The sequence below is a fragment of the Pantoea sp. JKS000250 genome (assembly GCF_003201065.1).
Classification (GTDB): domain Bacteria; phylum Pseudomonadota; class Gammaproteobacteria; order Enterobacterales; family Enterobacteriaceae; genus Pantoea; species Pantoea vagans.
In genome coordinates, this window is record NZ_QICZ01000001.1 from 2,921,940 (window position 1) to 2,979,610 (window position 57,671).

The 57,671-nt window shown below is 56.3% G+C and carries 49 protein-coding genes and 1 riboswitch (2 of these 50 cut by a window edge); of the genes, 27 read left to right on the forward strand and 22 right to left on the reverse strand.

Annotated features, from left to right (window positions below):
- The 3 genes in view from pdxA to lptD are tightly spaced (at most 54 nt apart) and all read right to left on the reverse strand, a layout consistent with a single transcriptional unit that may run on beyond the window.
- Positions 1-86 carry the 5' portion of a 4-hydroxythreonine-4-phosphate dehydrogenase PdxA gene (gene pdxA, locus BY447_RS13785; RefSeq protein WP_110331947.1) on the reverse strand. The gene continues 907 nt to the left of window position 1, outside the view, so 86 of the gene's 993 nt are visible here — the first part of the coding sequence; its start codon is at positions 84-86; the stop codon falls past the left edge of the window.
- Positions 76-1,371 (reverse strand): peptidylprolyl isomerase SurA, encoded by a 1,296-nt coding sequence (gene surA, locus BY447_RS13790; RefSeq protein WP_110331347.1) that lies wholly within the window; start codon positions 1,369-1,371, stop codon positions 76-78. The genes pdxA and surA overlap by 11 nt, the downstream gene beginning before the upstream one ends.
- Before the next feature lie 54 nt (positions 1,372-1,425).
- Positions 1,426-3,801, reverse strand: a complete 2,376-nt coding sequence (gene lptD / locus BY447_RS13795; RefSeq protein ID WP_110331348.1) for an LPS assembly protein LptD — start codon at positions 3,799-3,801, stop codon at positions 1,426-1,428.
- A gap of 182 nt (positions 3,802-3,983) precedes the next feature.
- Between lptD and djlA the strand changes: the two genes are divergently transcribed.
- Entirely contained in the window at positions 3,984-4,793 is an 810-nt protein-coding gene (gene djlA, locus BY447_RS13800; protein ID WP_110331349.1) for a co-chaperone DjlA, read from the forward strand.
- Between the two features lie 59 nt (positions 4,794-4,852).
- Here djlA and rluA read toward each other — a convergent pair whose 3' ends face one another.
- The 3 genes from rluA to polB all read right to left on the reverse strand — a co-directional run bounded on the left by rluA (position 4,853) and on the right by polB (position 10,966).
- Positions 4,853-5,506 (reverse strand): bifunctional tRNA pseudouridine(32) synthase/23S rRNA pseudouridine(746) synthase RluA, encoded by a 654-nt coding sequence (rluA, locus tag BY447_RS13805; protein ID WP_013356744.1) that lies wholly within the window; start codon positions 5,504-5,506, stop codon positions 4,853-4,855.
- Between the two features lie 39 nt (positions 5,507-5,545).
- Positions 5,546-8,452 (reverse strand): RNA polymerase-associated protein RapA, encoded by a 2,907-nt coding sequence (gene rapA, locus BY447_RS13810; RefSeq protein ID WP_013356745.1) that lies wholly within the window; start codon positions 8,450-8,452, stop codon positions 5,546-5,548.
- A gap of 153 nt (positions 8,453-8,605) precedes the next feature.
- The gene (polB, locus tag BY447_RS13815; RefSeq protein ID WP_110331350.1) at positions 8,606-10,966 is read right to left on the reverse strand and encodes a DNA polymerase II; all 2,361 of its coding nucleotides are present in this window, start codon (positions 10,964-10,966) and stop codon (positions 8,606-8,608) included.
- A 168-nt stretch (positions 10,967-11,134) separates the two neighbouring features.
- On the opposite strand from polB, the gene BY447_RS13820 reads away from it, so the two are divergent.
- The gene (locus tag BY447_RS13820) at positions 11,135-11,899 is read left to right on the forward strand and encodes a DedA family protein (RefSeq protein ID WP_013356747.1); all 765 of its coding nucleotides are present in this window, start codon (positions 11,135-11,137) and stop codon (positions 11,897-11,899) included.
- Between the two features lie 3 nt (positions 11,900-11,902).
- Here BY447_RS13820 and thiQ read toward each other — a convergent pair whose 3' ends face one another.
- The 4 genes from thiQ to sgrR all read right to left on the reverse strand — a co-directional run bounded on the left by thiQ (position 11,903) and on the right by sgrR (position 17,006).
- A complete protein-coding gene (gene thiQ / locus BY447_RS13825) occupies positions 11,903-12,604 on the reverse strand; it encodes a thiamine ABC transporter ATP-binding protein ThiQ (RefSeq protein ID WP_110331351.1) in 702 nt (233 codons plus the stop codon).
- Positions 12,591-14,198: a thiamine/thiamine pyrophosphate ABC transporter permease ThiP gene (gene thiP, locus BY447_RS13830; protein WP_110331352.1), complete on the reverse strand. Its 1,608-nt coding sequence runs from the start codon at positions 14,196-14,198 to the stop codon at positions 12,591-12,593. Before thiP ends, thiQ begins: the two co-directional genes overlap by 14 nt.
- The gene (gene thiB / locus BY447_RS13835) at positions 14,174-15,160 is read right to left on the reverse strand and encodes a thiamine ABC transporter substrate binding subunit (protein ID WP_033781845.1); all 987 of its coding nucleotides are present in this window, start codon (positions 15,158-15,160) and stop codon (positions 14,174-14,176) included. Before thiB ends, thiP begins: the two co-directional genes overlap by 25 nt.
- Before the next feature lie 46 nt (positions 15,161-15,206).
- Positions 15,207-15,309, reverse strand: a riboswitch (TPP riboswitch).
- Between the two features lie 35 nt (positions 15,310-15,344).
- The gene (gene sgrR, locus BY447_RS13840) at positions 15,345-17,006 is read right to left on the reverse strand and encodes an HTH-type transcriptional regulator SgrR (RefSeq protein WP_013356751.1); all 1,662 of its coding nucleotides are present in this window, start codon (positions 17,004-17,006) and stop codon (positions 15,345-15,347) included.
- Between the two features lie 253 nt (positions 17,007-17,259).
- Between sgrR and BY447_RS13845 the strand changes: the two genes are divergently transcribed.
- The gene (locus BY447_RS13845) at positions 17,260-18,438 is read left to right on the forward strand and encodes an MFS transporter (protein ID WP_110331353.1); all 1,179 of its coding nucleotides are present in this window, start codon (positions 17,260-17,262) and stop codon (positions 18,436-18,438) included.
- Positions 18,439-18,708: 270 nt separating this feature from the next.
- On the opposite strand, the gene leuD is transcribed toward BY447_RS13845, so the two are convergent.
- From leuD to leuL, 5 genes are all read right to left on the reverse strand, one after another.
- On the reverse strand, positions 18,709-19,314 hold the full coding sequence (gene leuD / locus BY447_RS13850; protein ID WP_003854779.1) for a 3-isopropylmalate dehydratase small subunit: 606 nt from the start codon (positions 19,312-19,314) through the stop codon (positions 18,709-18,711).
- A 3-nt stretch (positions 19,315-19,317) separates the two neighbouring features.
- Positions 19,318-20,724, reverse strand: a complete 1,407-nt coding sequence (gene leuC, locus BY447_RS13855) for a 3-isopropylmalate dehydratase large subunit (RefSeq protein ID WP_013356753.1) — start codon at positions 20,722-20,724, stop codon at positions 19,318-19,320.
- 4 nt (positions 20,725-20,728) lie between these two features.
- Complete coding sequence (gene leuB, locus BY447_RS13860; protein WP_013356754.1) at positions 20,729-21,820, reverse strand: 3-isopropylmalate dehydrogenase; 1,092 nt, start codon at positions 21,818-21,820, stop codon at positions 20,729-20,731.
- Between the two features lie 2 nt (positions 21,821-21,822).
- Positions 21,823-23,385, reverse strand: a complete 1,563-nt coding sequence (leuA, locus tag BY447_RS13865; RefSeq protein WP_033781852.1) for a 2-isopropylmalate synthase — start codon at positions 23,383-23,385, stop codon at positions 21,823-21,825.
- A gap of 90 nt (positions 23,386-23,475) precedes the next feature.
- Positions 23,476-23,559 (reverse strand): leu operon leader peptide, encoded by an 84-nt coding sequence (leuL, locus tag BY447_RS23650; protein WP_099257765.1) that lies wholly within the window; start codon positions 23,557-23,559, stop codon positions 23,476-23,478.
- A gap of 731 nt (positions 23,560-24,290) precedes the next feature.
- Here leuL and ilvI point away from each other — a divergent pair.
- The 22 genes from ilvI to mutT all read left to right on the forward strand — a co-directional run bounded on the left by ilvI (position 24,291) and on the right by mutT (position 50,145).
- Positions 24,291-26,015 carry an acetolactate synthase 3 large subunit gene (ilvI, locus tag BY447_RS13875; RefSeq protein ID WP_033731545.1) on the forward strand — a complete coding sequence of 575 codons (1,725 nt, stop codon included), beginning with the start codon at positions 24,291-24,293 and terminating at the stop codon, positions 26,013-26,015.
- 2 nt (positions 26,016-26,017) lie between these two features.
- Complete coding sequence (gene ilvN, locus BY447_RS13880) at positions 26,018-26,509, forward strand: acetolactate synthase small subunit (protein WP_010253849.1); 492 nt, start codon at positions 26,018-26,020, stop codon at positions 26,507-26,509.
- 196 nt (positions 26,510-26,705) lie between these two features.
- Positions 26,706-27,716 (forward strand): catabolite repressor/activator, encoded by a 1,011-nt coding sequence (cra, locus tag BY447_RS13885; RefSeq protein WP_013356758.1) that lies wholly within the window; start codon positions 26,706-26,708, stop codon positions 27,714-27,716.
- 494 nt (positions 27,717-28,210) lie between these two features.
- On the forward strand, positions 28,211-28,669 hold the full coding sequence (gene mraZ, locus BY447_RS13890; RefSeq protein ID WP_009092149.1) for a division/cell wall cluster transcriptional repressor MraZ: 459 nt from the start codon (positions 28,211-28,213) through the stop codon (positions 28,667-28,669).
- Positions 28,670-28,671: 2 nt separating this feature from the next.
- On the forward strand, positions 28,672-29,613 hold the full coding sequence (rsmH, locus tag BY447_RS13895; protein WP_013356759.1) for a 16S rRNA (cytosine(1402)-N(4))-methyltransferase RsmH: 942 nt from the start codon (positions 28,672-28,674) through the stop codon (positions 29,611-29,613).
- Complete coding sequence (gene ftsL / locus BY447_RS13900; protein ID WP_003854764.1) at positions 29,610-29,930, forward strand: cell division protein FtsL; 321 nt, start codon at positions 29,610-29,612, stop codon at positions 29,928-29,930. The genes rsmH and ftsL overlap by 4 nt, the downstream gene beginning before the upstream one ends.
- Positions 29,931-29,946: 16 nt before the next feature.
- Positions 29,947-31,716, forward strand: a complete 1,770-nt coding sequence (locus tag BY447_RS13905; protein ID WP_013356760.1) for a peptidoglycan glycosyltransferase FtsI — start codon at positions 29,947-29,949, stop codon at positions 31,714-31,716.
- Positions 31,703-33,190 (forward strand): UDP-N-acetylmuramoyl-L-alanyl-D-glutamate--2,6-diaminopimelate ligase, encoded by a 1,488-nt coding sequence (gene murE, locus BY447_RS13910; protein WP_110331354.1) that lies wholly within the window; start codon positions 31,703-31,705, stop codon positions 33,188-33,190. Before BY447_RS13905 ends, murE begins: the two co-directional genes overlap by 14 nt.
- On the forward strand, positions 33,187-34,545 hold the full coding sequence (gene murF, locus BY447_RS13915; RefSeq protein ID WP_110331355.1) for a UDP-N-acetylmuramoyl-tripeptide--D-alanyl-D-alanine ligase: 1,359 nt from the start codon (positions 33,187-33,189) through the stop codon (positions 34,543-34,545). The genes murE and murF overlap by 4 nt, the downstream gene beginning before the upstream one ends.
- Positions 34,539-35,621: a phospho-N-acetylmuramoyl-pentapeptide-transferase gene (mraY, locus tag BY447_RS13920; protein WP_013356763.1), complete on the forward strand. Its 1,083-nt coding sequence runs from the start codon at positions 34,539-34,541 to the stop codon at positions 35,619-35,621. Before murF ends, mraY begins: the two co-directional genes overlap by 7 nt.
- Before the next feature lie 2 nt (positions 35,622-35,623).
- The gene (gene murD / locus BY447_RS13925) at positions 35,624-36,940 is read left to right on the forward strand and encodes a UDP-N-acetylmuramoyl-L-alanine--D-glutamate ligase (RefSeq protein ID WP_033781860.1); all 1,317 of its coding nucleotides are present in this window, start codon (positions 35,624-35,626) and stop codon (positions 36,938-36,940) included.
- On the forward strand, positions 36,940-38,154 hold the full coding sequence (ftsW, locus tag BY447_RS13930) for a cell division protein FtsW (protein WP_003854750.1): 1,215 nt from the start codon (positions 36,940-36,942) through the stop codon (positions 38,152-38,154). The genes murD and ftsW overlap by 1 nt, the downstream gene beginning before the upstream one ends.
- Positions 38,151-39,209, forward strand: a complete 1,059-nt coding sequence (gene murG, locus BY447_RS13935) for an undecaprenyldiphospho-muramoylpentapeptide beta-N-acetylglucosaminyltransferase (RefSeq protein ID WP_095706202.1) — start codon at positions 38,151-38,153, stop codon at positions 39,207-39,209. The genes ftsW and murG overlap by 4 nt, the downstream gene beginning before the upstream one ends.
- A gap of 70 nt (positions 39,210-39,279) precedes the next feature.
- Positions 39,280-40,758: a UDP-N-acetylmuramate--L-alanine ligase gene (gene murC / locus BY447_RS13940; RefSeq protein WP_110331356.1), complete on the forward strand. Its 1,479-nt coding sequence runs from the start codon at positions 39,280-39,282 to the stop codon at positions 40,756-40,758.
- Complete coding sequence (locus tag BY447_RS13945; RefSeq protein WP_110331357.1) at positions 40,748-41,668, forward strand: D-alanine--D-alanine ligase; 921 nt, start codon at positions 40,748-40,750, stop codon at positions 41,666-41,668. The genes murC and BY447_RS13945 overlap by 11 nt, the downstream gene beginning before the upstream one ends.
- A gap of 1 nt (position 41,669) precedes the next feature.
- The gene (ftsQ, locus tag BY447_RS13950) at positions 41,670-42,509 is read left to right on the forward strand and encodes a cell division protein FtsQ (RefSeq protein ID WP_110331358.1); all 840 of its coding nucleotides are present in this window, start codon (positions 41,670-41,672) and stop codon (positions 42,507-42,509) included.
- The gene (gene ftsA, locus BY447_RS13955; RefSeq protein WP_010253890.1) at positions 42,506-43,762 is read left to right on the forward strand and encodes a cell division protein FtsA; all 1,257 of its coding nucleotides are present in this window, start codon (positions 42,506-42,508) and stop codon (positions 43,760-43,762) included. The genes ftsQ and ftsA overlap by 4 nt, the downstream gene beginning before the upstream one ends.
- A gap of 71 nt (positions 43,763-43,833) precedes the next feature.
- Positions 43,834-44,988 (forward strand): cell division protein FtsZ, encoded by a 1,155-nt coding sequence (gene ftsZ / locus BY447_RS13960; RefSeq protein ID WP_003854738.1) that lies wholly within the window; start codon positions 43,834-43,836, stop codon positions 44,986-44,988.
- Between the two features lie 101 nt (positions 44,989-45,089).
- Complete coding sequence (lpxC, locus tag BY447_RS13965; RefSeq protein WP_110331359.1) at positions 45,090-46,007, forward strand: UDP-3-O-acyl-N-acetylglucosamine deacetylase; 918 nt, start codon at positions 45,090-45,092, stop codon at positions 46,005-46,007.
- Between the two features lie 301 nt (positions 46,008-46,308).
- Positions 46,309-46,815: a secA translation cis-regulator SecM gene (secM, locus tag BY447_RS13970; RefSeq protein ID WP_323859492.1), complete on the forward strand. Its 507-nt coding sequence runs from the start codon at positions 46,309-46,311 to the stop codon at positions 46,813-46,815.
- A 74-nt stretch (positions 46,816-46,889) separates the two neighbouring features.
- On the forward strand, positions 46,890-49,595 hold the full coding sequence (gene secA, locus BY447_RS13975) for a preprotein translocase subunit SecA (protein WP_110331360.1): 2,706 nt from the start codon (positions 46,890-46,892) through the stop codon (positions 49,593-49,595).
- A 154-nt stretch (positions 49,596-49,749) separates the two neighbouring features.
- On the forward strand, positions 49,750-50,145 hold the full coding sequence (mutT, locus tag BY447_RS13980; RefSeq protein WP_110331361.1) for an 8-oxo-dGTP diphosphatase MutT: 396 nt from the start codon (positions 49,750-49,752) through the stop codon (positions 50,143-50,145).
- 27 nt (positions 50,146-50,172) lie between these two features.
- Here the strand turns inward: mutT and yacG are convergent, their stop codons facing one another.
- The 3 genes from yacG to coaE are packed head-to-tail and all read right to left on the reverse strand — an operon-like array spanning position 50,173 to position 51,738.
- Positions 50,173-50,373 (reverse strand): DNA gyrase inhibitor YacG, encoded by a 201-nt coding sequence (yacG, locus tag BY447_RS13985; RefSeq protein WP_013356775.1) that lies wholly within the window; start codon positions 50,371-50,373, stop codon positions 50,173-50,175.
- An 8-nt stretch (positions 50,374-50,381) separates the two neighbouring features.
- A complete protein-coding gene (zapD, locus tag BY447_RS13990) occupies positions 50,382-51,125 on the reverse strand; it encodes a cell division protein ZapD (RefSeq protein ID WP_013356776.1) in 744 nt (247 codons plus the stop codon).
- Between the two features lie 4 nt (positions 51,126-51,129).
- Positions 51,130-51,738: a dephospho-CoA kinase gene (gene coaE, locus BY447_RS13995; protein ID WP_110331362.1), complete on the reverse strand. Its 609-nt coding sequence runs from the start codon at positions 51,736-51,738 to the stop codon at positions 51,130-51,132.
- Between the two features lie 234 nt (positions 51,739-51,972).
- Between coaE and BY447_RS14000 the strand changes: the two genes are divergently transcribed.
- The gene (locus BY447_RS14000; protein WP_110331363.1) at positions 51,973-53,013 is read left to right on the forward strand and encodes a GMP reductase; all 1,041 of its coding nucleotides are present in this window, start codon (positions 51,973-51,975) and stop codon (positions 53,011-53,013) included.
- Between the two features lie 26 nt (positions 53,014-53,039).
- Here BY447_RS14000 and hofC read toward each other — a convergent pair whose 3' ends face one another.
- The 4 genes from hofC to nadC all read right to left on the reverse strand — a co-directional run bounded on the left by hofC (position 53,040) and on the right by nadC (position 57,131).
- Positions 53,040-54,239, reverse strand: coding sequence for a protein transport protein HofC (gene hofC / locus BY447_RS14005; RefSeq protein WP_110331364.1), 1,200 nt, complete (start codon positions 54,237-54,239; stop codon positions 53,040-53,042).
- Positions 54,232-55,617, reverse strand: coding sequence for a type II secretion system protein GspE (gene gspE, locus BY447_RS14010; protein ID WP_013356780.1), 1,386 nt, complete (start codon positions 55,615-55,617; stop codon positions 54,232-54,234). The genes hofC and gspE overlap by 8 nt, the downstream gene beginning before the upstream one ends.
- Positions 55,604-56,059, reverse strand: a complete 456-nt coding sequence (ppdD, locus tag BY447_RS14015) for a prepilin peptidase-dependent pilin (protein WP_110331365.1) — start codon at positions 56,057-56,059, stop codon at positions 55,604-55,606. Before ppdD ends, gspE begins: the two co-directional genes overlap by 14 nt.
- A gap of 175 nt (positions 56,060-56,234) precedes the next feature.
- Positions 56,235-57,131 carry a carboxylating nicotinate-nucleotide diphosphorylase gene (gene nadC / locus BY447_RS14020; protein ID WP_110331366.1) on the reverse strand — a complete coding sequence of 299 codons (897 nt, stop codon included), beginning with the start codon at positions 57,129-57,131 and terminating at the stop codon, positions 56,235-56,237.
- A gap of 197 nt (positions 57,132-57,328) precedes the next feature.
- Here nadC and ampD point away from each other — a divergent pair, with 197 nt between their 5' ends.
- Positions 57,329-57,671 carry the 5' portion of a 1,6-anhydro-N-acetylmuramyl-L-alanine amidase AmpD gene (ampD, locus tag BY447_RS14025; RefSeq protein WP_013356783.1) on the forward strand. The gene runs 209 nt beyond the window's last position, so only the first 343 of its 552 coding nucleotides appear in the window; the start codon lies at positions 57,329-57,331; its stop codon lies beyond the right edge, outside the window.

The following is a 57,671-nucleotide window of genomic DNA, read 5'->3' on the forward strand; positions in this document are numbered from 1 at the left end:
GACTGCTGAGCCAGCTGAACCGTGAGATCGGGACCAATCCCGGCAGGTTCGCCGGGCGTGATCACCACACGAAGATTACTGCGCATTGCCATCCAGAATTTTCACGTAGGCGCTGGCGCGTTGTTCCTGCATCCAGGTCTGTGCTTCTTCCGCAAACTTACGGTTAAACAGCATACGGTAAGCACGCTCTTTCTGGGCTGCATCGGTTTTATCCACCTGACGGCTGTCCAGCAACTGAATCAGATGCCAGCCGAAAGAGGAGTGGACCGGCTGACTCGTCTGACCTTTCTTCAGGCGCAGCAGCGCATCACGAAACGCCGGATCAAAGACTTCCGGGGAGGTCCAGCCGAGATCGCCCCCCTGGTTCGCCGAACCCGGGTCATCAGAGTACTGTTTGGCCGCCGCGGCGAAAGTGGTTTTGCCACTGCGGATGTCAGCAGCGATCTGTTCCAGCTGCGCGCGTGCCTGTTCGTCTGTCAGAATCGGCGACGGCTTCAGCAGAATGTGACGTGAATGGACTTCAGTGACAGAGACATTTTTGCTCTCGCCACGCAGGTCGTTTACTTTCAGGATGTGGAAGCCGACACCGGAGCGAACGGGTCCGACGATATCGCCTTTTTTCGCGCTCGACAGCGCCTGTGCAAACAGGGTTGGTAACTCTTCGATTTTACCCCAGCCCATGTTGCCGCCTTTCAGCGCCTGAGAGTCGGCAGAGTAGGTTACGGCCATCTTGCCGAAGTCCGCACCATTTTTCAGTTCGCCAACCAGCTGTTTCGCCAGCGTTTCCTGCTCATCAACCTGCTGCTGCGTCGGGTTTTCCGGCAGCGGCAGCAGAATATGGCTGACGTTCAGTTCGGTGCCCTGACTGTTCTGAGAGCCGATCTGGTTAGCCAGCGTATCGACTTCCTGCGGCAGAATGGTGACGCGACGACGTACTTCGTTGTTGCGCACTTCAGCAATGGTCATTTCTTTACGGATCTGAGAGCGATAAACGCTGTAGTTCATGCCGTCATAAGCCAGACGGCTGCGCAGCTGATCAAGGCTCATGCGGTTCTGCGCAGCAATGTTCTGAATCGCCTGGTCCAGCTGCTCGTCGCTGATCTGGATCCCTGCTTTTTCACCCATCTGCAGAATGATGTTGTCCATGATCTGACGTTCCAGAATCTGATGGCGCAACGTTTTATCATCCGGCAACTGCTGACCTGCCTGCTGAGCCTGAGATTTAACCGTGCCCATCATGCCGTCCACGTCACTCTCAAGAACCACGCCGTTATTGACCACGGCTGCAACTTTATCAACGACTTGTGGTGCTGCGAACGCGGTGTTGGCACTGATTGCCACACCAAGAATCAGCATTCTCCAGTTCTTCATACTTTATCCATTGTTGGTTCCGCACTGCGGGATTGCCTGTCAAACATCACAACATCAGAAAGCGGGCTGGTAAGGGATAATGCCCTGACGCAGCATATCGTTGGTGCCTAAGCCATAGTTAGGACTCAGACCACGCAGCTCAATGTTGAATGAGATTTGGTTGTCATATTTACTGTCGTTGTTTTCCCAACCGTTAATTTTGCGTTCGTAACCGACCCGAATCGCGTAACAGCATGAGCTGTACTGCAGGCCAACCAGCTGCGACGCCGGACGCGTATTGCGGGTATCGTAGTAGTAAGCACCTACCACAGACCATGCATCCGCAATCGGCCAGCTGGCCGTGGTACCCACCTGTGAAATCCCGTTTTTAAAGATAGGGTTTGTCACCAGGCTGCTATCGTTCAGCGCGGTCGCTACATATTCCGGGCTGCTGTAACGGTAGCTCAGCTGTACCATGCGGTCGGCGTCACGACGGTATTCCAGTACGGTATTGCCCTGGGAGACGTTGTCGAGTTTGGTGTCATATTGCAGCCCACCTCTGACGCCCCAGCGATCGCTGATTTTCCAGTATGTATCACCAGCCCAAATCAGGCTGCCGGTATCATCTTCTTTACTGGTTTGATTCACACCAGTACGAGAAGGGGTAAACGAGTAGATTTGACCCACAGAAACGTTAAAACGTTCAACCAGATCGGTATCATAAATACGCGAGGTGACACCGGTAGCCACTTCATTGGCCGACGCGATGCGATCCAGCCCGCTATAAGTACGATCGCGGAACAGACCGGTGTAGTCGGTTTGCAGCAATGTTGAGTCGTAGGGATAGATGTTGCTCTGATTGCGATACGGGATATAGAGGTACTGCACGCGCGGTTCCAGTGTCTGGGTATAGCCCGCAGCCGAATTCATATCGCGGTCAAACACCAGCCGGCCATCCACTTTAAACTGCGGCAGGGTGCGGTTTACAGATTCATCCAGTTCGCCGCTCTTATCACCCCGGAGACCATTAGCAGCGTTGTTATAGTAATCAACGTCAGTCTGCTGATAGTGGGTCGCCAGGAACTTCGCTTCGGTATCCAGGCTGGCCCAGCCATTGGACAGTGGCAGGTTCAGCGTTGGCTCAACATGTAAACGGGTGGCTTCAGGATAGCGGCTGTTGACGTTGGTGAACTTCACCGCCTGTGCATAAACGCGGCCATCAAACGGGCCGATATCGTTCTGATAGAGATTGACGTCCAGCTGCGGCATCGCACGATAGACATTATTGCTGGTGGTATTGCCAAATACCTGGAAATCTTTGGTGGAGAGCGTGGCGTCCCAGTTGGTGTCCGCATAGCCAACGCTGAATTTCTGCGTGGCGTAGTTGTCGGTCGAGCTGTAGTACTTCGAATCGAGGTCGTTGAAGTAATACTTGTCGCTGACCTTGGTGTAGTCCGCGTTGAAACGCCAGTGCTGGTCATAAACACCGGCATGACGCCAGTAGAACAGCCAGCGATCGGAGCTATCGTTTTCAGCGATGCCGCGCAACGCTTTGTCGTTATCGTACTGTTTATCGGAGCCGAGGTAGTCGAACTCCATCAGACCGGCACCCAGCGTAGTCAGATAACGGAATTCATTTTCAAACTTCATGCCGCGCTTACTGATGTAGTGCGGCGTGATGGTCGCATCGGCCTGTGGCGCGATGTTCCAGTAGTAGGGCAGAACGAACTCAAAGCCGTTATTGCTGCCATATTTTGCGTTCGGGATCAGGAAACCGGACCGGCGGCGATCGCCAATCGGTAACTGCAGATAGGGGCTGTAGAACACCGGAACCGAACCGAGCTTAAAGCGAGCATTCCAGATCTCCGCCACTTCCTCTTCGCGATCCTGGATCACTTCTGAACCCACTACGCTCCAGCTGTTGGAGCCAGGCAGACAGGAGGTAAAGGTACCGTTTTCCAGAATGGTATAGCGGTTATCGCCGCGCAGCTTCATCTGATCGGCGGTACCACGTCCCTGACGATCCACCATCTGGTACTGACCATTCCAGACGTTGGTATCTTTGCTGTTCAGGTTTGACCAGGCTTTCGGACCTTTCAGGATGACCTGGTTGTCATCGTAGTGCACATTACCCAGGGCATCGACGGTACGCACCGGCGCGGTCTGGCCTTCCTGCTGACGCTGATGAAGCTGAACTTCATCCGCCTGCATACGGCTGTTGCCCTGCTCAATGTTTACGTTGCCGGTAAAGACCGCATCATTGGGATAGTTCCCTTTCGCGGCATCGGAGTGGATGGTGACAGGCAGCTGGTTCGTATCACCGTTCACCAGCGGGCGGTTGTAACTCGGCACGCCTAACATACACTGCGACATCAAATCGTCGGCAAAGGCTTGCTGGCTAATGGCTGCGCCGATCAGTGTGGCCAGCAGGGTAGGTATATGTTTTTTCATACGCGGTATCGAGAATTCCATGAAAACTGGCATCATGCCGACAATCGGGTCAGAGACTAACTTACTGCCCGGCGTTGCGCCAGTGTTAATCCTGGTCTGTCAGCGTTGCCGTTAGGCGCTGAGATAAATGACAGGTATGATAATGCAATTTTCAGCCGCAAGCATGGCGAATTGAGGAGTTTATGCGCTACTGGGGAAAAGTTATGGGTCTGGCGGTGGGATTACTTTCCGGCGCAGGCTTTTGGGGTATTGTGATCGGTTTGATCATTGGCCATATGATTGACAAAGTACGCGGCGCACAAGGCAAGGCTTACTTCTCAAATAATCAGACCCGACAGACGCTGTTTTTCAGCACGACCTTTCAGGTGATGGGCCATCTGACCAAGTCAAAAGGGCGCGTCACGGAAGCGGATATTCAGATTGCTTCGCTGTTAATGGAACGGATGCAGCTGCACGGTGACTCCCGCAGTGCAGCCCAGCGCGCGTTCCGCGAAGGCAAGCAGGCGGATTACCCGTTACGCAGCAAATTGCGTGAACTGCGCAGCGCCTGTTTTGGCCGGTTCGATCTGATTCGGATGTTCCTGGAGATCCAGATTCAGGCCGCCTTTGCCGACGGCTCACTGCATCCCAATGAGCGTCAGGTGCTCTATGTGATTGCTGAAGAGCTGGGCATTTCACGGGGCCAGTTCGACCAGTTCCTGCGTATGATGGAAGGTGGCCAGCAGTTTGGCGGTGGTCAGCGCAGTTCTGGCGGTTTCCAGCAGGCACAACGCGGCCCAACGCTGGAAGATGCTTGTAGTGTACTGGGCGTGAAAAGCAGTGATGACGCCACCACCATTAAACGCGCCTATCGCAAACTGATGAGCGAGCATCATCCCGACAAGCTGGTGGCGAAAGGGTTGCCGCCAGAGATGATGGAGATGGCGAAGCAGAAAGCGCAGGAAATTCAGGCGGCGTACGATCTGATTCGCAAAGAGAAAGGCTTTAAATAATCACTGTTTCCCCTGGCCTCTTCTGCAACAGAGGAGGCCAGGGTGACAGGTCGAACATCTCAAAAATCGGCGGGCTGACGAAACGTCATAGCATTACCAAATGCCGGATGGGTAATGGTCAGTGACTCCGCATGCAGCAGCAGACGGGCTGCCATCGCTTTGGCTTCCGGGTGCGCATAGAAGTTGTCTCCCAGAATCGGATGGCCCAGCGCCAGCATATGCACCCGCAGCTGGTGTGAACGGCCGGTAATCGGCTTCAGCGACACGCGTGCACTGTTATCCGCACGATACTCCAGAACCTGATACTCCGTCTGCGCGGCTTTGCCGGTCTCGAAGCAGACCATCTGCTTTGGACGATTTGGCCAGTCACAAATCAGCGGCAGATCAACCAGTCCCTCTTCCTTTTCAGGATGTCCCCAGATACAGGCCACGTAGGTTTTGGAAGGCTCCCGTTCGCGGAACTGGCGTTTCAGCTCGCGTTCCGCCGCCTTGGTCAGCGCCACCACCATTACGCCGCTGGTCGCCATATCGAGTCGGTGGACCGACTCGGCCTGCGGGAAATCACGCTGTATCCGCGTCATCACGCTATCTTTGTGCTCATCCAGACGACCGGGTACTGAGAGCAGACCGCTGGGTTTATTCACCACCATGATATGCGCATCCTGATAAAGGATGTGCAGCCAGGGTTCACGCGGTGGATTGTAAGGTTCCATGGGGCTTTCCAAAAATAAGGGGCCATGTGGCCCCTGAGCTTACTGGTGTGTCACCACAATCAGGCGCAGCGCGTCGAGACGCCAGTTGGCCTGGTCGAGACTTTCCAGCACCTGTTCGCGGTTGCTTTCCAGCGCCTCAACTTCATCGTCGCGGATGTTCGGGTTGACGGCTTTCAGCGCGTTAAGACGCGAAAGCTCGGCACCCAGCTTCTCGTTCGCTTCAGCACGTGCCGCATCAATCACCGCACGCGCTTCACTGACGACGCTCTCTTCGGCCTGCGTCAGAATCGCATGCACATCCTGCTGAACCGCATTCACCAGTTTACTGGCGGTGTGACGGTTAACCGCATTCAGCTGACGGTTAAAGCTTTCGAACTCCACTTTGCCCGCCAGGTTAGTGCCTTTGGTATCCATCAGCAGACGGATTGGCGTCGGTGGCAGGAAGCGGGTCAGTTGCAGATGCTTCGGTGCCTGCGCTTCAACCACATAGATCAGCTCGACCAGCAGCGTCCCCACCGGCAGCGCCTTGTTCTTCAGCAGTGACAGTGCGCTGCTGCCGGTATCGCCTGACAGGATCAGATCCAGACCGTTACGGATCAGCGGGTGTTCCCAGGTAATGAACTGAGTATCCTCGCGTGACAGTGCCTGATCGCGGTTAAAGGTAATGGTGCAGCCATCTTCCGGCAGGCCAGGGAAATCGGGCACCAGCATGTGGTCGGAAGGGGTCAGCACAATCAGGTTATCGCTGCGATCTTCCTGATTGATGCCGACGATATCAAACAGGTTAAGCGCGAAGTTCACCAGGCCAGTATCGTTATCCTGCTCGCTGATAGCATTGGCCAGCAGCTGCGCCGATTCACCGCCGTTGGAGTTAAGTTCCAGCAGGCGATCGCGACCCTGTTCCAGCTGCGATTTCAGCGCGTCGTGCTGTTTACGGCAGTCAGTGATAAACGCATCGAAGCCTTCATTGTTCTCCGGCGCGGCCAGATAGCCGATCAGCTGTGAATGGACGCTGTCATAGATGGTACGGCCGGTCGGGCAGGTGTGCTCAAACGCGTCCAGCCCTTCGTGATACCAGCGCAGCAGCACCGCCTGTGCGGTCTGCTCCAGCCACGGCACCAGAATCTGAATATCGTGCGCCTGACCGATACGGTCCAGACGACCGATACGCTGCTCCAGCAGGTCCGGGTTAAACGGCAGGTCGAACATCACCAGACGGCTGGCAAACTGGAAGTTACGGCCTTCTGAACCGATCTCGGAGCACAGCAGCACCTGCGCGCCGTTCTCTTCTGAGGCGAACCAGGCGGCAGCACGGTCACGTTCAATGATCGACAGACCTTCGTGGAACACCGCGGCGCGGATGCCTTCACGTTCACGCAGCACCTGCTCCAGCTGCAGCGCGGTGGCGGCTTTGGCGCAGATCACCAGCACTTTCTCTTTACGGTTGCTGGTGAGATAGCCCATCAGCCATTCGACGCGCGGGTCGAAGTTCCACCAGGTCCCGCTGTCGCCCTCAAATTCCTGATAAATCTGCTCCGGGTAGAGCAGGTCGCGCGCCCGCTCCTCGGCGCTTTTGCGCGTACCCATAATGCCGGAGACTTTAATCGCCGTCTGATACTGCGCAGGCAGCGGCAGACGGATCTGATGCAGCTCGCGTTTCGGGAAGCCTTTAACGCCATTACGGGTATTACGGAACAGTACGCGGCTGGTGCCGTGGCGATCCATCAGCATGGAGATCAGCTCCTGGCGCGCCTCCAGCTTGCCATCACGGTCGCTGTTGGCGACCTGCAGCAGCGGCTCAATGTCCTGCTCGCCGACCAGATCGTTGATCCGGTTCATCTCCTCCTGGGAGATCGCGTTGTCCGCCAGCAGCGCTGTGACGGCATCGGCAATCGGGCGGAAATGCTGCTGCTCTTCTACAAAGGCGGCAAAGTCATGGAAACGGTCCGGGTCGAGCAGGCGCAGACGGGCGAAGTGGCTCTCCATACCCAGCTGCTCTGGTGTTGCGGTCAGCAGCAGAACGCCGGCAGTTTTTTCGGCCAGCTTTTCGATAACCTGATATTCGCGGCTTGGCTCGCCTTCTGACCAGGCCAGATGGTGCGCTTCATCCACCACCAGCAGATCCCATTCGGCATCGGCTAGCATCTCAAGGCGCTGTTTGTTACGGCGCACAAAGTCCAGCGAGCAGATAATCAGCTGCTCCGTTTCAAACGGGTTATCGCTGTCGTGCTGCGCTTCGGTATAGCGATCGTCATCAAACAGCGCAAAGCGCAGGTTGAAGCGGCGCAGCATTTCGACCAGCCACTGGTGCTGTAAGGTTTCAGGCACCACGATCAGAACACGCTCAGCACGACCCGCCAGCAGCTGTTGCTGGATGATCATCCCGGCTTCAATGGTTTTACCCAGGCCAACTTCATCGGCCAGCAGCACGCGCGGCGCATGGCGACGGCCGACATCGTGGGCGATATGCAGTTGGTGAGGGATCAGGTTGGTGCGCATACCGCGTAAGCCGCTGATCGGCAGGCGGTACTGCTCACTCTGGTATTTACGGGCACGGAAGCGGAGGGCGAAACGATCCATCCGGTCGAGCTGGCCGGCAAACAGGCGATCCTGCGGCTTACTGAATACCAGCTTGCTGTCGAGCATCACTTCGCGCAGCATCACGTCGCTTTCTTCGGTATCCAGCCGGGTACCGATATAGGTCATCAGGTCATTTTCGTTGCGTACTTCATCGACGCGCATCTGCCAGCCTTCGTGGCTGGTGATGGTATCACCCGGATTAAAGATGACGCGGGTAACCGGCGAATCGTTGCGGGCGTAGAGGCGGTTTTCCCCCGTGGCCGGAAACAGCAGGGTGATCATGCGGGTATCGATCGCCACCACGGTGCCCAGTCCCAGTTCACTTTCCGTATCACTAATCCAGCGCTGACCTAATGTAAAAACCATATATTTTTTGCTCGAATTTTAACGTTTTTAGAGGTGTTCCCAAAGCTCAGGCAATAGCGTTACCGCCAGACAAACGAGGTCTGGAGCGGGAGTAAGAGCGGTGAGTTTCAGGAAGGGCGCTATGGTACTGGATGGCAGGGCGTTCGTCACCTGTCAAAAAAGCCCCAGTTGCCCTGTAATCAGTGTAGCAAAGTCCCCTTCAACAAAGGGCAGAATCCCCTCAGCGACAGGCTGAAGTTGCTTCGTTACATAGTGGTCATAGTCCAGCGGCGTGCTGCGCGCTTCCAGTGGTTCCGGGCCTGCCGTCGCCATAACGTAACGAATACGGCCTCCCTTCTGATACTGCAATGGCCGGTTTAATTTACGATTCTGCTCATTGGCCAGCCTGGCGGCACGCACATGCGGGGGCACGTTTCGTTCATATTCATTCAGCGCCCGCCGCAGACGCTTTTTATAGATCAGCTGATCGTCGAGTTCACCCGCCAGCAGCTGCGCTACGGTCGTGCGGATGTAGTCCTGCCACGGCTCACGGTGAAAAATGCGATGGTAGAGCTGCTGCTGAAACTGTTTGGCCAGCGGCGTCCAGTCGGTTCGCACCGACTCCAGCCCCTTGAAGACCATGCGCTCACCGGCAGCGTCACGAATCAGTCCGGCGTAGCGTTTCTTGCTGCCCTGTTCCGCGCCGCGAATGGTCGGCATCAGGAAGCGGCAGAAGTGGCTTTCATACTCCAGCTCCAGAGTGCTGGTCAGCCCCTGCGTCTGCTGGAGGTGGTCACGCCACCAGTCATTTACTTTCTGCACCAGCTGCTGACCAATCGTGGCAGCATCTTCTTCACTGTGCGCCGACTTGAGCCAGACAAAGGTGGAGTCGGTGTCGCCATAGATAACGTCATAGCCTTCCGCTTCAATCAGCGTGCGGGTCTGCTGCATGATGGCGTGACCGCGCAGGGTAATCGAGGAGGCGAGACGCGGATCGAAGAAGCGGCAGGCGCTGGTACCCAGCACGCCATAAAAGGCGTTCATGATAATCTTCAGCGCCTGAGACAGCGGCTGATTTTTCTGCTTTTTCGCTGCCTCACGACCCAGCCAGATCTGCTCAACAATCGCGGGCAGGCAATGGGTATGCCGTGAGAAACGCGCTTCGCGGAAACCTTCGACTGAATCGGCATCATCCGGATGGGCCAGTCCCTCTACCAGACCCACCGGGTCGATCAGGAAGGTGCGGATAATCGACGGATAGAGGCTTTTGTAATCCAGCACCAGCACCGAGTCATACAGGCCGGGGCGCGAATCCATCACATAGCCGCCCGGGCTGGCTTCCGGGGCGACATCGCCCATGTTCGGGGCGACAAACCCGGCGCGATGCATCCGCGGAATATAAAGATGACCAAAAGCCGCCACCGAACCGCCGTGGCGATCGACGGCCAGGCCATTCACCGCCGCACGCTCCAGCAGAAACGGCATAATTGCGGTTTTGTGAAAAATGCGCGTCACCAGCTCGCAGTCTTTCAGGTTGTAGCGTGCCAGCGCCGGTTTATCGTTGGCAAAGCGCCAGTTGATCTCCTCCATGCGATCCCAGGGATTATCAATCGCTTTTCCTTCACCCAGCAGCTGTTGCGACACCGACTCCAGGCTGAACGACGGAAAATCCCAGAACGCCGATTTCAGGGCGTCGATGCCATCGATAATTAACCGGCCGCTGGCCTGCGCGAAAAAAACGCCGGGCTTGAAGCCGTGTTCACGCCACTCCAGCGCGGCCTGCTGGCGGCCAAGACGCAACGGTATGCCGTAGCGATCGGCATGCTTCTGCAGCACCCGCAGGTCAAACTGCACCACGTTCCAGCCAATCAGCACGTCCGGGTCATGCTCTGCAAACCACTGGTTCAGCGCTTCAAGCAGCTGCGGGCGGCTGTCGAGATAGATCAGCTCGAAGTCCAGCGCGCTGGCATCACCGTTTGGCGGGCCGAGCATAAAGACCTGGCGCTGACCGCAACCCTCCAGCCCGATGCAGTAAAGCTCGCCATGCTGCGTGGTTTCAATATCCAGTGAGACCCATTTCAGTGGCGGGCGATAGTCGGGGTGGGGTTTGAGCCGCGCATTGACCACGCTGTCGCCGCGCTGCTCGCCGTCAAACCAGACCGGCGCGGTAATAAAACGCTCCATCAGGTAGCGCTCCGGCGGGCGGATATCCGCCTCATAGACCGGAATACCCTGTTCGCGCAGCCGTTTTTCGATGCGCTGTAGTTGACGGTTCTGTGGACAGTAGAGGCCAAAAACCGTGCGGCGGCGGAAATCTTTCAGCGCCAGCGACTGAATCCGAAACTGACGTTCATCTTTGAGTAATTCGCTGACCTGCGCCTGAAATTCCTCGGGAATAAACGCAACGGACTCCTGTACCGGCAGTACCACGCGCTGCGCGCCAGCATCCGTGGCGAGCCAGAGGATAATTTCAGTGCCTTGCGGGCTGTCGCGCCAGTGGCGGGTGAGCAGAAAACCTGCGCGGGCCATATTCAGATGTTCTCCGGACTCAGCAATTCAGGGATGAGAAAACTGCTTAAGTATATCATGGATATTTATACAGTTCCCGCCGCCGCTTTTGTCAACATTGTCCTACAATTCTTGCCTTGACGCTGTGTGGCTGGCTCTGGACAATCCAGCCTTCTGCTTTTACTTAGGATGATTATGGAAGCCTGGATTCAACAACTGATTACGCAGTCCCTGGAGTGGGCGCTGTTTGCCGTTGCGCTGGTGACGTTTCTGGAGTCGCTGGCGCTGGTCGGGCTGTTGCTGCCAGGTACGGTAATGATGGCCAGTCTGGGTGCGCTGGTGGGCAGTGGCGAGCTTGGTCTCTATCCTGCCTGGGCGGCGGGCTTTGCGGGCTGCCTGATTGGTGACTGGGTCTCTTACGGCATCGGCTGGAAATTCCAGGGGCCGCTGCATCGCTGGAAGTATCTGCAAAAATATAAAGGCCTGCTGGATAAAACCGAGCATGCCCTGCATCAGCACAGCATGTTTACGATTCTGGTCGGGCGCTTTGTGGGGCCGACACGTCCGCTGATTCCGCTGGCGGCCGGTATGCTGGAGCTGCCAGTGCGTAAATTCCTGCCGCCGAACATTATTGGCTGCATCCTCTGGCCGCCGCTCTATCTGCTGCCCGGGATTCTGGCGGGGGTGGCGATCGATGTGCCCAAAGCCGCGCAGGGCGGCAGCTTTAAGTGGCTGTTACTCGGCGCAGCCCTGCTGATCTGGCTGGGTGGCTGGTTATGCTGGCGCTGGTGGCGCAGCGGCAAGAGCCGCGACTGGGCGACCGCCTGGCTGCCGCCTGAACGTTTACGCTGGGCAGGACCGCTGGGGCTGGTGATCGCCGTTGCGGCGTTTGTGGGTATTCAGTTCCATCCGATGATGCCGGTTTTCCGTCATCTGCTGTGGCAGGTGTTCTTCGCCTGACGCTTAACGACGCGGGATGCCGAGCACCTCAGCCTCCCGCGTCTCGCCCGACAGCAGCAGTCGGGTCTCGCCATCCCAGTAAACCCGTCCATCCACAATCACCACACTGCGCGGCGCAATCTGCTGTGCATCTTCCAGACTGTGCGACACCATCAGGAGCGTGATGCTGCGCGCTTCGCACACCGAACGCACCAGTTGCAGCATCTCGCCACGCAGCGCCGGATCCAGTGCAGAAAAAGGCTCATCCAGCAGCAGCACCGGCCGGTCGCGCAGCAGACAGCGTGCCAGCGCCACGCGCTGACGCTGTCCGCCCGACAGTTCGCCCGGCAGACGGGTGAGCAGATCGCCTAATCCCACCTGATCGGCCAGCGTGGCCAGCTGCTGACGCTGCTCAGCGTTGAGTTTTAATCCTGGATGCAGCCCCAGCGCCATGTTCTGCTGTACGCTGAGGTGCGGAAACAGGTTGTTCTCCTGAAACAGCATCGAAACCGGTCGTCTGGCCGGGACGCTATGGGTGTGCTCCTGACCGTCAATCATCAGGGTGCCCTGTTTCACCGGTAGAAAACCAGCGATCAGGCTCAGCAGCGTGCTTTTACCGGCTCCGCTGGGTCCGAGAATCGCGATCCGCTCGCCGCGCGCGGCAGTGAGGCTGAAGCGCATCGGCAGATGCTGATAAAGGTAAGTGAGGTTATCAAGTGTCAGCATGTCGGCCTGGTAATTTTTCCATTAGCGTGAACAGCAATAAGCAGAGCAGCAGCAACAGCAGAGCGGTAACCGCGCCATCAGCGCCGCGATAGGCGCCAATCTGCTGATAAAGGTAGAACGGCAGCGTGCGGAAGTCGGCATTGCCAAACAGCGCCACCACGCCAAAATCACCAATCGACAGCACACAGGCAAAGGCCAGCGCCTGGGCCAGCGGACGTTTCAGCGCCCGCAGTTCGATCAGCCGCAGCCGGTTCCAGCCGTGGATATCCAGCGAATCGCAGAGTCTGCCGTAGCGCTCTGCGACGTCCCGCATCGGGTTATCCAGCACTTTCAGCGCATAGGGAATGGCGATTAGCGCATTGGTAAAGATCACCAGCCCGTCGGCCGACTCGGGCAGGCCGATGGTGGCGTTGAAAAGCAGGAAAAAGCCGGTGGCAAGCACAATGCCTGGCATCGCCAGGATCAGCATGCCGCTGGTGTCGATCAACTGTGCCGCCGCCGGACGCTGACGCAGACGCAGTTCCCGACTGCTCCACAGCAGCATCATGGTCAGGACCACTGAGAGTAAACCGGCACCCATGGCGATGCGCAGTGAGGTAAAGGTGGCCTGCCACAGTGCAGGTTGCGCCAGCGCGCCACGTAGTCCGCCGTGCAGACCATCGACGATCACAGCCGCCAGCGGAGGCAGTAGCAGAATCAGTGCCAGCCCGATCAGCAGCGCATCCATCAGCTGTGCTGCACGGGAATCCTGCGGATCGCGCCAGTCGTTCAGCTGACTGGTTCCGGCAGGAATCGCCTTGCTGAAGCGCTGACTGAGCAGCACCAGCGTCAGACAGCAGCCGAGCTGAATCAGCGCCAGCAGCGCCGCACGTCCGGGATCGTAGTCATAACTCAGCGCCTGGAATATCGCCAGTTCGATGGTGGTCGCCTGAGGACCGCCACCCAGCGACAGCACGGTGGCAAAGCTGGCGAAACAGAGCATAAAGATCAGCGCGCCGGTCGGCAGCAGCTGACGCCGCAGCCACGGCCACTCCAGCAGACGAAAATGGTGCCAGCCGCGCAGGTCAAGCTGTGCCGCCAGCTGACGCTGTTCCGCCGGGATGCTCTCCAGCGCCTGCAGCATCAGGCGGGTCGCCAGCGGCAGGTTAAAGAAGACGTGCGCCAGCAAGATGCCCGGCAGACCATAGGGCGAGAAGTGATAACCTAGCCCTGCCATCTGGCACAGCTGCGCCAGCCAGCCATTGCTACCGTAAACGGTCAGCAGGCCGAACACCGCGACCAGCACCGGCAGCACCAGCGTCATGGCGCACAGGCGCAGCAGCAGCTGGCGGCCAGGGAAACGACGTCGATAGAGCGCCCGCGCCAGCGGCACCGCAGGCAGCAGCGACAGCAGGGCGGAGAGCAGCGCCTGAGCGAAAGAGAACGCGATAACGTGATGCAGGTAGTCATCCTGCAGCACGCCGCGTAAATCCGTGTCCGGTGCGGCGCTCCAGAGTGCACCGAAGGCCAGAAACGCCACGAGTGTCAGTAACACCATGGCGAGGGAACCGGGGATCAGCCAGCGCGGCATCAGCGGCTGACGGCGCGTTGCCACTGGCTAATCCAGCCCGAACGCTGGCTGGCAACCTCTTCCGGCGAGAACTGCAGAGCAGTTGAAGGCACGCTGAGCGCCGTGAAACCGGCAGGCAGAGGCGTGTCGATCACCGGGTACATCCAGTTGCCGGTGGGGATAGTGCGCTGGAAGTCAGGCGAGACCATAAACTTCATAAACTGCTGTGCCAGCGCGGGCTGTTTGCTGCTGGTTAACTGCGCGGCCACTTCAACCTGCAGATAGTGTCCCTCGGCAAAAGACGCGGCAGCATAGTTCTCTTTTTTCTCTTCGATGATGTGGTAAGCCGGTGAGGTGGTGTAACTCAGCACCAGATCGCCTTCGCCCTTCAGGAACAGGCCATAGGCTTCACTCCAGCCTTTAGTGACCGTCACGGTTTTCTGCGCCAGCTTTTGCCACGCCTGCGGGGCCTGATCGCCATAGACCTTCTGCATCCATAGCAGCAGACCTAAGCCGGGCGTGCTGGTGCGGGGATCTTCGTAGATCACCCGCCACTTCTCCGGGCTGTCGACCAGCTCTTTCAGGCTTTTTGGCGGATTTTTCAGCCGGGTTTTGTCATAGACAAAGGCGAAGTAGCCATAATCGAACGGCACGAAGGTGGTGTTGTGCCATCCATCGGGCAGTTTTAATGTCGAGGTGTCGACCTGACTTTCGGCAAACAGGCCAGTTTTTTGCGCCGCCTGCACCAGATTGTTATCCAGCCCCAGCACCACATCCGCTTTACTGTTTTTGCCTTCCATGCGGACGCGGTTCAGCAGCGAGACGCCATCTTCCAGCGTGACGAATTTCAGTTCGCAGTCGCACTGGGCTTCAAAGGCTTTTTTCACTGCCGGGCCAGGGCCCCAGTCGGCGGAGAAGGAGTCGTAGGTGTAGACCGTGAGAACTGGCTTAGCCGCCAGAACGGGGGCAGAGAGTAACAGCAGCACCGGCAGAACTTTGTTTAACACTTTGCGCTCCTTCAGGAGAATAGGGGATGAGTCGCAAAGGATCTGAGCACAGAGGCCTCTCAAATCCCTACGTCGGTATTAACCGAATCAGGTTCGACGGGTCTCTCTCAGCGGCTTGCTTGTGGCAGGCCGCACCCCGTTGAGAACGTCACATTCTAGTCATTTCAGCGCCGGGGCGAAAGCGTCACAGCGCTGGTGGCGCGAACCAGGCCGATTTAAAATCAAACCAGCCCAGGGTATTCATCCGTACGCCGCGCATGCTGCGCTGTCCTTCCAGCAGCAGCCAGTGATGAAACAGCGGATGCAGACCGGCTTCTTCGACTAATTGCTTGCTCCATTCGGCCAGCGGCAGTGTTTTCTCACGCCAGCGGGCCGCATCGCCATGCCAGTCGATCGGCAGGCAGTGATGCAGTAGTGGAATCTCATAAAGTTGCGCGAACAGGGAGTAATTCAGCGGCAGGGTAAAGTTCACGCTGCCCAGCCAGATATCACTTTCCGCCTCGCCCTGATACCAGCTTTCGTAGCTGATCTCACGGGTCTCCAGCGTGACGCCATGCGCTGCCAGCAGCGGACGCAGTGCATTAGCGATACCTTCGTGCTCCACGTGCTGGCTGTACCAGGTCAGCGTCAGGTGCGTTAAGCCGGGCGGTTTTTCCACGGGCGTCAGATCACGGCGATGATGCCAGCGCGGCAGCAGACCATACGCCGGAAACCAGTAGCGCTGATAGCCGACGCCGGCATGATTGAGCAGGGCGATGGGGTTAAACAGGTAGCTGACCCAGCGCCGCACCGCCTCGTTGCGACCCTGCTCTGAACGCTGATCGAACAGCAGATAGTAGCAGCCCTCTTCAAGGCGGCTCTCCTCCTGAACTTCATCGACGCTGTCGCCCTGCAGTCGGACACCGGCATAGACCAGCTCATCGCTGATGTCGGGCAGGACCCAGATAGAGACATCATCAATCAGGGCGCGAAAACCGAAGTAGTCATCAAACGCTTCGATTTTCAGCTGGCTCTCCTGATTGCGGATCACCCGGTAGGGACCGGTGCCAACAGGCTGACGGGCAAAATCACGCAGTGTCGGCCATTCGCGCGGCAGGATCATCGCACTGACGCTGCCGAGCAGCCAGGGTAATCCCTCGTCGGGCTGGCTTAAACGGATATCCAGCGTCCAGGGGGCAGGCGAGTCAATCTGCGCGATATGGGAAAAGAGTGGATGGGCGCGCTGACGCTCCAGCGTGGCGAGCACATCCTCCATCTCCAGTTCTCTGCCGTGATGGAAGCGAATCGCCGGACGCACAAAGAAGCGCCAGTGAAGTGGGGAAGTCTGCTGCCAGTGGTGCGCAATATCGGGTTCGATTTCCCCGTTTTCCTCATTTATCCGCGTCAGGCCGTTAAAAATCTGTCGCGCAATATGCGTTTCCGAGCGCCGCAGCGGCGAACCGGGCAGCAGGTTAAGCAGCGGACGATAGTAGAGCACCCGCAGGATATGCTTGCCCTGGCGGAAACTGCGCCCCAGGTGTGCCCCAATCATCTGCCGCACCTGGTTTTTATCGCCCACCAGCTGGACCAGTTGATCGATGCGATCCTGTTCCAGCAGATCCTCAGCACGCTGCTGCTGCAACGCCAGACCGGTGTAGCAGAAGGTGAGTTGCGATCGCCTGCCGCGCCCGGCTTCCGCCTGCCAGATCAGCCAGCCTGCAGCCTGCATCCGGTTGAGCAGATTACGCATATGACGGCGAGAGCAATGCAGCAGGTCAGCCAGTTCGCTGAGGGTAATCTCCTGCGTTTGCCCCTGGCAGCTCTGCCACAGGCGAATGAACTGCTGCTTCAGACGTGATGAGGACATAAAAGAGGAACTCCCGGTGAAAAGCGCTCTGTTTTTTCTGCCCCATTTTAAGAGCAAACTTTGCGCTATGGGAAGAGCGGGAGGCATTCAGCAGTGAATGGCGTTCGACCCTCACTTCGCTGTTCAGTGGAGTGCTTTTCTGAGTAGGGTGCATTTACACCGCCAGCAGATGATCTCTGCTGGCTTTTTTCATGTTGCGCGGTATCGTCTACCCTTCTTTTTCCCGTCTGTTTGTTCTGAAAGGGATTTCGCTATGAAATCGCTGTTAACGCGGCAGCGCCGCATCAATCCGGTTTACCTCGCTTTTATGGTTGCCTCGTTCATGCTGGGTATCGCGGGCGCACTACAGGCACCCACACTCAGCCTGTTTCTGACGCGCGAGGTGCAGGCGCGGCCCTTCTGGGTCGGGCTTTTTTTCACCATCAATGCGGTGGCCGGTATCGTGGTGAGCATGCTGGTGGCTAAGCGCTCAGACAGCGTTGGCGATCGTCGGCATATCATTCTCTTCTGCTGCCTGATGGCGCTGATGAATGCGCTGCTGTTTGCCTTTACCCGCCACTATCTGACCCTGCTGACGCTGGGTGTACTGCTGTCGGCGCTGGCCAGCGTCTCAATGCCGCAGCTGTTTGCGCTGGCGCGGGAGTATGCCGATCAGTCGGCACGGGAAGCGGTGATGTTCAGTTCGGTGATGCGTGCGCAGCTGTCGCTGGCGTGGGTGATCGGGCCACCGCTCTCGTTCGCGCTGGCGCTGAACTACGGTTTTGTGACGCTGTTTTTGGTGGCTGCTGCGCTGTTTCTGATCTGTATCCTGCTGGTCTGGTTTACGCTGCCATCTGTGCCACGCACGCAGCCGCTGATGCAAGGCGGCGGGCTGCCGATAAGCGGCTGGCGCGATCGGGATGTGCGGTTGCTGTTCATCGCCTCCGTCGTGATGTGGACCTGCAACACGATGTATATCATCGATATGCCGCTCTATATCAGCACCACGCTGGGACTGCCGGAGAAGCTGGCCGGTCTGCTGATGGGGACGGCTGCCGGGCTGGAGATTCCGGTGATGCTGCTGGCGGGCCATTACGCCCGACGCATCGGCAAACGGCGGTTAATGTTGATCGCGGTGGCGGCGGGCGTGCTGTTTTACCTGGGGCTGGTGCTGTTCAACTCCCGCACTTCACTGATGGTGTTGCAGCTGTTTAACGCGGTATTTGTCGGGATTATTGCGGGTATCGGGATGTTGTGGTTTCAGGATCTGATGCCAGGACGACCTGGCGCGGCGACCACGATGTTCACTAACTCGATCTCGACCGGCATGATTCTGGCCGGGGTGATTCAGGGAACGCTAAGTGAGCGGCTGGGACATGAGGCCGTTTACTGGCTGGCATTCGGGCTGGCGATTGTGGCGCTGGTGATGTCGGCGCGGGTGCGCGACGTATAAAAGAGAAGGGCGACAGGATGTCGCCCTCACAGTGCTGATAACGCCCGGCTCGGTGGCGGTAAGACCGAGCTGGCGAAGGGAACACGGTCAGATCGGAAAGTCGCTTAAGCCATCCCTGGCCGCTCGGCCCGCGCCGTCCCTGGCGCGGGACGCTTTCCTCTTCTGGCCGTGTTCCCAGCGCATCAGGTTTTTTTATTGCTGTCAGATTCACCCTGATTTGGGTTTGTCAGCAGTCTGAGGGCGACCCGGTGTCGCCCTGCTTTAACTCAATCAGCGCAGGAAAGCGGGCTGATTCTGCTCGTACTGCGAAATCGAGGCTTCGTGCTGCAGGGTCAGGCCGATGCTGTCGAGGCCGTTAATCATGCAGTGGCGACGGAAGCTGTCGAGTTCAAACGGATAGACTTTATCGCCTGCGGTGACCGTCTGCGCTTCCAGATCGACCGTGAAGCTGATACCCGGCTGGGCCGCAACCAGTCTGAACAGCTCATCCACTTCCTCTTCGCTTAACTTCACCGGCAGCAGCTGGTTGTTAAAGCTGTTGCCGTAAAAGATATCCGCGAAGCTGGGCGCAATCACCACGTGAAAACCGAAATCGGTCAGCGCCCAGGGCGCATGCTCACGTGAAGACCCACAGCCAAAGTTCTCGCGCGCCAGCAGGATGCTGGTGCCTTTGAACTCAGGCTTGTTCAGCACAAAGCCGGGTGTCGGCACCGTACCGGCGTCATCTTCAAAGCGCCAGTCATGGAACAGATGCTGACCGAAACCGGTGCGGGTGACCTTCTGCAAAAACTGCTTGGGAATGATCGCGTCCGTATCGACGTTCGCGGCATCCAGCGGCGCAACAATGCCGGTGTGCTGAGTAAATTTATTCGCCATGACTTAAGCTCCTGTCGTCAGTTCACGGATGTCGGCAAAGTGGCCGGTCACGGCAGCCGCCGCGGCCATCGCCGGGCTGACCAGATGGGTACGCCCACCACGGCCCTGACGACCTTCAAAGTTACGGTTGCTGGTAGATGCGCAACGCTCGCCCGGATTCAGGCGGTCATTATTCATCGCCAGGCACATTGAGCAGCCAGGCAGACGCCATTCAAAGCCCGCTTCCAGGAAGATTTTATCCAGACCTTCCGCTTCAGCCTGAGCTTTAACCGGGCCGGAACCCGGCACCACCATCGCGACCACGCCAGGCGCGACTTTGCGGCCTTTGGCGATGGCGGCGGCGGCACGCAGATCTTCAATACGTGAATTGGTGCAGGAGCCGATAAACACTTTATCAATCGCAACATCGGTCAGTTTAATGCCCGGCTGCAGGTTCATGTAGGCCAGCGCTTTCTCCGCTGAGGCACGCTCAACCGGATCGGCGAATGAGGCCGGGTTCGGGATCAGCTGATCAACAGCAATCACCTGACCCGGATTGGTGCCCCATGTAACCTGTGGTGCAATCTCTTCAGCATGCAGCGTCACTACTGCATCATACTTCGCGCCTTCGTCAGACTTCAGGGTGCGCCAGTATTCAACGGCCTGCTCCCATTTCTCGCCCTGTGGTGAGAACTGACGACCTTTCAGGTAGTTGAAGGTAGTGTCATCCGGTGCCACCAGGCCCGCTTTCGCGCCCATCTCAATCGCCATGTTGCACAGGGTCATACGACCTTCCATGCTCAGAGCCTGAATCGCCGGGCCGCAGAACTCAACCACATAGCCGGTGCCGCCTGCGCTGCCGGTTTTACCGATGATCGCCAGCACGATATCTTTGGCGGTAATGCCGGTGGACGCCTGGCCCAGTACTTCAATCTTCATGGTTTTCGCCCGACCCTGTTTCAGAGTCTGGGTAGCAAACACATGTTCCACTTCAGAGGTGCCGATACCAAACGCCAGCGAGCCGAATGCCCCATGGGTGGCGGTGTGCGAGTCGCCGCACACAATGGTCATGCCTGGCAGCGTCATACCCTGCTCAGGACCGATAACGTGGACGATGCCCTGGAATGGATGATTCAGGTCATACAGCTGTACGCCAAATTCTTCGCAGTTCTTCATCAGCTCCTGCATCTGAATACGCGCCATCTCGCCCGACGCATTGATATCTTTGGTCTGGGTAGAGACGTTGTGATCCATCGTGGCAAAGGTTTTGCCCGGCTGACGGACTTTACGTCCGTGTGCGCGCAGGCCATCAAAGGCCTGTGGCGAGGTCACTTCATGGATCAGGTGACGATCGATGTAGAGTAACGGCGTTTCGTTTGGCGCTTCGTGGACGACATGTGCATCAAATAACTTCTGGTATAAGGTTTTCATTTTTTTATTTTTCCTCGGCGATAAAGCGGGCAATGATGCTGCCCATCTCATCTGTGCTGACCGCAGGGCCATCACCGGCTAAATCTTTGGTGCGGTAGCCCTGTTCCAGCGCACGGCTGATGGCACGTTCGATGCTGTCGGCAGCGGCATCGGCATTCAGGCTGTAACGCAGCAGCAGCGACAGCGACAGGATCTGGGCGACCGGGTTAGCAATGTTCTGACCGGCGATATCCGGCGCTGAACCACCCGCCGGTTCGAACAGGCCAAAGCCCGCTTCATTCAGACTGGCTGACGGCAGCATGCCCATCGAGCCGGTGATCATGGCGCACTCATCAGAGAGAATGTCACCGAACAGGTTGGAGCAGAGCAGCACGTCAAACTGCGACGGGTCTTTAATCAGCTGCATGGTCGCGTTGTCGATATAGATGTGGCTCAGTTGCACGTCCGGGTACTCTTTCGCCACTTCATTAACGATTTCACGCCACATCACCGAGGTCTGCAGCACGTTGGCTTTATCCACCGAGGTGACTTTGTTGCGACGTTTGCGCGCCGATTCAAACGCAATACGGGCGATGCGCTCAATTTCGAAACGGTGATAGACCTCAGTATCAAAGGCACGCTCTTCCGGGCCGCTGCCTTCGCGTCCTTTCGGCTGACCAAAATAGATGCCGCCGGTCAGTTCACGCACGCAGAGAATGTCAAAGCCCTTTGCGGCGATATCGGCGCGCAGCGGGCAGAAGGCTTCCAGTCCGCTGTAGAGCGCCGCCGGACGCAGGTTACTGAACAGCTTAAAATGCTTGCGCAGCGGCAGCAGCGCACCGCGTTCCGGCTGTGATGCTGGCGGTAAATGCTCCCACTTCGGACCGCCAACGGAGCCAAACAGAATCGCGTCGGCCTGCTCGCAGCCTGCAACCGTAGCCGGTGGCAGAGGTTCGCCATGCTGATCGATTGCAATGCCGCCGACCGCATATTCCTGGGTGGTAATCTGCATATCAAAGCGCTGACGAATAGCATCCAGCACTTTCATCGCCTGTGCCATCACTTCCGGGCCGATACCGTCACCGGATAAAACTGCGATATGAGAGGAGGTGGACATGGTTATACGGTTTCCTTCTGATCTTTAAATTTGCGCTGCAATTCTTGTTCAACCTGACGGGCACGCCAGATATTGTTCAGGGCGTTGACCATCGCTTTCGCAGAGGACTCGACGATATCGGTCGCCAGACCAATGCCGTGGAATTTGCGGCCGTTGTAGCTCACAACGATATCGACCTGACCCAGCGCGTTTTCGCCGTGGCCTTTCGCAGTCAGCTTGTAGTTAACCAGCTCAGCGTCAAACTGCGTGATTCGGTTAATCGCCTGATAGACCGCATCAACCGGACCGTTACCGGTGGCGGCATCCGATTTAGCGACATCGCCGCAGCCCAGATTGACAGAGGCGGTGGCGGTGATGCCGGAACCGGTCTGGACGTTAAATTCGTGCAGCTGGAAATGCTCCGGCTCTTCATTCTGTTTGTTGATGAAGGCCAGCGCTTCCAGGTCGTAATCGAAGACCTGACCTTTTTTGTCGGCCAGTTTCAGGAAGGCGTCATACAGCGTATCCAGATTGTAATCCTGCTCGGCATAGCCCATCTCTTCCATGCGATGTTTTACCGCCGCACGGCCTGAACGCGAGGTCAGGTTCAGCTGGATTTTGTGCAAGCCAATCGACTCTGGCGTCAGGATTTCGTAGTTCTCGCGATTCTTCAGCACGCCATCCTGATGAATACCGGAGGAGTGGGCGAAAGCGTTGGAGCCGACCACTGCTTTATTCGCCGGGATCGGCATGTTGCAGATCTGGCTGACCATCTGGCTGGTGCGGTAGATTTCCTGATGATTGATAGTGGTGTGCACGTTCATGATCTGCTGACGGGTTTTAATCGCCATGATCACCTCTTCCAGCGCACAGTTACCGGCACGTTCACCCAGCCCATTCATCGTGCCTTCAACCTGACGCGCGCCGGCCTGAACAGCAGCCAGGGCGTTACCGGTTGCCATGCCCAGGTCATCGTGGGTATGTACAGAGATAATCGCTTTATCGATGTTAGGAACGCGGTTCATCAGTTCGCTGATGATGTGAGCATATTCGCCTGGCAGGGTGTAGCCAACGGTGTCCGGGATGTTGATAGTGGTCGCACCGGCGTTAATCGTGGCTTCCACCATCCGGCACAGGTCATCAATGGGGGTACGGCCGCCATCTTCACAGGAGAACTCGACGTCACTGGTGTAGTTACGCGCACGCTTTACCATATGCACCGCACGCTCAATCACTTCCGGCAGCGTACTGCGCAGTTTGGTGGCGATGTGCATCGGGGAGGTCGCGATGAAGGTATGAATACGGAAGGCTTCAGCAACGCGCAGTGATTCATATGCCGCGTCGATGTCTTTCTCCACACAGCGCGCCAGTCCGCAGACCCGACTGTTTTTGATGGTGCGCGCAATGGTCTGTACTGATTCAAAGTCGCCTGGTGAGGAGACCGGGAAACCCACTTCCATCACATCCACGCCCATACGCTCCAGCGCTAAGGCAATCTGCAATTTTTCTTTCACACTCAGGCTGGCCTGTAATGCCTGCTCACCATCGCGCAGAGTGGTATCGAAAATAATGACTTGCTGGCTCATCGTATTCATCCTTTTGCTTTTTTCGGGCCTGGCAACGAGCATAAAAAAACCCGCGACAGGCGCGGGTTTTTAACTTTCAGCAGGTTTGAATCAGTGTTTGATTCCGCCCACAAGTCTACCGCGCAAGCTGAGTGCGTTTAGTAGTAGACCGAGAAGGCGAACAGAACGAAACATGGATTCAAACCTTATAAAATGTTGTGCTGTACATATTGGTACTGGAATCGCTCAGGGATGTCAACCTTCAATGCAGGGGTATTATCCGGGACGATGAAGGAAGATATTCTGTTATTTAACGGTCAGGCAGCGTAATGAACAGCGCGTCAGTCACTGCGTAAGCAATCAGCCCCCGGAAGGCTGCCTTTTATGGGCTGTTTAAAGATTTATTCTATTGAAAAATAATAATTTTATTGGTTTTCAGCCTGGCAGCACCACAGGATTTATCACCTGTCGGTTAGCATAATCGAATGCGCTTGCGTGATTTACTGGTTAATTACGCCAGAAAAGAAAAGCGTCAGGCGATTGTGGGCTATTGCAGGCGGTAATAAGTTTTCGTTATTTCTTATATCACGCTGAAAATAATTTCTTACTTAGCATTTTCGTCTGCGGTTCTGCGACGTAATTAGTTTAATCCGCGCAGCCAATTCTTATCAGGCAGAGCCTTTACGTCCCGGCCTTTTAATTTACGCGGGTTTGCGGTTTGCCTGCCCGGTTAACTGCGGTTATGGTAATTGACCTACTCTCAGAACAATGAACTCAACAGATTTCTCTGTAACCGGACAGCGGCACATGTTTTCGCTGTCGTGCATAAACATAAGATTTTGATTGGCAAAGCAGGCACCAGGGCAACGTGTTACACACCAACGGGCGTAGTAACCGGGCCGGGTCCTCAAGCCTGGAGGCAGAAGATGGAGATGTTGTCAGGAGCCGAAATGGTCGTCCGTTCGTTAATCGATCAGGGCGTTAAGCAGGTATTCGGTTATCCGGGTGGCGCAGTCTTAGATATCTATGATGCGCTGCAAACCGTCGGGGGTATCGATCACATTCTGGTGCGCCATGAGCAGGGTGCGGTGCATATGGCTGACGGTCTGGCGCGTGCTACTGGTGAAGTTGGCGTGGTGCTGGTTACCTCGGGACCCGGTGCAACCAATGCCATTACCGGTATCGCTACCGCCTATATGGACTCGATTCCGCTGGTGATCCTGTCGGGTCAGGTTCCCTCGTCGCTGATTGGCTATGATGCTTTTCAGGAGTGCGACATGGTCGGCATCTCTCGTCCGGTGGTGAAGCACAGCTTCCTGGTAAAAAGCACCGAAGAGATCCCAACCGTACTGAAAAAGGCGTTCTGGCTGGCCTCCAGCGGACGTCCGGGACCGGTGGTGATCGACCTGCCAAAAGATATTCTGAACCCGGCCAACAAACTGCCTTATCACTGGCCGGACTCGGTAAGCATGCGCTCCTACAACCCGACCATTCAGGGTCACAAAGGGCAGATTAAGCGCGCGCTGACCACCTTGCTGGCCGCGAAGAAGCCGGTGATTTACGCGGGTGGCGGGGCCATCACCGCTGGCTGCGAAGCGGAACTGTTACAGCTGGCCGAAAGCCTGAATATTCCGGTGACAACTTCGCTGATGGGCCTGGGCGCGTTTCCGGGTACCCACCGTCAGTGCGTCGGCATGCTCGGTATGCACGGCACGTACGAAGCCAACATGACGATGCACAATACCGACCTGATTTTTGGTATTGGTGTTCGCTTCGATGATCGTACCACTAATAACCTGGCGAAATATTGTCCCAACGCCACGGTGATGCACATCGATATCGACCCTACCTCTATTTCCAAGACGGTCGCGGCGGATATCCCGATCGTAGGTGATGCGAAACAGGTACTGCAGCAGATGCTGGAGTTGCTGGCGCAAAGCGACACGCCATCGCGTGCTGAGAGCCTGCACGACTGGTGGCAGGCGATCGAAGGCTGGCGCAGTCGTCACTGCCTGGAATTTGATCGCACCAGCGATAAAATTAAACCACAGGCCGTAATTGAAACCATCAGCCGTCTGACCAAAGGCGATGCGTACGTCACGTCGGATGTGGGCCAGCATCAGATGTTTGCTGCGCTCTATTATCCTTTCGACAAACCGCGCCGCTGGATCAACTCCGGCGGTCTGGGCACCATGGGCTTTGGTCTGCCTGCTGCGCTGGGCGTTAAGATGGCGTTGCCGGAAGAGACCGTCATCTGCGTAACGGGCGATGGCAGTATCCAGATGAACATTCAGGAGCTCTCTACAGCACTGCAGTACGATCTGCCGGTGCTGGTGCTGAACCTGAATAACCGGGTGCTGGGCATGGTGAAGCAGTGGCAGGATATGATCTATTCCGGTCGTCACTCCCAGTCTTATATGGAGTCGCTGCCTGACTTCGTGCGTCTGGCAGAAGCCTACGGTCATGTCGGCATTGCGATTGAACATCCGGCTGAGCTGGAAGAGAAACTGACGCTGGCGCTGGAAACGCTGGCGAAAGGACGTCTGGTGTTTGTGGATGTCACCGTTGACGGTAGCGAGCACGTTTACCCGATGCAGATTCGCGGTGGCAGCATGGATGAGATGTGGTTAAGCAAAACGGAGAGGACATAATTATGCGTCGCATTTTATCAGTTCTGCTGGAGAACGAATCCGGCGCATTATCCCGTGTCGTCGGTCTGTTTTCGCAGCGCGGCTATAACATTGAAAGCCTGACTGTGGCACCGACCGACGATCCCACGCTGTCGCGGATGACCATTCAGACGGTGGGCGATCAGAAGGTGCTGGAGCAGATTGAAAAGCAGCTGCACAAGCTGGTGGATGTACTGCGCGTTACCGAACTGGGGCAGGGCGCCTATGTTGAACGCGAAATCATGCTGGTGAAGATTCAGGCCAGCGGTTATGGCCGTGAAGAGGTCAAGCGTAACGCCGAGATCTTCCGTGGTCAGATCATTGACGTGACGCCGACGCTGTACACGGTTCAGCTGGCAGGCACCAGTGACAAACTGGACGCCTTCCTGAATACCGTCCGCGATGTTGCCGAAATTGTTGAAGTGGCACGCTCCGGGATCGTGGGCGTTTCACGTGGCGATCGCATCATGCGTTAATTACGCTCCGTCATCATCAATCCTCACCTAACCCGGCGAAATGCCGGGTTTTTTTATTTTTTATGCGCCAGGCGGGTTACATTCAGAAAAGCGGTTGCTCCGCGCACTTTTCTGCTGTTAGATGATAGTCATAAGTTATCCATAGCTTAACTGCGGCTATTTTTGCCGTTAAAGCGGATTTGATGGTGGGGTTATCGTGAAACTGGATGAAATTGCGCGTCTGGCAGGCGTATCGCGCACCACGGCCAGTTATGTGATCAATGGCAAAGCGCGGCAGTATCGTGTCAGCGACAAAACCGTTGAGAAAGTCATGGCGGTGGTACGTGAGCATAATTATCACCCTAATGCGGTGGCTGCCGGGCTACGCGCCGGGCGAACGCGCTCTATTGGGTTAGTGATTCCCGATCTGGAAAATACCAGCTATACCCGTATTGCGAACTATCTGGAGCGCCAGGCGCGTCAGCGCGGCTATCAGCTGCTGATCGCCTGCTCTGAAGACCAGCCTGATAACGAGATGCGCTGCATTGAACATCTGTTACAGCGGCAGGTCGATGCGATTATCGTCTCTACCTCATTACCGCCAGAGCATCCCTTTTATCAGCGCTGGATCAACGATCCCCTGCCGATTATCGCGTTAGACCGCGCGCTGGATCGTGAACATTTTACCAGCGTAGTGGGTGCCGATCAGGATGATGCACAGACGCTGGCCGCTGAACTGCGTCAGCTTGAGGTTAAAAATGTGCTGTTCCTTGGCGCGTTACCTGAGCTCTCAGTAAGTTTCCTGCGGGAGATGGGGTTCCGCGATGCCTGGAAAGACGATCCCCGTCCGATTGACTACATCTACTGCAACAGCTTCGAACGCACAGCCGCTGCCGCGCTGTTTGAAAAATACCTTGAAGATCACCCGATGCCGGAGGCGCTGTTTACCACCTCATTTGGTCTGCTGCAGGGTGTCATGGATGTGACGCTGAAACGTGACGGAAGGCTGCCGACCGAGCTGGCCATTGCCACCTTTGGCGACCACGAATTACTGGACTTTCTTGAGTGTCCGGTACTGGCGGTGGGTCAGCGTCATCGTGACGTGGCAGAGCGTGTACTGGAATTAGTTTTAGCCTCGCTGGATGAACCCAGAAAACCGAAACCGGGTTTAACCCGCATTCGTCGTAATTTATACCGTCGCGGACAATTAAGCAGAAAAGTTAAATGAGTAACGGGCAGTATTATGCTGCCCGCCCATTTTATTTCCGTGATGTACTGATTAAATAAACAGGTCGACGTAAAAAAGCGTAAATTCTGCTCATCAAATCTAACAAAGTCGACAGGCTTATTTTTATTATCTGCTTACAACTTCAACAAACTTCCTGCCCCGTCTCGCCTGAAGCTGCTGTGCTTCCTTTCGGAAATCCCCTAAAATGCCGCCGCTGTCTCAGAAACTACGATAAATATTCAGCGCTTCATGTTGTTTCATTTTTAGTCGTTTTTTTGTGGGTCCTTATTTTTATTCAGGTATTCATTGGCTTAATTTTTACTTTCCCTTTTTATTCGTTTATATCGTCGCCAGAGATTAATTTTGCGCTCTGTAAAGAGTGATATTCAACTACCGCTCCGGCTTGACAAGGATTTCATGGGATCCTTAAACTCGTTTCGTGGTAAAAAGTGGGATAAAGTGGCGTAAATGGGTGACCAGGAGGAGAGACTGGCATGTTCCGCGGAGCAACGTTAGTCAATCTCGACAGCAAAGGGCGGCTCGCCGTACCCACGCGATATCGCGATTTGCTGATTGGGGAATCTCAGGGGCAGATGGTCTGTACCATCGACCTCCACCAGCCATGCCTGTTGCTTTATACCCTGCCCGAATGGGAAATCATTGAAAAAAAGCTGGCACGCCTTTCCAGCATGAATCCACTTGAGCGCCGCGTACAGCGTTTGCTGCTGGGACATGCCAGTGAATGTCAGATGGACAATGCAGGCCGCCTGCTGCTGGCAAATACGCTTCGGCAGCACGCAAAATTAACCAAAGAAGTGATGCTGGTTGGACAGTTCAACAAGTTTGAGCTGTGGGATGAACAGACCTGGTATCAACAAGTCAGGGACGATATTGACGCAGAACAGTCGGCTCAGGAGCCTTTATCTGAGCGGTTGCAGGACTTGTCGCTATAGCTATGCAGGAAAATTTCAAACATACCACCGTACTGTTGGATGAGGCGGTTAACGGCCTCAATATCAGGGAAGACGGTATTTACATCGACGGCACTTTTGGCCGTGGTGGCCATTCACGCCTGATTCTTTCGCAACTGGGAGAGAAGGGAAGGCTGATCGCCATCGATCGCGATCCGCAAGCTATCGCCGCTGCCGCTGAGATCACCGACCCGCGTTTTTCAATTATTCATGGCCCTTTTTCCGCGCTGGCAGAGTATGTCGCTGAACGGGATTTAGTCGGGAAAATTGACGGCATTTTACTCGATCTGGGGGTTTCATCACCGCAACTGGATGACGCCGAACGCGGCTTCTCCTTTATGCGTGACGGACCACTGGATATGCGCATGGACCCTTCGCGCGGTCACTCCGCCGCAGAATGGTTACTGCACGCGGAAGAAGCGGATATCGCCTTCGTCCTGAAGACCTACGGTGAAGAGCGATTCTCTAAACGTATTGCCCGGGCCATTGTCGAGCGCAATCGTGAACAGCCGATGACCCGCACCCGGGAGCTGGCTGAAGTCATCTCTGTCGCCATGCCGGTGAAAGATAAGTTTAAGCATCCGGCTACACGCAGCTTCCAGGCCATTCGTATCTGGATTAACAGCGAACTGGAAGAGATCGATATTGCTCTGAAAGGGGCGGTTGAGGTGCTGGCACCACAGGGGCGCCTCTCTGTTATCAGCTTCCATTCACTGGAAGATCGGCTGGTGAAGCGCTTTATGCGCGATCAGAGTCGCGGGCCACAGGTGCCAGCCGGGATACCGATGACTGAACATCAGCTGCGAGCGCTGGGCGGGCGTGAGCTGAAGCTGCTTGGCAAGATGTCACCGGGTGATGCTGAAGTCTCTGAAAATCCACGTGCGCGCAGTTCGGTATTACGTATCGCGGAGAAAACCGACGCATGATCGGTAATGAGCGCCACAGTCTGCCCGCCGTCATCGGCGGGGATTTGCTGCGAAAAGGCAAGATTCCGGTGCTGTTGCTGATCGCTGTGGTGGTGTCTGCCGTGCTGGTGGTCACCACCACCCATAAAACACGACTGCTGACCGCGCAGCGCGAACAGCTGGTGCTGGAGCGTGATGCGCTGGATATCGAGTGGCGCAACCTGATTCTGGAAGAGAATGCGCTGGGCGACCATAGCCGGGTTGAACGCATCGCCACCGAGAAGCTGCAGCTGCAGCACGTTGATCCTTCACAAGAAAATATCGTGGTGCAGAAATAAGGATTTCAGATAGCGAATGAGCGGCACAGGCAGAACGCTGAAGTTAAAGAAACCGGAAGATAAAGCCAGCTTTGTAAGCTGGCGTTTTGCGTTGCTGTGCGGCTGTATTTTACTGGCGCTGGGTGGCTTGCTGTCGCGTGTGGCCTGGCTGCAGGTCATCAATCCCGGCAAGCTGGTGAAAGAGGGCGATTTGCGCTCGCTGCGTGTTCAGGCAGTGCCGACTTCGCGCGGGATGATCAGCGATCGCGCTGGCCGCCCACTGGCTGTCAGTGTACCGGTTAATGCCATCTGGGCTGATCCAAAAGAGCTGCATGCTGGTGGTGGCGTAACGCTCGACAGCCGCTGGAAAGCGCTGTCCGATGCGCTTTCTATTCCACTTGATCAGCTGGCGGCCCGCGTCAATGCCAACCCTAAAGGCCGCTTTGTCTATCTGGCGCGCCAGGTTAATCCGGCCATCGGTGAATACGTCAAAAAACTCAAACTTCCCGGTATTCATCTGCGCGAAGAATCGCGTCGTTACTATCCTGCCGGGCAGGTCACCTCTCATCTGATTGGCTTTACCAATATCGACGGCCAGGGCATCGAAGGCATTGAAAAGAGCTTTGATAAATGGCTGACCGGTGCGCCGGGCGAGCGGACGGTGCGCAAAGACCGTTATGGTCGCGTCATCGAAGATATCTCCTCTGTGGACAGCCGCGCCGCCCATAACCTGACCCTGAGCATTGATGAACGCTTACAGGCGCTGGTTTACCGTGAACTGAATAACGCCGTTGCTTTTAACAAAGCGGAATCGGGTACGGCGGTGCTGGTGGATGTGAACACCGGTGAAGTGCTGGCGATGGCCAACAGTCCGGCTTACAACCCGAATAATCTCACCAATACGCCAAAAGATCTGATGCGTAACCGCGCGATTACCGACATCTTCGAGCCGGGTTCTACCGTGAAGCCAATGGTGGTGATGACCGCGCTGCAGCGCGGCGTGGTCAGAGAGAACAGCGTACTGAATACCGTGCCGTACCGCGTCAATGGCCATGAGATCAAAGATGTGGCGCGCTACAACGAATTGACCCTGACAGGGGTTTTACAGAAGTCGAGTAACGTCGGTGTTTCACGTCTGGCGTTAGCGATGCCTTCCTCAGCGCTGGTAGAAACTTACGCGCGCTTTGGACTGGGCAAACCGACCAATTTGGGGCTGGTCGGGGAAAGCAGTGGCTTATACCCTAAAAAACAACGGTGGTCTGACATAGAGAGGGCCACCTTCTCTTTCGGCTACGGGCTAATGGTAACGCCGTTACAGTTAGCGCGAGTCTACGCAACGATTGGCAGCTATGGCATTAACCGTCCGCTGTCGATTACCAAAGTGGATCCGCCCGTCGCGGGACAACGCGTTTTCGATGAGTCACTGGTGAAAACTGTGATGCACATGATGGAAAGCGTGGCGCTGCCCGGTGGCGGTGGCGTTAAAGCGGCAATCAAGGGTTATCGCATCGCGATAAAAACCGGTACGGCGAAAAAAGTCGGGCCGGACGGACGCTATGTCAATAAATACATTGCCTATACCGCAGGCGTTGCGCCTGCCAGTCATCCCCGATTCGCGCTGGTGGTGGTGATCAACGATCCCCAGGCTGGCAAGTATTACGGCGGTGCGGTTTCTGCACCGGTGTTTGGTGCCATCATGGGCGGCGTACTGCGTACCATGAACATCGAGCCGGACGCATTACCGACGACCAATGACAGGAATGAGTTGGTGACTAACAGAAGTGAGGAATCAAGTGACAGATCGTAACCTGCGCGACTTACTCGGCCCCTGGGTGCCAGGCGCGCCGGCGCGCCCATTGCGCGACATGACCCTGGATAGCCGCATGGCGGCGTCTGGCGATCTGTTTGTCGCTGTTGCAGGCCATCAGGTTGATGGCCGCCGTTTCATTCCGCAGGCGATTGCGCAGGGCGTCGCCGCCGTGGTGGCTGAAGCTGAAGGTGAAGCGACTGACGGCGAAATCCGTGAAATGCACGGCGTACCGGTTATCTATCTGGCACAGCTGCATCAGCGACTGTCGGCTTTAGCAGGACGTTTTTATCAGCAGCCGGGCGAGAAGCAGACGCTGATTGGCGTCACCGGCACCAACGGTAAAACCACGACTACCCAGCTGCTGGCGCAGTGGGCAACGCTGCTGGGTGAGACCAGCGCGGTGATGGGCACCGTCGGCAACGGGCTGGTGGGACACTTAGTCGCAGCAGAAAATACTACCGGTTCAGCCGTGGACGTTCAGCATATGCTGCACGAGCTCGCTGAAAAAGGGGCGACCCTGACCGCGATGGAAGTCTCCTCACACGGTCTGGTGCAGCATCGCGTTGCGGCGCTGCCGTTTGCTGCGGCGGTCTTCACCAACCTCAGTCGCGATCACCTCGATTACCACGGTGACATGCCGAGCTATGAATCGGCTAAATGGCTGCTGTTTTCTGAGCATCAGGTCGGACAGGCGATTCTTAACGCTGATGATGAAGTCGGCCGTCGCTGGCTGGCGCGCTTACCTGATGCGGTTGCCGTCACCATGGAAGATAACCTTCAATCGGGCTGCCATGGCCGCTGGCTGAAAGCCGATGCGGTGGAGTACCACGACAACGGGGCTCATATCCGTTTCAGCTCCAGCTGGGGCAACGGCGAAATCGACAGCCCGCTGATGGGCGCGTTCAACGTCAGCAATCTGCTGCTGGCGCTGGCGACCCTGCTGTCACTGAATTATCCGCTGGCGACGCTGATAAGCGTTGCACCACGATTACAGCCCGTTAACGGGCGTATGGAAGTATTCAGCGCTGCAGGAAAACCGACGGTCGTGGTGGATTATGCCCACACGCCGGATGCACTGGAAAAAGCGCTGGAAGCGGCACGTCTGCATTGCAAAGGAAAACTCTGGTGCCTGTTTGGCTGCGGCGGCGACCGCGACAAAGGCAAGCGCCCGTTAATGGGGGCGATTGCTGAACAATTTGCGGATGTGGTGGTGATTACCGACGACAATCCGCGCAGCGAAGATCCGCAGGCGATAGTAAAAGACATTCTGACCGGTTTGCTGGATCCGGGCCGCGCCCGCGTGGTATCAGGTCGTGCGCAAGCGGTCACTAACGCCATTATGCAGGCACAGCCTGACGATATCGTGCTGGTGGCGGGCAAAGGCCATGAAGATTATCAGATCATCGGCAACCGTCGTCTCGACTACTCCGATCGTGCCACGGTAGCGGCACTGCTGAGAGGCGCAGCATGATCCCGGTTTCATTAAAGACCCTGGCGGAAATTACCGGCGGCACGCTGCACGGCAGCGATTTCACCCTGAACGATGTGACCACCGATACCCGCAAAGTGACGGCGGGCAGCCTGTTTGTCGCGCTGGTGGGCGAACGCTTCGATGCACACGACTTCGCTGAGGAGGCGATTGCCAGTGGCGCACAGGCGCTGCTGGTGAGTAAGCATTTACCTGTCGCTGTGCCTCAGGTGGTGGTTGAAGATACCCGTATCGCCTTTGGCCGACTGGGTGCCTGGGTTCGTCAGCAGTCGACCGCCCGCTTAGTCGCGCTGACCGGCTCCTCCGGCAAAACTTCGGTCAAAGAGATGACCGCAGCGATTCTGCGTCAGTGTGGCGAAACGCTCTACACCGCAGGCAATCTCAACAACGATTATGGCGTGCCGATGACCCTGCTCCGCCTGACCGCAGAACATCAGTATGCGGTCATCGAGCTGGGTGCTAATCATCAGGGCGAAATCGCTTACACCACTGACCTGGTTAAACCAGAAAGTGCGCTGGTGAATAATCTGGCCGCGGCCCATCTGGAAGGCTTTGGTTCGCTGGCGGGTGTTGCTAAAGCGAAAGGTGAGATCTTTCAGGGCCTGCCGGCTCACGGCATTGCCATTCTCAACGATGAGAGCAACGACTGGCCGAACTGGCAGAGCACGCTGCAGGATAAAACCGTGTGGCGCTTTTCACCGCAGGCGGGCGAGTGTGATTTCTCCGCCCGTGATATCCGCATTGCGCAGGATGGCACCCATTTTGTGATGAACACACCGCGTGGCACGGCTGAGATCGTACTGCCATTGCCGGGTCGTCATAACATTGCTAACGCCCTGGCGGCGGCGGCACTGGCCCTGTCAGTGGATGCGCCGCTTAGCGCCGTTCAGCAGGGACTGAAAAACCTGCAGTCGGTGCCGGGTCGTCTGTTCCCGGTGCGTCTTTCTGCGCATCAGCTGCTGCTGGATGACAGCTACAACGCTAACGTCGGCTCGATGACCGCCGCCGTCCAGGTCCTGTCAGAGATGCCAGGTTACCAGGTGCTGGTCGCGGGTGATATGGCGGAACTGGGTGAAGAGACTGAAAAATGTCACCGCGAAATTGGCGAAGCGGCACGCGAAGCAGGCCTTGACCGCGTACTGACCTGTGGAAAATTCAGCCATTTCATCAGTGAAAGCAGTGGCGTTGGTGAACATTTCAGCGATAAGACGGCGCTGACTGAACGTTTGCGAGAATTGTTGTCCGAACACTCAGAAATTACCGTCCTGATAAAAGGTTCACGTAGTGCCGCCATGGAGCAGGTAGTACAGAGCTTAAAGGAGAAAGGAACATGTTAGTTTGGCTGGCCGAGCATCTGGTCGCTTTTTATTCGGGCTTCAACGTCTTTTCCTATCTGACGTTTCGCGCCATTGTCAGCCTGCTGACCGCGTTATTTATCTCGCTCTGGATGGGGCCGCGCCTCATCGCCTGGCTGCAGAAATTACAGATTGGCCAGGTCGTCCGTAACGACGGTCCGGAATCGCACTTCAGTAAGCGCGGGACGCCTACCATGGGCGGCATCATGATTCTGACCTCCATCACCATTTCGGTGCTGATGTGGGCCTATCCGTCGAACCCCTATGTCTGGTGCGTGCTGTTCGTGCTGGTCGGCTTTGGCATCATCGGCTTTGTCGATGACTACCGCAAAGTGGTGCGTAAAGACACCAAAGGCCTGATCGCCCGCTGGAAATATTTCTGGATGTCGGTGATTTCGCTGGGTGTGGCATTCGGACTTTATGCGGCGGGCAAAGATACCCCTGCGACTCAACTGGTCGTGCCGTTTTTCAAAGACATCATGCCGCAGCTTGGCCTGTTTTATGTGCTGCTGGCCTACTTTGTGATTGTCGGAACGGGTAACGCGGTCAATCTGACCGATGGCCTGGATGGCCTGGCGATTATGCCAACCGTCTTTGTCGCTGCGGGCTTCGCGCTGGTTGCCTGGGCAACCGGTAACGTGAAGTTTGCTGAATACCTTCATATTCCCTATCTGCGTCACGCCGGTGAGCTGGTGATTGTCTGTACCGCCATCGTCGGGGCAGGGCTGGGCTTCCTGTGGTTCAACACCTATCCGGCTCAGGTCTTTATGGGTGACGTCGGCTCGCTGGCTTTAGGCGGCGCGCTGGGCACCATCGCGGTGTTACTGCGTCAGGAATTTTTACTGGTGATCATGGGCGGCGTATTTGTGGTTGAAACGCTGTCGGTGATCCTGCAGGTGGGATCGTTCAAGTTGCGCGGCCAGCGTATTTTCCGCATGGCGCCTATCCATCACCACTATGAACTCAAGGGCTGGCCGGAACCGCGCGTCATCGTGCGCTTCTGGATTATTTCGCTAATGCTGGTGCTGATTGGCCTGGCCACGCTGAAGGTGCGTTAATCATGGCTGACTATCGGGGTAGAAAAGTCGTCATCATCGGACTGGGCCTTACCGGGCTCTCCTGTGTTGATTTCTTTTTAGCGCAGGGCGTTACGCCTCGCGTGATGGACACCCGTGTCTCGCCGCCGGGGCTGGATAAATTGCCCGGGCAGGTTGAACGCCATCTGGGCGGCATTAACGGTGACTGGCTACTGGCGGCAGATCTGATTGTTGCCAGCCCTGGCGTCGCGCTGGCGCATCCGATTCTCAGCGAAGCGGTAGAAGCCGGAATTGAAATCGTCGGTGACATTGAGCTGTTCTGCCGCGAGGCGCAGGCTCCCATCGTGGCAATTACCGGTTCTAACGGCAAAAGCACCGTGACCACGCTGGTAGGTGAGATGGCGAAAGCCGCAGGCTGGCAGGTGGGCGTCGGTGGCAATATTGGTCTGCCCGCGCTGAGTCTGCTGCAATCACCGGCCCAACTTTATGTACTGGAACTCTCCAGTTTCCAGCTTGAGACCACCCACAGTCTGAAAGCGGCTGCGGCAACCGTGCTTAACGTCACCGAAGATCACATGGACCGCTATCCGCTGGGTATGCAGCAGTATCGTGCTGCCAAGCTGCGGGTCTATGAGAATGCGCAGATCTGCATCGTTAACGCTGATGATGCGCTGACGATGCCGGTACGTGGTGCGGATAAGCGCTGTGTCAGCTTTGGTGTCGATTTCGGTGACTACCACCTTAACAAGCAGCAGGGCAGTATCTGGCTGCGGGTGAAAGGTGAGAAAGTCCTGAACACCGCTGAAATGAAGATGGTGGGACAGCATAACTACACCAACGCGCTGGCTGCGCTGGCGCTGGCCGATGCGGTCGGTCTGCCACGCGCCTCCAGCCTGGCGGCTTTAACACAATTTAACGGTCTGGCGCATCGCTTCCAACTGGTCCATGAAAACCAGGGCGTGCGCTGGATTAATGACTCCAAAGCGACCAACGTCGGCAGCACCGAAGCGGCGCTGAACGGCCTGCAGGTTCAGGGAACGCTGTGGCTGCTGATGGGCGGTGATGGTAAGTCAGCCGATTTTACACCGCTGATCCCGTGGCTTCAGGGCGATAACGTGCGCCTTTACTGCTTTGGCCGTGACGGCGATGCGCTGGCCGCGCTGCGTCCTGACATCGCTGTGCGCACGGAAACGATGCGACAGGCAATGGAGCAGATCGCGCCACAGGTTAAAGCAGGCGATATGGTTCTGCTGTCGCCGGCCTGCGCCAGCCTTGACCAGTTCCGTAACTTTGAGCAGCGCGGTGAGCAGTTCGCGCAACTGGCGAAGGAGCTGAGCTGATGCGTATTCCTGGTGCCGGACTGGCGGGTTACTTCTCAGGACGCCTGAAAGACTGGGTGATGGGCGCACGCGAAAGTGATGATTCATCGCTGGTGCTCTATGACCGCACACTGTTATGGCTGACGCTGGGCCTGGCGGTAATTGGTTTTGTGATGGTGACGTCGGCGTCTATGCCGGTAGGTCAGCGTCTGAATGACGATCTCTTTTACTTCGCCAAACGTGATGCGTTCTACATCGTGCTGGCTTTGGGTATGGCGCTGGTCACGCTGCGGGTGCCGATGGATTTCTGGCAGCGCTACAGCAACGTTATGCTGATGGTCACGGTGGCGATGCTGCTGATTGTTCTGGTGGTCGGCAGCTCGGTTAACGGTGCCTCGCGCTGGATCGCGCTGGGTCCGCTGCGTATCCAGCCTGCAGAGCTGTCGAAGCTTTCCCTGTTCTGCTATCTGGCCAGCTACCTGGTGCGCAAAGTGGAAGAGGTGCGAAACAACTTCTGGGGCTTCTGTAAGCCAATGGGCGTGATGGTCGTGCTGGCGGTGTTACTGCTGGCGCAGCCGGACCTGGGTACGGTGGTAGTGCTGTTTGTTACCACGCTGGCGATGCTGTTCCTGGCCGGTGCCAAGCTGTGGCAGTTCATGGCCATCATCGGCTCCGGCATTTTTGCGGTGATCCTGCTGATCATTGCAGAACCTTATCGTATGCGCCGTGTGACCTCGTTCTGGAACCCGTGGGAAGATCCGTTTGGTAGTGGTTACCAGCTGACACAATCTCTGATGGCATTTGGTCGCGGAGAATTCTGGGGGCAGGGACTCGGTAACTCGGTGCAAAAGCTGGAATATCTGCCGGAAGCGCATACCGACTTTATTTTCGCCATCATCGGGGAAGAACTCGGCTATGTCGGTGTGGTACTGGCACTTTTAATGGTATTCTTCGTCGCTTTTCGTGCGATGTCGATTGGCCGTCGTGCTCTGGAACTGGATCAGCGTTTTTCCGGCTTTTTAGCCTGTTCAATCGGTGTCTGGTTCAGCTTCCAGGCGCTGGTTAACGTCGGGGCTGCCGCCGGTATGTTACCGACCAAAGGCCTGACCTTACCGCTGATCAGTTATGGTGGGTCGAGTCTGATCATTATGTCGACCGCCATCGTCTTTTTATTACGCATAGATTATGAAACGCGCCTGGCGAAAGCGCAGGCGTTTACCCGAGGTGGTCGATGAGCGGTAAGCGATTGATGGTGATGGCAGGCGGAACCGGCGGACATGTCTTTCCCGGTCTGGCTGTCGCCCATCATCTGATGGAACAGGGCTGGCAGGTTCGCTGGTTAGGCACAGCCGACCGTATGGAAGCCGATCTGGTGCCAAAGCACGGCATCGACATCGACTTCATCCGTATCAGCGGATTACGCGGGAAAGGCATGAAAGCACTGCTGCTGGCACCGCTGCGTATCTTCAATGCCTGGCGCCAGGCGCGTCGCCTTATGAAAGCCTGGCAGCCGGATGTTGTGCTGGGCATGGGCGGCTACGTTTCAGGACCAGGCGGCTTAGCGGCCTGGAGCTGCGGGATTCCGGTGGTGCTGCATGAGCAGAACGGGATCGCCGGGCTGACTAACAAATGGCTGGCGAAAATCGCTACCAAAGTACTGCAGGCGTTTCCGGGCGCGTTTCCCGCCGCCGATGTGGTGGGGAATCCGGTTCGTACCGATGTTCTGGCTCTGCCTTTACCCGCGCAACGTCTGGCGGATCGTCATGGCCCGATTCGGGTGCTGGTGATTGGGGGCAGTCAGGGGGCGCGGATTCTGAACCAGACGCTGCCGCAGGTTGCGGCGCTGGTGGGTGATGAGATCACCCTGTGGCATCAGACCGGTAAAGGGGCACAGCCCGAAACAGAGAAAGCCTATCAGCAGGTGGGACAGACGCAGCATAAGGTCACTGAGTTTATTGATGACATGGCTGCCGCCTACGCCTGGGCTGATGTGGTGGTATGTCGCTCCGGCGCATTAACCGTGAGCGAAGTCGCTGCCGCTGGTTTACCGGCGATTTTCGTGCCGTTTCAGCACAAAGATCGCCAGCAGTACTGGAACGCGCTGCCGCTGGAGAAAGCGGGCGCCGCCAGAATTTTTGAGCAGCCGCAATTTACTGCGGAGGCTGTAGCGGATTTGCTACGCCACTGGGACCGCGCAACACTGCTGACGATGGCTGAGCAGGCCCGTCAGGTGGCGATTCCCGATGCGACTGGACGGGTCGCTCAGGAAGTGGCTCGCGCCGCAAAGTAATCATTCCGGTCAGCGTGTCTGACCTGTACCCGAAGTGGGTACAAACTGAAATAGCAGGTAACTGAGAGCGATGAATACACAACAATTGGCAAAACTGCGTTCTATCGTGCCCGAGATGCGTCGCGTCCGGCACATCCACTTTGTCGGCATCGGTGGTGCTGGCATGGGCGGTATTGCCGAAGTGTTAGCAAATGAAGGCTACCATATCAGCGGTTCAGATCTGGCCCCTAACCCGGTGACGCAGAACCTGAACGCCCTGGGCGCCACCATTTATTTTAACCATCGCCCCGAAAACGTGACCGATGCGAGCGTCGTTGTGGTCTCCAGCGCCGTATCGCAGGATAACCCGGAACTGGTAGCGGCTCGTGAACAGCGTATCCCGGTCATCCGTCGCGCGGAGATGCTGGCTGAACTGATGCGTTTCCGTCACGGCATCGCCGTTGCGGGTACGCATGGCAAAACGACCACCACGGCGATGGTGTCGAGTATTTATGCGGAGGCCGGTCTTGATCCGACTTTCGTTAACGGCGGCTTGGTTAAAGCAGCAGGTACCCATGCTCGTCTGGGTCACAGCCGCTATCTGATTGCCGAAGCGGATGAGAGCGATGCGTCGTTCCTGCATCTGCAGCCGATGGTGGCCATTGTGACCAACATCGAAGCTGACCATATGGACACCTATCAGGGCGATTTTGAGAACCTGAAGCAGACGTTTATTAACTTCCTGCACAACCTGCCGTTTTACGGTCGTGCGGTGATGTGTGTGGATGATGTGGTTATCCGTGACCTGATCCCGCGCGTGGGCCGTCATATCACCACGTATGGTTTCAGTGATGATGCGGATCTGCGCATTGAAAACTACGAGCAGAGTGGCGCGCAGGGGCATTTTACCCTGATTCGTCAGGACAAAGCGCCGCTGCAGATTACGCTAAATGCGCCGGGTCGCCACAACGCCCTGAACGCGGCAGCCGCGGTCGCCGTCGCCAGTGAAGAGGGCATTGAAGACAATGCCATCCTGGCTGCGCTGGAGAGTTTCCAGGGCACGGGCCGTCGCTTTGATCTGCTGGGTGAATTCCCGACAGAGCCGGTGAACGGTCAGCCGGGCACTGCGATGCTGGTGGATGATTACGGTCATCACCCAACCGAAGTGGACGCGACGATTAAAGCCGCGCGCGCAGGCTGGCCAGATAAAAAACTGGTGATGGTGTTTCAGCCGCACCGTTACAGCCGTACCCGCGATTTGTTTGATGATTTCGCCAACGTGCTGTCGCATGTCGATGTGTTACTGATGCTGGATGTGTACTCCGCCGGTGAAACCGCGATTCCGGGTGCCGACAGCCGTTCGCTGTGCCGTGCCATTCGTAACCGGGGCAAGGTCGATCCGATTCTGGTGCCGGAACATGACGCGCTGCCGGAAATGCTGGCACCACTGCTGTCAGGCAATGACCTGATTCTGGTGCAGGGTGCCGGTAACGTCGGCAAGGTTGCCCGCAAGCTGGCGGAGACTAAGCTCCAGCCGGAACGCAAAGCGGAGGATCGTCATGGCGGATAAAGTTGCCGTATTAATGGGCGGCACCTCAGCAGAGCGTGAGGTTTCACTGAACTCGGGTCAGGCCGTCGTCGCCGGACTGCGGGAAATGGGCATTGATGCGCATGGCGTCGATACCCGTGATGTGTCGGTGCTGACGCTGAAAGAGCAGGGCTTTACCAAAGCCTTTATCGCGCTGCATGGCCGGGGTGGAGAAGATGGCACGATGCAGGCGATGCTGGAGTTCCTGCAACTGCCTTACACCGGCAGCGGCGTGATGGCATCGGCTGTGACCATGGATAAGCTGCGCACCAAACTGCTGTGGCAGGGTCGCGGATTACCGTCAGGAAAGTTTGTCTGGCTGACGCGTCAGCAGTTTGATGCCGGGCTGGATGCAGAGAGCAACGCAGCAATTGCGGCGCTGGGTCTGCCACTGTTTGTTAAGCCAGCCTGTGAAGGCTCGAGCGTGGGTATCAGCCGGGTTAACGATCTGAACGCGCTGCCTGCCGCACTGGACATGGCGTTTAAGCACGACGATGACGTACTGGTCGAGGCGTTTCTCAGCGGCGCGGAGTATACCGTCGCGATTGTGGGCGATCGTATTCTGCCCTCAATTGAAATAAAGAGCGCCAGTGAGTTCTATGACTATGAAGCTAAATACATTTCTGACGATACTCAGTACGTCTGTCCGGCCGATTTAAGCGCTGAACGTGAAGCTGAATTACAGCAGCTGGTGCTGGCGGCCTGGCGTGCACTGGGCTGTCGTGGCTGGGGACGGGTTGATGTGATGACGGATGGGGAAGGGCGCTTTCAGTTGCTGGAAGCCAATACCTCTCCGGGCATGACCAGCCACAGTCTGGTTCCTATGGCTGCGAAACAGGCGGGCATGAGTTTCCCGCAGCTGGTTGCCCATATTCTGGAGCTGGCCGACTGATATGTCACAGGCGGCGATGAGAGTTCGAAACCGTGAACCGCAGGAGCGTATTCGCACCGGGCGCAGTAACGGAGCCCGACTGTTCGGCATTGTTTTTCTGCTGATGGTTATCGGGATTATGGTTGCCGGCGGGCTGGTAGTGCTGAAGTGGATGAACGATGCGTCCCGGCTGCCGCTGTCAAAACTGGTGGTGACAGGACAGACGCACTACACCACCCACGACGATATCCGCCAGGCGATTCTATCGCTGGGTCCGCCTGGCACGTTTATGTCTCAGAATGTGGATATCCTGCAGCAGCAGATTGAGCGGCTGCCGTGGATAAAGCAGGTCAGCGTGCGTAAGCAGTGGCCGGACGAACTGAAAATCCATCTGGTGGAGTATACGCCGGTGGCGCGCTGGAACGATTTGCATATGGTGGATGCTGAAGGTGTCTCCTTCAGCGTACCCGCCAGTCATGCCGGCAAAGAAACAATGCCGATGTTGTATGGGCCAGAAGGGAGTGAGAAAGAGGTCCTGGCGGGCTATCACAGCATGGATGATGTGCTGAAAGCCCGGAAGTTTACCCTGAAGGTGGCGTCGATGACGGCCCGTCGTTCATGGCAGCTGGTCACCAGCGATGATGTACGTATCGAACTGGGCCGCAGCGACACCATGAAACGACTGAATCGCTTTATTGAGCTCTACCCGGTGCTGCAACAGCAAGGTCAGAACGAGAGCAAACGTATCAGCTACGTGGATTTGCGATACGACTCTGGCGCTTCTGTTGGCTGGACACCGGTCGTGATGGAGCCACAGGACAGTAATCAGCAACAGAACCAGGCACAGGCTAAACAACAATGATCAAGGCAACGGACAGAAAACTGGTAGTTGGACTCGAAATCGGCACTGCAAAGGTTGCCGCCCTGGTTGGGGAAGTTCTGCCCGATGGTATGGTCAACATTATTGGGGTGGGCAGCTGCCCTTCCCGCGGTATGGATAAAGGTGGCGTAAACGACCTTGAGTCGGTGGTGAAATGCGTTCAGCGCGCCATCGATCAGGCTGAGCTGATGGCAGATTGCCAGATCTCCTCCGTCTACCTTGCTTTATCGGGCAAACATATCAGTTGTCAGAACGAAATCGGGATGGTTCCGATTTCGGAAGAGGAAGTGACTCAGGATGATGTAGAGAACGTTGTACATACCGCCAAATCGGTGAGAGTACGTGACGAGCACCGCATCCTGCATGTAATTCCTCAGGAATACGCAATCGATTATCAGGAAGGGATTAAGAATCCGGTCGGGCTGTCCGGCGTGCGCATGCAGGCAAAAGTACACCTGATCACCTGCCACAACGATATGGCGAAGAACATCGTTAAAGCCGTTGAGCGTTGCGGACTGAAAGTGGATCAGCTGATTTTTGCCGGCCTCGCCTCCAGTTTTGCGGTTCTGACTGAAGACGAACGTGAGCTGGGCGTCTGTGTTGTCGATATTGGTGGCGGTACAATGGACATAGCCGTATATACCGGCGGCGCTTTACGGCACACTAAGGTGATTCCGTATGCAGGCAACGTCGTCACCAGCGATATCGCCTATGCGTTTGGTACACCACCAACGGATGCTGAAGCGATTAAAGTGCGCCATGGCTGTGCGCTGGGCTCGATTGTCGGCAAAGATGAGAACGTTGAAGTGCCGAGCGTAGGAGGACGTCCACCGCGCAGCCTGCAACGTCAGACGCTGGCGGAAGTGATTGAGCCGCGTTATACCGAACTTTTGAATCTGGTCAATGACGAGATTCTGCAGTTACAGGAACAACTGCGTCAGCAGGGCGTGAAGCATCATCTGGCCGCAGGCATTGTCCTGACCGGTGGTGCAGCGCAAATCGAAGGACTGGCGGCCTGTGCGCAACGCGTATTCCATACGCAGGTGCGTATCGGACAGCCGCTGAATATTACCGGCCTGACTGACTATGCGCAGGAATCGTACTACTCCACCGCCGTGGGACTGTTGCATTACGGCAAAGAGTCGCACATGAACGGTGATGCAGAGACCGAAAAACGGGTTTCAGTAGGTAACTGGTTCAAGCGTATTAACAGTTGGTTAAAAAAAGAGTTTTAATTTTTGTGAAAGGGGATCATGCTGTTTTCTTTAATGATCTCCAGGCGACAGGCACATAACGGAGAGAAATCATGTTTGAACCTATGGAATTAACCAACGACGCGGTGATTAAAGTCATCGGCGTCGGTGGCGGCGGCGGTAACGCCGTAGAGCACATGGTACGCGAACGTATCGAAGGTGTAGAATTCTTTGCTGTGAATACCGACGCGCAAGCGCTGCGTAAAACAGCGGTCGGCCAGACCATCCAGATCGGTAATAACATTACCAAAGGTCTGGGTGCGGGTGCGAACCCGGAAGTGGGCCGTAACTCTGCAGAAGAAGATCGCGAAGCACTGCGGGCTGCGCTGGAAGGGGCAGACATGGTCTTCATCGCAGCAGGCATGGGCGGCGGTACCGGTACCGGTGCAGCACCTGTGGTTGCTGAAGTGGCCAAGGATCTCGGTATCCTGACGGTGGCGGTTGTCACCAAGCCATTCAACTTCGAAGGCAAAAAACGCATGGCGTTTGCCGAGCAGGGGATCGCTGAACTCTCCAAGCATGTCGATTCACTGATTACCATTCCAAACGACAAGCTGCTGAAAGTGCTGGGTCGTGGCATTTCCCTGCTGGATGCGTTTGGTGCGGCCAATGACGTGCTGAAAGGCGCAGTCCAGGGTATCGCCGAACTGATCACTCGTCCGGGCCTGATGAACGTCGACTTTGCTGACGTGCGTACCGTGATGTCCGAAATGGGCTATGCAATGATGGGTTCAGGCGTGGCGTGCGGTGAAGATCGTGCGGAAGAAGCGGCTGAAATGGCGATCTCCAGCCCACTGCTGGAAGATATCGACCTGTCTGGCGCCCGTGGCGTGCTGGTCAACATTACTGCGGGCTTCGACCTGCGTCTGGATGAGTTCGAAACCGTGGGTAACACTATCCGTGCCTTCGCCTCTGACAACGCGACCGTGGTAATCGGTACGTCGCTGGATCCGGAAATGAACGACGAACTGCGCGTCACTGTCGTGGCAACCGGTATTGGCATGGACAAGCGTCCAGAAATCACGCTGGTCACCAACAAGCCAGCCAGCCAGCCAGTGATGGATCATCGCTATCAGCAGCACGGTATGTCACCACTGCCGCAGGAGCAGAAGCCTGCTGCCAAAGTCGTTAACGACCAGGCTGCGCAGTCGAATAAAGAGCCAGACTATCTTGATATTCCGGCCTTTTTACGTAAGCAGGCCGACTAGGATTAACCCTATAATTGGGATTCTCCGCTCTTTGTGCTAAAGTGTCTGTCCGCTGGTAAAGTATACTAGCGGTCGGAAAGGTGATACTGCGAGATAATGCGATGATCAAACAAAGGACATTAAAACGTATTGTTCAGGCGACTGGCGTCGGTTTACATACCGGCAAAAAAGTCACACTGACATTACGCCCTGCGTCGGCTAACACCGGGGTCATCTATCGTCGCACCGACTTGAATCCACCGGTAGATTTTCCGGCTGATGCAAAATACGTGCGCGACACCATGCTGAGTACCTGCCTGGTGAATGATGAAGGCGTGCGTATTTCAACGGTTGAACACCTTAATGCCGCCCTGGCGGGTCTGGGTATCGACAACATTATTGTTGAAGTCAATGCGCCAGAAATCCCGATCATGGATGGCAGCGCAGCACCGTTTATCTATCTGCTGATGGATGCGGGTATCGAGCAGCTCAACAGCGCGAAGAAATTTGTGCGTGTTAAGCAGACCGTGCGTGTGGAAGAGGGTGACAAATGGGCAGAGATCAAACCGTACAACGGTTTCTCGCTCGATTTCACCATTGACTTCAAACACCCGGCTATCGATTCCAGCTCACAGCGCTATGCGATGAACTTCTCTGCTGACGCCTTTGTTCGTCAAATCAGCCGGGCGCGTACATTTGGCTTTATGCGTGAAATCGAATATCTGCAGTCTAAAGGCCTGTGCCTGGGCGGTAGCTTAGATTGTGCGATAGGTCTGGATGATTTCCGCGTACTGAATGAAGAAGGTCTGCGTTTTGAAGACGAGTTTGTCCGTCACAAAATGCTGGACGCGATTGGCGACTTGTTTATGTGTGGTCACAACATCATTGGCGCATTCACTGCGTTCAAATCGGGCCACGCGCTGAACAACAAGCTGTTGCAGGCGGTTCTGGCTAAGCAGGAAGCCTGGGAATGGGCAACCTTCGAAGACGAAGCTGAACTGCCAGTGGCATTCAAAGCACCGAATCTGGTTCTGGCTTAACTACCCCAGAACGTGAAACGGCTGGTTATGCTGACACCCTCTCCGGTCAGCGGCACCAGCCGTTTTTTTATTGCCTTCCGTAACGCACCTGATGACTGCGACCTTGCTCGCAAAGCGTTGTCTGTTCTGCTGAATTGCTGAACAATCACACGCGTTTTCTCACGCCGCCTCTTTAATCCCAGGTGTGGATGCCCCACATTAATGTTACTATCTGTGGCGCTTTTACAGGCCGAAATCCGTTGCGGCTCGCGGCGGGTACACGAAATCAAGAGCGCAACAGAGCATGCGCGATGGAAAGGTTGTGATCGGGATTCTTCTGCGCTGGCGACAATTAGGTAGACGCTACTTCTGGCCCCATCTCCTGTTAGGGATGGTAGCGGCCAGCTTTGGCCTGCCAGCCTGTGCGCAAAGCTCCGAACTCAACGCCTCGTCTGAATCGCCGGCAAGTAGTCTCTTTCTTGGCAATGCTACCCGGTTTGATCATTTAATCCGGCTTCAGGAAGCATCCCGACGTCCAAGCTTCAGCGTGGATTACTGGCATCAGCACGCCATCCGCACCGTTATTCGTCACCTCTCTTTCACGCTGGCACCTCAGGTGCAGGCGGAGCAACAGCAGTTACCGCTGGCGGCACAAAAGCTGGCGCTGATCGACTCACTGCATAATTTACTGACATCGCATTCTGCGCTGCACACTGCACCGCAGCAGATATCTGTACCGCCTCTTTTCACGGCCACTACCCGCTCATGGGTAGAATGGCATGCCAGCGTGCATGGCATTCGCGCCGGACCCGCCCGATTGTTCTGCTAATATTTTTGGTTTTATTCACGCTGTTTAGATTTTGCAGTCCGGAATGCGCCGGCTGAATTGAGAATATATTTACTATGTTAAGCAAAATATTGACCAAGGTTTTTGGTAGCAGTAACGATCGTACGCTGCGCCGTATGCGCAAAGTGGTGGACGTCATCAATAAGATGGAGCCCGATTTTGAGAAGCTCTCTGACGATGAACTGAAAGCGAAAACCGACGAGTTCCGCGAGCGCCTGAAAAAAGGTGAATCGCTGGAAAGCCTTATCCCGGAAGCGTTCGCGACCGTGCGTGAAGCGAGTAAACGTGTGTTTGGCATGCGTCACTTCGACGTGCAGCTGATCGGCGGCATGGTGCTGAACGACCGCTGCATCGCTGAAATGCGTACCGGTGAAGGTAAAACCCTGACCGCAACGCTGCCAGCCTATCTGAATGCGCTGTCCGGCAAAGGCGTTCACGTGGTGACCGTCAACGACTATCTGGCACAGCGTGATGCGGAAAATAACCGTCCACTGTTTGAGTTCCTGGGTTTAAGCATCGGTATCAACATGTCGGGCCTGCCGGCGGTGGCAAAACGTGAAGCCTATGCTGCTGATATTACCTACGGCACCAACAACGAATATGGCTTTGACTATCTGCGCGACAACATGGCTTTCAGCCCGGAAGAGCGCGTACAGCGTAAACTGCACTATGCGCTGGTGGATGAGGTCGACTCCATCCTGATCGATGAAGCGCGTACGCCGCTGATTATCTCCGGTCCGGCAGAAGACAGTTCTGAGCTTTACACCAAAGTGAACAAGATCATCCCTCATCTGGTTCGCCAGGATAAAGAAGATACCGAAACCCATCAGGGTGAAGGTGACTTCTGGGTCGATGAGAAAGCGCGTCAGGCTCACATGTCTGAGCGTGGTCTGGTGAAAGTGGAAGAGCTGCTGGTCAGCCAGGGCATTATGGAAGCGGGCGAGTCTCTCTACTCACCGACCAATATCATGCTGATGCATCACGTCACTGCGGCACTGCGTGCGCACGCACTCTTTACCCGCGATGTTGATTACATCGTGAAAGATGGCGAAGTGGTGATTGTTGATGAACACACCGGCCGTACCATGCAGGGCCGTCGCTGGTCCGATGGTCTGCATCAGGCGATTGAAGCAAAAGAAGGCGTTGAGATTCAGAACGAGAACCAGACGCTGGCCTCGATCACCTTCCAGAACTACTTCCGTATTTACGAGAAGCTGGCCGGTATGACCGGTACTGCTGATACCGAAGCGTTCGAATTCAGCTCTATTTACAAGCTCGACACCATTGTGGTGCCGACCAACCGTCCGATGGTGCGTAAAGATCTGGCCGACCTGGTCTACATGACCGAGAAAGAGAAGATCGATGCCATTATCGAAGATATCCGTGAGCGCACAGCCAACGGTCAGCCGGTGCTGGTGGGAACCATCTCGATTGAAAAATCAGAAGTGGTTTCTAACGAACTGACCCGTGCCGGTATCAAACATAACGTCCTGAACGCCAAATTCCACGCCCGCGAAGCGGACATCGTGGCGCAGGCTGGTCAGCCGGGTGCGGTCACTATCGCCACCAACATGGCCGGACGTGGTACGGACATTATGCTGGGCGGTAGCTGGCACGCTGAAGTGGCTGAACTGGAAGACCCGACTGAAGCGCAAATCCAGGAGATCAAAGCAGCCTGGCAGATTCGTCATGATGCAGTGCTGGCTTCTGGTGGTCTGCACATTGTCGGTACTGAACGTCATGAATCGCGTCGTATCGATAACCAGCTGCGTGGTCGTGCCGGCCGTCAGGGTGACGCCGGTTCTTCACGCTTCTACCTGTCGATGGAAGATGCGCTGATGCGTATTTTCGCCTCAGACCGCGTCTCCAACATGATGCGTAAACTGGGCATGAAGCCAGGCGAAGCGATTGAGCATCCATGGGTCACCAAAGCGATTGCCAACGCACAGCGTAAAGTTGAAAGCCGCAACTTCGATATTCGTAAGCAACTGCTGGAATATGATGATGTAGCGAATGACCAGCGTCGCGCGATCTACAGTCAGCGTAATGAACTGCTGGATGTCTCGGACGTTAGCGAAACCATCAACAGTATTCGCCACGATGTCTATAAAGCGACCATCGACACCTATATTCCGCCGCAGTCGCTGGAAGAGATGTGGGACGTGCCGGGTCTGGAAGAGCGTCTGCGTGCTGACTTCGATCTGAATCTGCCGATTGCAGAATGGCTGGATAAAGAGCCTGATCTGCACGAAGAAGTGCTGCGTGAGCGCATCATGACCCACGCCACGGAAAGCTACGCAGAGAAAGAGCAGATCGTTGGTGCAGAGATGATGCGCAACTTCGAAAAAGGCGTGATGTTGCAGACGCTGGATTCATTGTGGAAAGAGCATCTGGCTGCGATGGACTATCTGCGTCAGGGTATCCATCTGCGCGGCTATGCGCAGAAAGATCCGAAGCAGGAGTACAAGCGTGAGTCCTTCGCTATGTTTGCCGCAATGCTTGAATCACTGAAGTATGAAGTGATCAGTACGCTGAGCAAAGTGCAGGTGCGCATGCCAGAAGAAGTTGAAGCGATGGAGCAGCAGCGTCGTGAAGAGGCTGAACGTCTGGCGCAGCAACAGCAGCTAAGCCATGTAGAAGAAGATTTGCTGGCAGCCGAGCCTGTGGCAGAGCAGAGCGGCGAACGCAAAGTCGGCCGCAACGATCCCTGCCCATGCGGTTCCGGTAAAAAGTACAAGCAGTGTCATGGCCGTATTGCCTGAGACTAAATGCTGATGAAAAAGGAGCCGATGGCTCCTTTATTTATGCACTCTGCTAACGTAATCTCTGCGCCAGCGCGGAGCTAAAGCGGTTAACTTCCGCTCCGGCATGCTCTAGAATCAGCCTTCATTCACTTATGACGACCGGATAGTTTCCATGAAGCACCTGCAGGTTGCAGTTGGCATCATTCGCAATGCCAATAAACAGATTTTTCTTGCCCAGCGCGCGGCAAGCTCTTACATGGCGAACAAGTGGGAGTTTCCTGGCGGTAAGATTGAAGCGGGCGAAAGTGCCGAACAGGGGCTGGTCAGGGAGCTACACGAAGAGACCGGGATTGACGTCACTGAGGCGCGCCCGATTGGTCATGCAGACCACAGCTATGATGATCTGCGCGTAACGCTGCATTTCTTTCTGGTTGAAGGGTGGAAAGGCGAGCCGTGGGGCAAAGAGGGTCAGCCACAGCGTTGGGTTGATCAGCATGCGCTGGTGGCGGAGGAGTTTCCACCCGCGAATCACCAGCTGATTGCGCGTCTGGTCGCGGGCGAACTCTGACTGGATGGGGCAGTGCGCCCCATCTCATCAGCGATCTTCTTCTTCGCTCCAGTTGTCACTGTCGTTCATGTCGTTGCTGCTGGGAATGCGTTTTTCTTCTGCGGCCCATTCTCCTAAATCGATGAGCTGGCAGCGCTTACTGCAAAAAGGGCGCCACGGGCTGAGCTCATCCCAGATCACATCTTTGCCGCACTGCGGACAGGAAACGGTCATCACTTCTTGCTGCATATTTACCTCTAACAACAGGCCAGCTGGAAGTTAAGGCGGGCCGGAACTTCACCGCGCTCACTATCAAGTGGCATAAAACGAATGGCGTAGCGGCTTTTATGTCCGGACACCTGGGGATAGAGCGCATCGTCCAGCGACAACTGTAGTCGCAGCAGATCGGCACCCTCGGCATTATCCTGATAAAAACCATTAAGACTGGTCTGCATATGGAACGCGCCGGACTGGCGGATTAGATCCAATACCATCGCCAGCGCATGATGCAGCGGCTCCAGCGTCTGCATCCAGGCCTCGACCTGCGCATCGCGAGTTTCCTGCGGCAGATGGAGCCAGATGTGCAGGCCCGGCAAATCAAAGCTGCAGCATCCGCCTGGGATGCTCAGTCGCTGACGCACCAGGGCAATCAGACGATCCTCGCGCAGTTGCTGCCCCATACGCGGTGCATTCATCAACTGCGTTGACTGAATTTTGAGTTTATCGCGCAGAGCATCCACCAGCGTCATATCGACGCCAGGCACGTCAGCCCACGCCCGTAATTTTTGCTGTTGACGCTCAAGCTCTTTCAACAATTCTGTCCGCATATCGCCGCGCTCAAAAATATCGAGCAACTCGCCAGTCAGGCGAAAAAAGGTCAGCGCATTAACGGTTTTATCCAGTGGGGTCGTTTCATCTAACTGATTAATCAAAAACTCAACCCGTAACCAGGTTCGCATTTTTTCATTCAGTGGGTGTTCAAACAGAACGGGTGTGCTCATGGTATTAATCCTGTTTCGTTGCCGCCAGCCTGAGATAGCGCTGATGGAGTTCGGCAACCTGTGGCAAGGCGTCGTCGGGCTCACCACTGTTATCAATAATGTCATCGGCACAGGCGAGGCGCTGCTGGCGCGTGGCCTGTGCGGCAATAATACGTTTCGCCTGTTCGACGGAAAGATGGTCACGCTGCTGGGTGCGCTTTAACTGCGTTGCCTCATCAATGTCTACCACCAGTACCCGATCAGCCTGGTGCTGTAACTGATTTTCCACCAGTAATGGCACCACCCAGAGCACATAAGGTGAGGTGGCCTGGGCGATCAGTTCTCGTGTCCGGGCGTTAATCTGCGGATGCAGCAGGGCGTTTAACCAGTTTTTCTCTTCAGGCTGCTGAAAAATAATGTCGCGAAGCTGTTTACGATCAAGCATTCCCTGTTCCGTCACGATTGACGCGCCATAGCGTGCCTGAATGGCCTGCAAAGCGGGCGTGCCAGGTCCAACAACTTCGCGGGCGATCAGGTCAGCATCAATAATGTCCACGCCAGACGCGGCGAATGCCTGGGCAATCGTACTCTTTCCACTGCCGATTCCCCCTGTAAGCGCGACGATATAGGGCATGTTTCTCACCTGACTTCATAATCCGACATAGGTACAGGGTAATGATCTGGCTAAGAAAGGCAAAAATGCGCGGCAGATCACACCGATAAAGCACAACTAAATTTAACGGATTGTAGCGTAAATAAAGTGAAATTCGCAGTCTTGTCGCGCAGCGAGAGGCGCGTATCATAACGTCACTGGAGCTGTGCTTACTTCGTGAACGACGATTCATTGCCACTTACCAGGACACTGTTTATGCGTATTGAAGAAGATTTGAAACTGGGCTTTAAAGATGTCTTGATCCGCCCCAAACGTTCAACGCTGCAAAGTCGCTCACAGGTTGAGCTTGAGCGCAGCTTTACCTTCAGACATTCAGGCCTGAGCTGGAGCGGCGTACCGATCATCGCCGCTAACATGGATACCGTCGGCACATTTTCGATGGCCGAGGCGCTGGCCAGCTTCAATATCCTCACTGCCGTCCACAAGCATTACAGCGCAGACGACTGGCGGGCGTTTATTCAGCGCGTGCCTGCGACAGTCCTGAACCATGTGATGGTTTCAACCGGCACCTCAGAAGCCGACCTGACTAAACTGGTCGCGATTATGGCGCTGTCTGACGATCTGCAGTTTATCTGCATTGACGTGGCTAACGGCTACTCGCAGCATTTTGTCGATTTCCTGCAGCGCGCGCGTGAAATGTTTCCGGCTAAAACCGTCTGTGCCGGTAACGTGGTCACGGGCGAAATGGTGGAGGAGCTCATCCTCTCCGGCGCGGATATCGTCAAAGTCGGTATTGGCCCGGGTTCGGTCTGTACTACACGGGTGAAAACCGGCGTGGGCTATCCGCAGCTTTCTGCAGTCATTGAGTGTGCCGATGCGGCGCATGGCTTAAGCGGACAGATTGTCAGTGATGGCGGCTGTTCCGTGCCGGGCGATATTGCAAAAGCCTTTGGCGGCGGCGCTGATTTTGTGATGCTGGGCGGTATGCTGGCGGCACATGATGAGTGTGAAGGGCAGGTCGTCGAAGAGAATGGTGAAAGCTTCATGCTCTTTTACGGCATGAGTTCCGAATCGGCAATGAAGCGTCATGTCGGCGGTGTCGCGCAATACCGTGCCGCAGAAGGTAAAACCGTGAAGCTGCCATTGCGCGGTCCGGTGGCTGACACCGCACGTGATATCCTGGGTGGACTGCGTTCCGCCTGTACGTACGTCGGGGCTGAGCGCCTTAAAGAGCTGACCAAGCGTACGACCTTTATCCGGGTTAACGAGCAGGAAAACCGCGTTTTCAATCGATAGTCTTTCGGGGCGCACTTTGCGCCCCCTTAATGCATCGCATCACCCAGCCCGAACACCGGCAGATACATCGCAATCACCAGCGTGCCGACAATCCCGCCAATCACCACCATCATAATTGGTTCCAGTGACGCCGCCAGTGTGTCAGCGCGCTCTCGCGTTTCTGCCTCGTGCCATTCCGCCAGGCGGGCCAGCATCAAATCCAGTGCGCCCGCCTCTTCACCTACCCGAATCAACTGACCACATAAGGGCGTGAATAGCGGATGCTGCATCAGCGCCTGATGCAGAGGACTCCCCTGCGCAATATGCTGCTGCAGTCCGGCCATCGCTTCCCGCCAGAGTAATGAAGAGAGCGTGACTTCCACGGCGGCCAGCCCCTGTAACAGGGTTAACCCGGCGCGCTGCGTGAGATTCAGGATGGTATAGATCTGCGTCAGCTGCGTGCCACGCCACAACCCGGAAAGCAGCGGGATGCGCAGGAAAAGCGTCTGTTCACGACGTTGCCAGCCTGGAGAGCGTCGTCGCAGCTGATGCCATCCAGCCAGCATCAGCGAAATACCAAAGGCCAGCACACCGCCCCATTCCTGAAGCGCGGCAGATAACTGCATAATCGCGGCTGTAAAAGCGGGCAGGGGCGCGTCAAAGGAGTCATACACCGCAACAAACTCTGGCAGCACGAACAGCAGCATGCCGCAGGTGACCGCTATCGCCACCAGCAGAATGAACAGCGGATAGCGTAACGCCTTTGCCACCTGATGCCATAACTGCTGCTGGCGGATCTGCTGCTGAGCCAGCTCACTGCAGCAGATATCCAGCTGCCCCGTCAGTTCGCCCACTTCCATCAGAGCCGGGTAGAGCGGCGGAAAAATCTGCGGCCATTCACGCAAAGCCTGTGAAAAAGGGGCACCGCTGAGTACCCGATGATGCAGGGCGAGCATCAGAGCCCGCCAGCCTGCATGAGGATGCCCCTCAGCCAGTAAAGCCAGACTCTCAGCCAGCGGCAGGCCCGCTTTGAGCAGGGTAGCCAGCTGACGAATCAGATCGGTTTTGTGCTGCCACGTCCACTCCCTCTGACGCCAGATTTTTTCCCGCTTCCAGCTCACCGGCAGAAGATCGCGCTGTGCCAGCATCTGCAGCAGGTTGTCAGTGTCGATAGCCAGTAGCTGACCACTGAGTAACTGCCCCTGGCTATCGACTGCCTGCCAGCTGAATAAAGCTGCGTTAGCCATCGTCCAGCCCAATCACCCGTTGCATCTCTTCCAGCGAGGTATCGCCCCGGCTTACCGCTTCCAGGCCGGAAACCAGTAAAGTGCGCAATCCCTGCTGTTTGGCCAGACTGAGCAGATTCTCCAGCGGCATCTCGGCTGCAATCGCATTCTGCAGCCTGGCATTGATCGGCAGCAGCTCAAACAGCGCCAGCCGGCCAAAATAGCCGGAGAAGCAGTGGTCACAGCCGGGGGCCCGCCAGGTCTGCAGAGTGCCGGGCCAGAGTTCCGCAGGATAGTGCGCCACCGCCTCAGCGGGCTGACGGCAATGGGGGCAGAGGCGTCGGACCAGACGCTGCGCAACGATCAGTTTCAGCGCTGACCCCAGCAGATAACCGGGAATCCCCATCTGCCGCAGCCGGGTTAGCGTTTCGGCGGTGGAGTTGGTGTGCAGCGTCGATAGCACCAGATGCCCGGTCTGCGCCGCTTTCACCGCAATCTCCGCTGTTTCGGCATCGCGGATCTCGCCCACCATGATCACATCCGGATCCTGCCTCAGCAGCGCCCGCAGCACACGGTTAAAATCGAGACCGTTTTTGGTGTGAATCTGCGTCTGGTTAATGCCGGGCAGTGGGATCTCAATAGGATCTTCAACGCTGCACAGATTTTTTTCCGGTTTATTCAGGGCACTGAGTCCGCTATAAAGCGTAAACGTCTTGCCACTGCCGGTGGGGCCGGTGACCAGGATCAGTCCCTGTGGCTGGGCCAGTGCGGCACAGAACAGACGCAACTGGGCAGCGGGTAAGCCGAGCTTATCCAGAGACAGCGCCGCGCTTTCACTCTGCAACAGCCGGACCACTGCTTTCTCGCCGCCATAGATGGGCAAGGTCGCCAGGCGGAAAGAGGCGGGTTTACCGGCAATCTCCATGCTGAACTGACCATCCTGCGGTAAGCGGCGTTCGGCGATATCCAGCCCGCCAAGGATCTTCAGTCGTGCCAGCAACGCCGCAGGCTGAGTGGAAGGCAGTGAAGAGAGCGGATGCAGTACGCCATCAATGCGCAGTCGCACACGCAGACCCTCGCGGCAGGGTTCGATATGCACATCGGAGGCTCGTCGCTCCAGTGCCTGACGCAGGATAAGCTGTGTCGCTTCAATTGCTGACTCGGTAGGTGTCTCTTCGCGCGCTACCAGCGGTTTATCAGCGTGCTGGAGCTGGTCAAGCCGGGCCTGTGGCCAGCATTCGATCTCAATCTGACACTGGCTGGCAAAGTTGAGCGCTTCAGCCAGTCCGGGCGGCACGCTCTCCGCGACGGCAACGCGCAGCAGACTGGCATCATGATGCAAAACCAGAGCACGATAGCGCTGGCATAATGCCGCAATCGTCTCATCAGGCTTGCTCATCGCTGGCTCCTTTATCCGCAAAGCGGAATTGTTCCTGGCAGTTGTCCTGCAGGCTGGTGTTACTGCTGGTGCAGCTGCGTTGCCAGCTGATGCCGCCCTCTGTGCTGTCCCAGATCGGCAGCATTTCAACGCTCAGACCATTCAGACTCTCCTGGCCAGTCAGCGTAATTACCCCGTTGGTCACGCTCAGTGTTGAGACATAGCGCGATCCTCTGGCTGCCGGAATGCCTGCTTCTCCGGCCTGACATTGTGTGGGGCCACCGCGCTCCATGGCGCAAAGCTCTACCGCGGTTTTATAGGGCACCATCGTTTGCAGCATGTCGGTGAGGGCCGCACGCTGCAGATAGTTTTGATAAGCGGGCAGGCCAATGGCACTTAAGATCGCCACAATACCCACCACAATCATCAGTTCAACCAGCGTAAATCCACGTTGATAATTCATCACATCGTCTCCTGAGTTAAGAAGGCGACAGGGTAAAAATCGGGGGCAGTGAAAGACAGTCAGAGATCGGCGAACTGGAAAGCGCAATGTGAAGAGATTTCAGAATTGCAGCGCAGTCGAAACTGCGCCGGAAGCGGGGTCGCAAAATCGCCGTGTCAGGTTACGGCGGGACAGGCTATTTTTGTTTAAAACGCATTGAGAGATCCAGCGCCCGCACATGCTTGGTCAGCGCGCCAACCGAGACATAGTCCACACCGGTCAGGACGATCTGTGGCAGGGTGGTTTCGGTCACGTTGCCGGAGACCTCCAGCAGCGTCCGCCCCTGGTTGAGTTCGACGGCTTCACGCATCGCTTCCAGACTGAAGTTGTCCAGCATCACAATGTCGGCTTCCGCTTCCAGCGCCTGACGTAACTCTTCTAAGGATTCCACCTCTACCTCAACCGGCACATCGGGCTGCAGCCACTGCGCGCGTTCGACTGCCTGAGCAATCGATCCGCTGGCAATAATATGGTTTTCTTTGATCAGATAGGCGTCAGAGAGGCCGAGGCGATGATTGCTGCCTCCGCCGCACAGCACGGCATATTTCAGCGCAGTCCGCAGTCCTGGCAGAGTTTTGCGCGTATCCAGCAGTTGCGTCTGGCTTCCCGCCAGCAGCGCAACATAGCGGCTGACTTCAGTGGCAACGCCCGAGAGCGTCTGTACAAAATTAAGCGCCGTGCGCTCGGCGGTCAGCAGCAGGCGGGCAGGCCCCTCAATTTCAAACAGCAACTGATCTGCTTCGATTCGATCACCATCTTCAACATGCCAGTTCAGAGTCACATGCGAGCCAAGCTGAATGAACACCTCTTCAACCCAGCGTTTACCACAGAAAACACCGGCTTCACGGGTGATGACCTGCGCATGGGCCTGCGTTTCAGCAGGTAACAGCTGCGCGGTAATGTCGCGATCAGCGTCGATTTCACCACCGAGATCCTCTTTTAACGCCAGCGCAACGGCATCCGGGATGTCACTTTCAATGCGTTTAATCAGGGCCTGACGGCGGCTGTCGGGATCATAACCACGGGATGACATAGGCATTTTACTCCAGAAACAGGAAGGACAGAGGCGGTCACAATAGCCTGAACCGGCATCAGGTTCCAGCAACGGATAACATTTTGTTTAGTATCCTTAACAAAGGGCAATTTAATGTCACCGGACCGACACACTAAGAGGCAAGAATCCTTTATTATTCATGCTATTCTCAGCCTGGCGATATAAGGAAAAGCGGTATGAAAATCAAACAGGGCTGGCTGACCGGTGTGCGTCACGTGCCGTCAACGCATTGTAATGAACGCCCTGACAATGAGGCGCCTTCACTGCTGGTGATCCACAATATCAGCCTGCCACCCGGTGAATTTGGCGGACCCTGGATCGACAGACTGTTTACCGGCACATTACCGCCGGATGCTCATCCCTATTTTGCGGATATTGCCGCCCTGAAAGTGGCAGCACACTGCCTGATTCGTCGTGACGGGGAGATTGTGCAGTATGTCCCCTTTGACAAACGCGCCTGGCATGCAGGCATTTCGCAGTTTGAAGGACGTGAAAACTGCAACGACTTCTCCATCGGTA

What these genes read in the sequence shown, in the direction of transcription:
- BY447_RS13845 (WP_110331353.1), top strand. Translation starts at nt 17,260, where the DNA reads ATGAAATCGCTGTTAACGCGGCAGCGCCGCATCAATCCGGTTTACCTC.
- rsmH (WP_013356759.1), top strand. Translation starts at nt 28,672, where the DNA reads ATGCAGGAAAATTTCAAACATACCACCGTACTGTTGGATGAGGCGGTT.
- coaE (WP_110331362.1), bottom strand. Translation starts at nt 51,738, where the DNA reads ATGCCCTATATCGTCGCGCTTACAGGGGGAATCGGCAGTGGAAAGAGT.
- leuD (WP_003854779.1), bottom strand. Translation starts at nt 19,314, where the DNA reads ATGGCGAATAAATTTACTCAGCACACCGGCATTGTTGCGCCGCTGGAT.
- yacG (WP_013356775.1), bottom strand. Translation starts at nt 50,373, where the DNA reads ATGCAGCAAGAAGTGATGACCGTTTCCTGTCCGCAGTGCGGCAAAGAT.
- BY447_RS13905 (WP_013356760.1), top strand. Translation starts at nt 29,947, where the DNA reads ATGAGCGGCACAGGCAGAACGCTGAAGTTAAAGAAACCGGAAGATAAA.
- ftsZ (WP_003854738.1), top strand. Translation starts at nt 43,834, where the DNA reads ATGTTTGAACCTATGGAATTAACCAACGACGCGGTGATTAAAGTCATC.
- nadC (WP_110331366.1), bottom strand. Translation starts at nt 57,131, where the DNA reads ATGTCATCCCGTGGTTATGATCCCGACAGCCGCCGTCAGGCCCTGATT.
- thiQ (WP_110331351.1), bottom strand. Translation starts at nt 12,604, where the DNA reads ATGCTGACACTTGATAACCTCACTTACCTTTATCAGCATCTGCCGATG.
- leuC (WP_013356753.1), bottom strand. Translation starts at nt 20,724, where the DNA reads ATGAAAACCTTATACCAGAAGTTATTTGATGCACATGTCGTCCACGAA.
- murC (WP_110331356.1), top strand. Translation starts at nt 39,280, where the DNA reads ATGAATACACAACAATTGGCAAAACTGCGTTCTATCGTGCCCGAGATG.
- surA (WP_110331347.1), bottom strand. Translation starts at nt 1,371, where the DNA reads ATGAAGAACTGGAGAATGCTGATTCTTGGTGTGGCAATCAGTGCCAAC.
- murF (WP_110331355.1), top strand. Translation starts at nt 33,187, where the DNA reads ATGATCCCGGTTTCATTAAAGACCCTGGCGGAAATTACCGGCGGCACG.
- sgrR (WP_013356751.1), bottom strand. Translation starts at nt 17,006, where the DNA reads ATGTCCTCATCACGTCTGAAGCAGCAGTTCATTCGCCTGTGGCAGAGC.
- mraZ (WP_009092149.1), top strand. Translation starts at nt 28,211, where the DNA reads ATGTTCCGCGGAGCAACGTTAGTCAATCTCGACAGCAAAGGGCGGCTC.
- leuL (WP_099257765.1), bottom strand. Translation starts at nt 23,559, where the DNA reads ATGTTTCGTTCTGTTCGCCTTCTCGGTCTACTACTAAACGCACTCAGC.
- lpxC (WP_110331359.1), top strand. Translation starts at nt 45,090, where the DNA reads ATGATCAAACAAAGGACATTAAAACGTATTGTTCAGGCGACTGGCGTC.
- rapA (WP_013356745.1), bottom strand. Translation starts at nt 8,452, where the DNA reads ATGGTTTTTACATTAGGTCAGCGCTGGATTAGTGATACGGAAAGTGAA.
- mutT (WP_110331361.1), top strand. Translation starts at nt 49,750, where the DNA reads ATGAAGCACCTGCAGGTTGCAGTTGGCATCATTCGCAATGCCAATAAA.
- hofC (WP_110331364.1), bottom strand. Translation starts at nt 54,239, where the DNA reads ATGGCTAACGCAGCTTTATTCAGCTGGCAGGCAGTCGATAGCCAGGGG.
- ftsA (WP_010253890.1), top strand. Translation starts at nt 42,506, where the DNA reads ATGATCAAGGCAACGGACAGAAAACTGGTAGTTGGACTCGAAATCGGC.
- BY447_RS14000 (WP_110331363.1), top strand. Translation starts at nt 51,973, where the DNA reads ATGCGTATTGAAGAAGATTTGAAACTGGGCTTTAAAGATGTCTTGATC.
- djlA (WP_110331349.1), top strand. Translation starts at nt 3,984, where the DNA reads ATGCGCTACTGGGGAAAAGTTATGGGTCTGGCGGTGGGATTACTTTCC.
- ftsQ (WP_110331358.1), top strand. Translation starts at nt 41,670, where the DNA reads ATGTCACAGGCGGCGATGAGAGTTCGAAACCGTGAACCGCAGGAGCGT.
- murG (WP_095706202.1), top strand. Translation starts at nt 38,151, where the DNA reads ATGAGCGGTAAGCGATTGATGGTGATGGCAGGCGGAACCGGCGGACAT.
- ilvI (WP_033731545.1), top strand. Translation starts at nt 24,291, where the DNA reads ATGGAGATGTTGTCAGGAGCCGAAATGGTCGTCCGTTCGTTAATCGAT.
- lptD (WP_110331348.1), bottom strand. Translation starts at nt 3,801, where the DNA reads ATGAAAAAACATATACCTACCCTGCTGGCCACACTGATCGGCGCAGCC.
- ilvN (WP_010253849.1), top strand. Translation starts at nt 26,018, where the DNA reads ATGCGTCGCATTTTATCAGTTCTGCTGGAGAACGAATCCGGCGCATTA.
- BY447_RS13945 (WP_110331357.1), top strand. Translation starts at nt 40,748, where the DNA reads ATGGCGGATAAAGTTGCCGTATTAATGGGCGGCACCTCAGCAGAGCGT.
- rluA (WP_013356744.1), bottom strand. Translation starts at nt 5,506, where the DNA reads ATGGAACCTTACAATCCACCGCGTGAACCCTGGCTGCACATCCTTTAT.
- mraY (WP_013356763.1), top strand. Translation starts at nt 34,539, where the DNA reads ATGTTAGTTTGGCTGGCCGAGCATCTGGTCGCTTTTTATTCGGGCTTC.
- leuB (WP_013356754.1), bottom strand. Translation starts at nt 21,820, where the DNA reads ATGTCCACCTCCTCTCATATCGCAGTTTTATCCGGTGACGGTATCGGC.
- ftsW (WP_003854750.1), top strand. Translation starts at nt 36,940, where the DNA reads ATGCGTATTCCTGGTGCCGGACTGGCGGGTTACTTCTCAGGACGCCTG.
- secA (WP_110331360.1), top strand. Translation starts at nt 46,890, where the DNA reads ATGTTAAGCAAAATATTGACCAAGGTTTTTGGTAGCAGTAACGATCGT.
- leuA (WP_033781852.1), bottom strand. Translation starts at nt 23,385, where the DNA reads ATGAGCCAGCAAGTCATTATTTTCGATACCACTCTGCGCGATGGTGAG.
- ftsL (WP_003854764.1), top strand. Translation starts at nt 29,610, where the DNA reads ATGATCGGTAATGAGCGCCACAGTCTGCCCGCCGTCATCGGCGGGGAT.
- BY447_RS13820 (WP_013356747.1), top strand. Translation starts at nt 11,135, where the DNA reads ATGGAAGCCTGGATTCAACAACTGATTACGCAGTCCCTGGAGTGGGCG.
- murD (WP_033781860.1), top strand. Translation starts at nt 35,624, where the DNA reads ATGGCTGACTATCGGGGTAGAAAAGTCGTCATCATCGGACTGGGCCTT.
- ppdD (WP_110331365.1), bottom strand. Translation starts at nt 56,059, where the DNA reads ATGAATTATCAACGTGGATTTACGCTGGTTGAACTGATGATTGTGGTG.
- zapD (WP_013356776.1), bottom strand. Translation starts at nt 51,125, where the DNA reads ATGAGCACACCCGTTCTGTTTGAACACCCACTGAATGAAAAAATGCGA.
- gspE (WP_013356780.1), bottom strand. Translation starts at nt 55,617, where the DNA reads ATGAGCAAGCCTGATGAGACGATTGCGGCATTATGCCAGCGCTATCGT.